Origin of the sequence: Curtobacterium sp. MCBA15_009 (assembly GCF_001864895.1) — a bacterium.
Taxonomy (GTDB): Bacteria; Actinomycetota; Actinomycetes; order Actinomycetales; family Microbacteriaceae; genus Curtobacterium.
The window spans coordinates 505712-560871 of the sequence record NZ_MJGO01000037.1 but is presented as its reverse complement, the minus strand read 5'-3'; the positions used below and the strand labels follow the sequence as shown (position 1 = coordinate 560871).

Below are 55160 nucleotides of genomic sequence, written 5' to 3'. Positions count from 1 at the left end.
GGTTCTGGCTCCGGAGCTTCCGATGGCGGCCCAGATGCGGTGTGATCCTCCGACGGTTCGATCCGGCCCACTAGTGTTTCGCCATGAGCAGCGCGACGGGCAAGGGCGGTGCCCCGGCGACAAGGAGCGCTCCGGGCACCTGGAGGCGCATCGTGATCGTGCTCCTCGTCCTCGTGACAGCGCTGGCGATCGCTCGCTACGCCTTACTGTTCCTCTCTGCGACTGAAGGCGACACTCCGCCGGCGTCCGTTGTCGCACTTCCCTCTGGTTCTGAGGTCGTGGGCGACGACGTTGAGTGCGGGTCCGGTGGTTGCTGGCGGCTCCTCACGGTGCGACCTCCAACCGAGATGACTGCGGAATTTCTGGCCAATGAGCTCGAGCACCGGATGAGTGGCACCGTGTGTGATCCCCGAACTGTCGATCTGTCTTCCGAGGTCGACGTGGGGTTCTTGGTCGTGCGTGCCGCCTACTGGTCCTGAGCCCGAAAGTCGATCGTCTACCGGACCGGTCGCTGTTCGGGAGTTGAATGTCACGGTGCGTAGAGGACGGGTACTGGCAGCTGCTGTACTGCCGCTGTTCTCCTTGATGCTGTCGAGTTGCACCGGACCGCTCGCCTGCTCGGGGGCTGCGTCCTACCCACCGAGTGTGTGGTTCGACGGCGCCAGTTGGGCGGCGGCGCATCCCGGGAGCCTCCTCATATGCACGGACAGTCTCTGCAAGACCTTCAGCACTGGGGACCTGACTGCTACACAGCAACTAGTCGTCTCGAACGACGACGAAGGGCACGGACGTGCGGCGGTCACGCTACGAATCTCCGGCAACGACGGCACGAAGGTCGACGTCTCGCAGCGCGTGACGCTGCACGATCTCGTGGAGCACAGCGCCTGCGGAGTTTAGAACCAATGGCAAGCCGACGTTTCGCTCGGCTCCAACGGCCACATCACCATGACCGACGCCGAAACCGGACCAGGCCCGTTCTCCCCAACGCACACGCCGTCTCACTGACCGATCCGTGACCGGGCACACCACCGGCATGGTCCGCGACAGGATCGGTGGTCCGGGGCGACGGTCCTGCTTGCGGCGCGTGTGCGGTGCTTGGCACAGTTGCCCGATGATGCTGCCTGCTGACGCGCACGTGCACAGTGAGTTCTCCTGGGACGCGGCGACGGATCCGGCTTCAGAAGACCTGATGCGCCGGATGTGTGCCCGTGCGGAGCGGATCGGCCTGCCGGCGCTCGTGTTCACGGAACATCTTGACTACGAGGACCAGTGGTTCGTAGACGAAGGCGACATGGGCGCATTCGCGGGCACCTTGGTCGAACCGAACGGTCGTGTGTCGCTGCCGCCCTTCGACCTTGACGGATACCTCGACGCCATCGACCGGTGCCGACGCGAGTTCCCCGGCGTCCGCATCCTGACTGGTGTCGAGTTCGGACAGCCACACCTCTGGGCAGACGCGGCTGCGAGCGTGTTGTCGAGGGGCGTCGTCGATCGGGTGAACGGTTCCCTGCACATGCTGCCGTTCGCCGACGCGCACCGCACCGAACCGGTCACGCTGTTCCGGCACCGGCCGGCTGCTGATGTCATGTGGGCGTACTTGGAGGAGATCCCACGAATGGTCGCCGGCTCGGACGCGTTCGAGGTCTTCACACACATCGACTACGCAGCACGAACGTGGCCCAGTGACGTTGCAGGACCGTTCGACCCACGTGTGTTCGAGGAGGGGTTCCGAGCTGCAATGCGGAGCATCGCGGATTCCGGGCGAGCGCTTGAGATGAACACGCGACGGTTGTGGTCCTGGGTACCGCAGTGGTGGGCGGAGGAAGGTGGCCGAGCTGTTTCGTTCGGAAGTGACGCCCACGCACCCGACGCGCTCGCTTCGGGCTTCCCGGAAGCAGTCGCGATGCTCGAGTACTTCGGATTCCGAGCAGGTCGGCGCGCTGAAGACCTCTGGATTCGATGACGCTCGCGCCTCACCAGCAACCGTGAATCTGCGCGACTCCACCACGTTCTAACCGTCCGATAGCCGATCGACTACCGGACACTCCTAGGCTCGGACGATGGGGATGAACAAGGATCGACGGCTGGCAGTGATCGTCGGGAGCACGGTAGGGATAGTCGTGGGTCTCGGGGTAGCCATCTCGGCAGGGTTCGGCCTCTTCGGTTCGTGATCTAACTACCTCACAGACCGATCCTCGATCGGGCGGGTGGGCGATAGCTTCGGAGTATGCCGGTTTCTGAGTACGTGCGATCGCTACGAGAGCAGGTCGGCAGCAGCTACCTTCTCCTTCCCGGGGTGACCGCGGTCGTCCAAGACGGCGATCGCTTCCTCATCGCCCGACAGCGCGACTCGAGACGGTGGGGCCTGATCGGCGGCGGAGTTGAACCCGGCGAAGAGCCACACGCCGCGCTGCAGCGCGAAGTGCGAGAAGAACTCGGCGTCGGCAGCGAAATCATCCGCATCATCGGCGCCTACGGCGGCTCCCTTCTCGAGAACGTCTACCCCAACGGTGACCATGTCGGGTACGTGACGGTGGCCTACCTCTGCTCGCTTGATGCTGCGGCGTTCGCCCTCGAAGAAGACGAAGTGCTCGAGATCCAGTGGGTCAATCTCTGCGAGCTCGGTGAGCTGGATCATCACGAGTGGATCGACCAAGTGCTGCACGACGCCGTCCGATGACCGATGGGAAACCGGATGGGGCGATAGACTGCCTAGCAACGAAACCTCTGCCGACCACGGCGGAGGTTTTCTTGTATGAGCACCCTCACGCCCCTGACCATCCACGCCGCTGACGAACGACACCGCCCACAGCTCGAACAGCTCTGGACCATGTTCCGGCACGAGATGTCCGCGTACACCGGCACACTCCCCGACGAGCACGGCCGCTTCCGACAAGAACGACTCGATGCCGGAATCTCCGAACCGGGCTGGTCCGCACACGTGTTCCAGCTCGGGCCGCACCCGGTCGGGTTCGCGGTCCTCCGCGGACTCGACACCGAGGAGCACGTAATCAGTAGCTTCTTCATCGTGCACGGAGCGCGACGCTCTCGCGTCGGACGATCAGCCGTGACAGAGCTGACCGCCGCGCACCCCGGTCGGTGGGCTGTTGCCTTCCAGGACCGCAACGAAGTCGCAGCGAAGTTCTGGCACACGGTCGCTGCTGAGCTCGACCGGTCGTGCACGTTCGAGCAACGCGACGTCCCCGGCCGACCCGAACTGCCCTCCGACTCCTGGGCACGATTCAGTGTCCGATAGCCGATCGGCTACCGAGACCGACGGCTATCGGGATGGTGGTCGGCCGTTGGTTCAATCGGCATGGTGAAGCGTTCTTTGCTCGCGCTCTGCGCTCCGGTGCGGCAGTAGAACAGGATCGCGCCCGCGTTCCACGCTGGTGTCTGCCATTGAAGTTCGGTGTCGCCGACTGAGCGCGCGTGCGCGCAGGCGGCGTTGAACAGCAGTCGCCCGACGCCATGTCCACGGTACCTTCCGTCGACGAATAGGCAGTCGAGGTGTGCGAAGGTCTGACCGGTCCAGGTGGAGACCTCGCGCGTCATGCTCGCGTACCCGAGCACCGTGTCGTCGATGCTCGCGATAAAAACAGTGACCCGGCCGATGGCTGTGAGGTCGGCCATGCGCCCTTCCCAGTCCTCGGGTACGACGGCGGCGCTCTGCTCGTACCGGGCGTAGGCCTCGACAAGCGTCCGGACCGGGGCAAGCTCTGCCCGAGCCCGAGCCCGAGCCCGAGCCCGAGCCCGAGCCCGAGCCCGAACCTGCCGTACCGTTACGCTCACGTGTCCGCCAGAGTGGGCGTGGGTGCCGGAGCGGTCAGCGGGTCCGGGGCCTGCCGCGACCGGCCGCTGTCGGAGACGACGGCGAGGCCCTCTCGTGCCCAATATTCGAACCCGCCGATGAGTTCCCGCACGTTGGTGTAGCCCATCCGGGAGAGCGCGAGCGCCGCCCGCGTGCTGCCGTTGCAGCCCGGTCCCCAGCAGTACACCACCACGGCAGTGTCCTGGTCGGGCACAACCGCCGCAGCACGGGCGGCGAGGTCGACGGTGGGGACGTGCACGGCACCCGGGATTCGTCCCTGACTCCAGGCTGCGTCGTTTCGGACGTCAAGCACGATCGGGGCTGTACCCGCAGCACGCTCCGCGGCGAGGTCGGACGGGTCGGTCTCGTAAGTCAACTTCGCGGCGAAGAAGTCGGCCGCGGTCAGTGTCGTTTGCACCCCTTCATCGAAGCGTGCAAAACGGTCTCCGCGGAACCCGAATCGAACGGCACTCGACCGCCTCGACCGCGGAACCGACGGTAGATTCCAACCCATGCCGTCGAATCCGCAGCAGCCTCTCGATACGACCGATCACGCGATCATCGCGGAGCTTCAGCGCGATGGCCGGACGAGTGTCGCGCAGCTCGCCCGAGCAGTGAACCTCTCCGCGAGCGCGACCGCTGAGCGGGTCCGCCGCCTGACCGACGCCGGCGTAATCACCGGCTACTCGGGCACCGTCGACCCGGAAGCGCTCGGGTACACCGTCACGGCGTTCGTGCGGCTCGCGTACCCGTCCGGGAACTACAAGCCCTTCCACGACCTCGTTGCCGACATGCCCGAAGTCATCGAGGCGCACCACGTCACAGGCGCAGACTGCTTCATCATCAAGGTGCTCGCCCGATCGATGCGGGACCTGGAGCGGATCACCGGACGGCTCGCGACGCTCGGGGGGATCACCACGAACGTCGTGTACTCGAGCCCCGTCCCTGCGCGACACGTGCAACCTGCATGAGCAGCAGCCGATTGCGCAGAGCGGAGCGCGCCGGAACCCTCCCGTGATTCTCACCCCCCGTCACTGCACGCCGCTGTGTCCGATAGCCGCTGGCCCCACGGACGTCGACAGCAGCTAGGTTGGCGCGATGGACGTCTTGAGCGCGAAGGTTCTGGGCTCGATCGCGCTTGCCTTCGGCCTGGTATTCGTCGCGACGTCGATCGTTCGCCTCACGCGGCCAGACCTCGACGTGATCCTGGTGATCTTGAACACCGCGCTCGGACTCTTTCGGCTCGGCGCTGGCATCTGGTTATGGCGCTTCGCACTCCGGAAGGCGAAGCACGGCCGGTAGAGGATCGGTCAACGGACGTGGCTCTGGCCGTTGTGACCAATCGCGCGGATGATGTGCGGCGTGCTCTCGATTCGACCGCGATCCAGTGATGACTGCCATCTGATCGTGTCGTGGGTGCCGGACGCCGAGGCGCTGTACCTCTTCGCCGGCCCCCGCCTGCGATGGCCTCTGACTTTCAACCAGCTCACAATCGGCGAACAGAGCCCTGAACGAACGGCATGGGTGGCCGTTGACGCTGGTCCCGAACCGATCGGCCAGTTCGAACTCACGATGCACGACAGCCATGCTCACCTCGGACGGGTTCTGCTCGATCCCACCGTGCGAGGCCGCGGCTTGGCCCACGACTTAGTGCGGCTTGCCGTCGCACAAGCACGTGCACTCGGTGCGACCTCGATCGGCCTCAACGTCGTGACGGGCAACCGTCCGGCGCTACGGACGTACGAACGCGCGGGCTTCGTCGAGACCAGTCGACAGGATGCCGTCGGGTCTCTCGCGATGACATTGAACCTGGCGACCCATGTCCGATAGCCGGTCGTTTACCGAGACGGAGCGTCGAGTGTCTCCGTCCACGTACTTCCAAGGCCTCGACTGTGGGCAGCTTCGCTCCGTGTCGTCGGAATCGCTTCCTTCGGTGTCGGGACGTCGAGGGTGCGCGAGACGGCCCGCGTGACTTGGGATTCGGGTGCATACTGGTGATGTCTTCGGACCCGGTAGTGGGGCTTGCCGGACCCAACCTCGACAGTTGTCGACAACAGTCCCTATCTCAGCTGGTCGCGTTTCTGCGCGCCTGAGGTAGGGAGTGTCATGACAGCACCAATCGGTACCGGACCGGTCGTCGTCGGCGTCCTGCCCGGCCTCGCGCCGGGGGTCATCGAGGTTGCGTCGTCCATCGCGCGCCGCATCGGTACGACGCTGGTGTGCGTCAGCGTGGATGCATCGCTGATCGATGCCGGTACGCGCTCGGACGGGTCGGTGATGGTGGAACCGATCGACCCTGACACTGCTGACACGACACCGCGGGGCTTGTCGGACAGTGACGAGGCGGCAGTACGTGCTGCCGCAACGACCTACGGCGTCGACGTCACGTTCGTTGCCGGTGTCGGGGATCCGAGCCGGGCACTGTCGCAGGTGGCTGAGGACCGCGATGCGGCGATGCTGGTTGTCGGGGCCAGGACGGGAGCGGGTCGAATCGCGGAGTTCTTCACGGGGTCGGTCGCGGCGCGGCTGACCCATCAGCAGCACCGTTCAGTGCTCGTGGTGCCCGTTGATCCGGTCGGGTTCGATGCCCCACTGCCGTGGGACACCCCGTGACCGGTCAGCTTGTTCTGCTCCGCCACGGGCGAAGCACGGCGAACGCTGCCGGCACCTTCACCGGCTTGCGAGACGTCGCGCTGACCGAACAGGGCAGCGCCGAAGCGAATCGGGCTGGGTTGCTACTTCTGCATGCCGGCATCCGACCTGACCTCGTGCTCACGTCGACGCTCGAGCGGGCGCTTCACACGGCGGAGCTCGTCACCGACGTCCTCGGACGTGATGCGCCGATCGAGTCGACGTGGCGGTTGAACGAGCGGAACTACGGCGCCCTCACCGGCATGTCCAAGCAGAATGCGCGAGCGGCGTTGGGGGCGGAGCAGTTCTTCGCTGTTCGCCGGACCCGCACGGGTCGGCCACCACGAATGTCGATCCGCGCGTGGTTGGCGCTCCGGCGGACGCCGGCGCTTCGTGGACTGCCGTGGGCGGCAGTTCGTCGAACCGAAACACTCTCCGACGTCATCCGCCGGGTCCAACCCGTCCTGTTGGACCGCATCAACCCGGCACTCCGCGACGGACGGACGGTGCTCGTCGTCGCGCACGGCAACTCACTGCGGGCACTGTGTGCCTGCATGGACGGCCTGAGTGACGGTGAGCTCGCGGACCTGAACCTCCCCACGGGCGAACCCCTGATCTACCGGTTCGACGGCGACGGTGGGTTCTGTCCGCGGGGTGGGGAGTACCTGCATCCGGCCGCACGAGCAGCAGCGGCAGTGGTCGCTGCGGAAGGTGGAACATGACCTCCCGAACGGACACGGACCTGCCCGATGGGCAGCTCCCGCCCGACCCTGACATCGACGCCAACGACCCGGAACGTGTCGCCCGGCCAGTGCATCTGTGGTGGCGGTACCTCGGTGTCGTCGCACTCGGCGGCGCCATCGGTACCGCCGCACGCGACGGACTCAGCACCGCGTTCCCCGCTCAGCAGGAGGTGTCCTGGGCGATCTTCTGGATCAACGTCGCCGGCGCGCTCCTGCTCGGTGTGCTGCTGGAACACCTCGCGCATCGCGGACCTGACGAGGGTCGCCGCCGGACACTGCGCCTGCTTCTGGGAACCGGTGTCCTCGGCGGGTTCACCACCTACAGCACCCTCGCGACCAGCACCGCGGTGTTGTTCCTCGCTGGCCGCGGGTTGGCCGGTACCGGGTACGCGCTCCTGACGGTCCTCGCCGGCGCGATCGCCACCGGTATCGGCCTCGCGATCGCGGGTTTGGTCCGACCGATCGGGGCCACATCATGAGCGCCCTGGCCTTCCTCAGCGTCGCGGTCGCTGGCGGTGTCGGCGCGGCCGCACGGTTCTTCGTGGATGGTGCGATCAACCGGGGTCGGCAGTTCCGGCTCCCGGTCGGGACGCTGACGATCAACATCACCGGCTCGTTCCTGCTGGGCTTGATCACCGGCGCCGCCGGTCACCTCGGCGCCACCCCCGTCGCGGTGCTCGGGACAGGGCTGATGGGTGGCTACACCACGTTCAGCACCGCCAGCTTCGAGACCGTCCGCCTCGCCCGCACCGGCCGCGCCACCGCGGCTGCCGTGAACGGGCTCGGGATGCTCGTCGTCTCCGTCGCCGCAGCCGCCGGGGGCGTCACCCTCGGCACCCTCACTTGACCATCCGACTGGGAGACGAACAGCTCATGCACTTCGACATCACGATCGAGATCCCCCGCGGCAGCGGCAACAAGTACGAGGTCGACCACGCCACCGGACGGATCCGCCTGGACCGGGCGGTGTTCACCAGCATGGTGTTCCCGCAGGACTACGGCTCGATCGACGACACTCTCGGCGATGACGGCGACCCCCTCGACGCGCTCGTGCTGCTGCCCCGGCCCACGTTCCCCGGCGTCGTCATCGACGTCCGCCCGGTCGGGATGCTCCGCATGGTCGACGAGAACGGCGGCGATGACAAGATCCTCGCCGTCCCCGCCGGAGACGTCCGCTTCGACCACGTCCAGGACATCTCCGACGTCGCCGAGCCGGTCCTGGCGGAGATCGAGCACTTCTTCGCCCACTACAAGGAGATCGAGCACGGCAAGCACGTCACCACCAACGGGTGGGCGAACCGTGTCGACGCCGAAGCCGTCATCCGCGCCGCACAGGAACGGTTCACCCCGCACCCCTGACCGGCACCCGCGCACCCGACACCATCCAGTGCGCGCCCTGAACCGCCGTGGGGAGGCAACTGGCGCCCAGTGATCGCCAGGAGGTCGTCCCTCCGCCTCCCCGCGGCCCACACCCGCACGACCAACCCGAAAGGCGACAACCGCCGTGAACGACTACATCAGCAACGTCCACCACACCACCCACCATCAGGGCGAGTACGTGACCCACACCAGCCGCCCCGTCACCATCAGCAGCCTGCAGGGATCCCGGATCCTCGACTCCCGCGGCTACCCGACGATCCAGGTGCGTCTCGAGCTCGAGGACGGCACCGTCGTCACCGGTGACGCCCCCGCAGGCGCATCCACTGGCGCGCATGAGGCTGTCGAGCTTCGCGACGGCGGCAGCAGCTACGGCGGCCGCGACGTGAGCCAGGCACTGCACCTCATCACGACGGACGTCGCACCGATGATCACCGGCCAGTCGTGGACCTCGATCGGGGAGGCCGACGCTGCCCTCGCTGCCCTCGACGGCACCCCGAACTACCGCCGGCTCGGCGCGAACAGTGTCGTCGCGACCTCGATCGCGATGGCACGCGCTCTCGCCGCCGCAGCGGAGCTGCCGCTCTGGCGTTGGATCGCAGACGTCACCGGCAGCACGCCCCGCCTGCCCGTCCCGCACTTCAACGTGCTCAACGGCGGAGCGCACGCAGCGAACGCGCTCGACTTCCAGGAGTTCATGATCGCCCCGGTGAACGCCGAGACCATGACCGACGCGGTTCGGATCGGGTCGGACGTCTACCACGCGCTGGCGGCACTGGTCCGGGAACGGTTCGGCAGTCTCGGTCTCGGGGACGAAGGCGGCTTCGCCCCGTCGATCGCCGCGCCCGAGGAGGCCCTCGACCTCCTCGTCGCCGCGATCAGTGCCGCCGGTTACGAGCCCGGCGTGGACACCGTCGCGATCGCACTCGACCCGGCGGCGAACGAGTTCGCGCTCGGTGACGGTAGCTACCGGGTCGTGGACCGCCGGCTCGACCGCGCAGGCATGGTCGACTACTACCGCGACCTCATCAGCCGGTATCCGATCCGGAGCATCGAAGACGGCTTCTCCGAAGATGACCACGGCGGCTGGAAGGCGATGTCGTTCGCGCTCGGCGACATGCTCCAGATCGTCGGCGATGATCTCTACGTCACCGATCCGCAGCGCATCCGCGATGGCGGGAAGGACGGGCTCTCGAACGCGGCGCTCATCAAGCCGAACCAGATCGGCACCGTCTCCCAGACCCTGGACGCGATCGGCGTCGCACGCTCGCTCGGGATGCGGAGCATGGTGTCGCACCGGTCCGGCGAGACCACCGACACGTTCATCGCGGACCTCGTCGTCGGCACCGGAACCGGACAGATCAAGTCCGGCGCACCCGCCCGCGGAGAACGCGTCGCCAAGTACAACCGGCTCACCGAGATCGCGGAGAACAATCCGGAGCTGCCCTACGGGCTGCGCTGACCCCGACCGGTCACCTCGTGGGCGACGCGCAGGAAAGCAGAACCAGCTGGCTGGGGCTCTCCCGACCAGATCGCCCGCAACGGCCGGGCAAGTGGCGGCCCAGCGAGCGGGACCCGCACCAGCGACCCGTCGTTGATGTCGGCGGCGACCGTGCGAAGGCTCATCACCGCCGGTGCAATTCCAGCCTGCGCGTTCGCCCGGATGATGCTCGTGGTCTCCAGCACCGCGGCCGGAACCGACATGCTCAAACCGGCCTCCCTGAGCCATGCGGCGAGGGTCGCGCGAGTTCCGGAACCTTCTTCCCGCAGGAGCAGAGCCGTCGCCGCCAGGACCTCCGCAGTGATCCCGGTCGACCGAGCCCAGGGATGTTCCGGCGCAACGACGACCGCGAGCTCATCGTCCGCGATCACCTGCGCGGACACACCTGCCGCCGTCACCGGGGTCTCCGTGAACCCGAGGTTCGCGCCACCCGACTGCACGAGGTCCGTCACCGCGGCGGAGTTGCCCGCGATCAGACGCACCCGCACGTCGGGTTCGCGGCGGCGAAATTCGAGCAGCCAGCCCGGCAGCAGCAGCTCCGCGATCGTCTGTGACGCTGCGACGACGAGCGAACCCGTGGGAGCCCGCAGCGCAGCCACTCCTGCCTCGAGGTGGCGAGACGCGTCGAGGACCGGTCCGGCCAGCCCGACGACGAGCCGGCCGGTCTCGGTCAGCACCGACCCCGTGGTCGAGCGGTGCACCAACAAGTGACCGACCATGCGCTCGGCGACCCGGATCCGAGCAGACACTGCCTGTTGCGTGACGCCGAGCGCTCCAGCGGCAGCGGAGAGGGAGCCGGTCTCGGCGACGCGTGCGAGCACGTCGAGTGTGTCGAGGTCGAGGGTTCGGTCCGTGAGTCGCCGTAGTGCCACAATCATTGATTGTGCCCTGCCAAGAGGTTCCGGGTACCGCCAGAGGCAGGATTCGCGCAGGCTTGGCCCATGACAACGCTCCGCACGGACCCTGCACCCGCGAACGGTAGCCAGCTGCCCCAACGGCCGCAGACGGCGTTGTTCCGTGACCTGGAGCGGCCAGGCCTGATCGTGTCGAATCTCACACCGAACTGGTTCGCGTCGATCATGGGCACGGGGATCGTCGCTGTCGCAGCTGCGTCACTGCCGCTGCAGTTCCCCGGGCTGCGCCTCGCGGCGACGGTCGTGTGGGCGATCGCCGCGGTGCTCCTCGTCGCCCTCACGACCGCGACGGTGCTGCACTGGATCCGCTACCGGAGCACTGCAGCCGGGCACCAGCTCAACCCGGTGATCTCGCACTTCTACGGCGCACCACCGATGGCGTTCCTCACCGTCGGCGCCGGGACACTCCTGCTCGGCAAGGACTGGGTCGGCCTGCCCGCCGCCGTCACCATCGACTGGGTCCTGTGGACCATCGGCACCATCGGAGGACTGCTCACGGCAGTGCTCGTGCCGTACCTGGCGTTCACCCGCCACGAGAACAAGCCCGACTCCGCGTTCGGCGGCTGGCTGATGCCGATCGTCCCGCCGATGGTGTCCGCCTCCACCGGTGCGCTCCTGCTGCCGTACGCCCCCGCCGGGCAGGCGCGGGAGACGCTGCTGTGGTCCTGCTACGGCTTCTTCGGCCTCAGCCTCATCACGTCGCTGGTCGTGATCACGCTGATCTGGAACCGTCTCGCGCAGCACAAGGTCGGGGCCGCCGGCATGGTCCCGACTCTGTGGATCGTCCTCGGGCCGGTCGGACAGTCGATCACCGCGGTGAACCTCCTCGCATCGAACGCCCCCACCGTTGTCGATGCGAGTACCGCGCATGCCCTGCTGGTCGTGGCGCTGGTGTACGGGTTCGCGATGCTCGGCTTCGCGCTGCTGTGGACCGTCATCGCCCTCGCGATCACCATCCGCACTGCCCGCGAACACTTGCCGTTCAGCCTGACTTGGTGGTCCTTCACGTTCCCCGTCGGGACCTGCGTCACCGGCCTGAACGGGCTCGCCCTGCACTCAGGCCTGACCGTCGTTGCCGTCCTCGCCGTCATCTACTACGCCGGCCTCGTCGCCGCATGGATCACCGTTGCCCTTCGCACCTTTCACGGATCCGTCATCCGTGGCACCCTGCTGGCACCGCCACAGCCGGCATGAGTACCCCCGAGGAACTCGCTGACGTTCGATCGCTGAACGGTCTCGCGGAGACGTGGCGGACCGCGCCCGACGGCAGCCGACGGTTCGTCCCGAGCTTCGACCCACGATCCGGCGGCAGATTCAGCCGTGTCCTGGTCCTGATGCAGTCGCCTGGCCCCCAGACCATCGCCGCAGCGCACGCAGCGATCTGCAGCGAGGACAACCCGGGCCCGACCGCGGTCGCGTTCCGAGCAGCCCGTATCGAGTCCGGACTCGCACGCGGCGAGTACGTCCGCTGGAACCTTGTCCCATGGGAACTGCCCGACCGCGTGCGACTCGAGGACATCGACGAGGGGCGGCATGCCCTCGCCACACTGCTCGCGGCCCTCCCCGCTCTCACTGCGATCGTCACGTACGGGGCCGTTGCCCTCGACGGCGTCATGCGACACTTCACCCTGGACGAGCACCCCCGACTCCTTCCGGTCATCGCAGCACCACATCCGTCTCCCGCCAACGGCCGCCACCGATCGGAACAACACCTCCGTTCCGTGCAAGCACTCCGGCTCGCCGCGCGAGCGCGGCAGACGTAACAAATACGAACGATTCCGCTACAACTGTCCGTACCGGCGCTCCGCCAGGTTGCGAGCCGGCGTGTCTAGTACCGGAACCCAGTCCCGGAATCTACGTGCCGCCACTACCCCTCTTGGTCGAGTTTCGCTACGTTCTCTTCATGGGTCACCTCCTCGGGTACGCGCGCGTGTCCACCACAGACCAGGACGCGTCGCTGCAGATCGACGCGCTCAACGCCGCTGGCTGCTACCGCGTGTTCATCGACACCATGTCCGGGTCGCTCCAACACCGGCCCGAGCTCGACAAGCTCCTCGATCAGCTCCGGCCCGGCGACACTCTCGTCGTCTGGCGACTCGATCGGCTCGGCCGGTCCATCCGGCACCTCATCGATCAGCTGCACGCTCTCGCCGAGCGCGGCATCGGGTTCCGGTCCCTGCAGGAGACCATCGACACCACCTCGCCCGGCGGTCGGCTCGTGTTCCACGTCTTCGCCGCGTTGGCGGAGTTCGAACGTGACCTCATCAAGGAACGCACCAACGCCGGCCTCGCCGCCGCCCGAGCCCGCGGCCGCACCGGCGGCCGACCATCTCGCCTCTCCGCGGACCAGGTGCGCACCGCACGCCGGCTCTACGAACAGCAGGACATGACCGTCGCGCAGATCGGCGACGTGCTCGGCGTCAGCCGCACCACCATCTACCGTGCACTCGCGAAGCACGCCGAGCCCGTCGCGGCGCGACGAACCAAGCCTTCCCCAACGATGTAGCTGGCCATGGACGCGAGCGAGCGGTGGGGCATCCTTCGACTGCACGTCGAGGACGCCATCCCGCTCACCACCCTGGCCCGCACCACGGGCGTCGCCGAGCGCACCCTGCAACGCTGGCTGGCCCGCTACCGAACCGGCGGATACCCGGCTCTCGCCGACGGCACCCGCACCGATCACGGCGCTCGACGGACGGCACCGGAACTGGTGCGCCTGATTGAGGGGCTCGCACTCACCAAGCCACGACCCTCGATCGCCACGATTCACCGCCAGGTCGACAATTACTGCACCAAACGAGGTCTCTCAGCGCCGTCGTACTCCGTTGTGCGGTCGATCGTGAACGGGCTTGATCCCGGGATGGTGACGCTTGCACTCGAGGGGCCCGCGTCATATCGGGACAAGCACGAACTGCTGCTCCGACGTCGCGCGGATCACCCCAACGCGATCTGGCAGGCGGACCACACAATGCTCGACCTGCTCATCGTCGGACCCGACGGCAAGCCGGAACGGCCGTGGTTGACGGTGATCCTCGACGACTACTCCCGCGCGGTCTGCGGGTACATGGTGTTCCTCGGCGCCCCATCCGCCGCGAACACCGCGCTCGCGCTCCGGCAAGCGATCTGGCACAAGCCGGAACCGGACTGGCCTGTCTGCGGGATCCCAGACGTGCTCTACACAGACCACGGGTCCGACTTCACCAGCCACCGAATCGGCGACACCGCCGCCGTGCTGCACCTCCGCATCATCCACTCGCAGGTCGCTCGCCCCCAGGGCCGCGGGAAGATCGAGCGGTTCTTCGGCACCATCAACACCGAGCTGCTCCAAACGCTCCCCGGCCACCTCGCACCCGGAGCCTCGGCGCCGACGCCGGCGCTGGATCTCGCCGGCGTCGACAGCGCCATCAACACGTTCATCCGCCGCTACAACGCCCGCATCCACCGTGAGCTCCGGAAGAGCCCACTGGAAGCGTGGATCGCAGACGGGTGGCTGCCACGAATGCCGGACTCCCTCGAGCATCTCGACGGGTTCCTGCTCACCGTCCCGACCACGCGCGTCGTGCAACGAGACGGCATCCACTTCGAAGGGCTCCGCTACACCGCCACCACCCTCGCACCCTTCGTGGGCAGCACCGTCAGCGTCCGGTACGACCCCCGCGACGTCACCGAGATCCGTGTCTTTCACCGCGACGCGTTCCTGTGCACCGCGATCAGTACCGCGCATCAGACCGAGACCATCAGTCTCAAGCAGATCCAGGCCGCCCGCAACGCGCAACGAAGAGCCCTGCGCGGGCAGATCCGCGAACGCATCGCGATCGTCCGCCCCACACCCGATGACCACAATCCACCAGCACCCGCGCCGGATCAACCGCGACTGAAGACCTACGAGGAGGACCGGTCATGACGAGCCAGTTCATCATCACGAAGGAACACCGTCGGTTCGCGGAGTTCGCCGACGCCGTCCGGAAGCAGAACACCATCGGCGTCTGCTTCGGCCCCGCTGGCGTCGGCAAAACCCTCTCCGCACGCCGCTACGCCCACTGGGACAGCATCGGCCCGTTCATCGCCAGATGGGCCGCACGCAGCGAAGACGACACGAAGATCTACGCCGCCGCCCACCGAGCCCGCACCGTCTTCTACACGCCCGAGGTCTCCGCCACGATGCGCGCCCTGCAGGACGACCTCCGGCACGACATGCTCCGCACCGAACGCTGCATCGAGGAACACCTCCTGCTCCAGGGTCGCCACTTCGACCACGCACACGGCCCCAACCCGTCCCTCCTCGAGCTGATCATCATCGACGAGTCCGAACGCCTCACCGGCAACGCCATTGAGTGGCTCCGCGACCAGTACGACCGCACCGGCATCGCGATGATTCTCATCGGCATGCCCGGCATCGAGAAACAGTTCAGCCACTACCCGCAGCTCTACAGCCGCCTCGGTTTCGCCCACCAGTACCGTCCGCTCGGGCACGACGAGCTGCTCTTCGTCCTCGAACGTCAATGGCGCAAGCTCGGCAAGACGCTAAACCCCGACGACTTCACCGACGCGCAAGCCATCGCCGCCGTCGAACGCATCACCCGCGGCAACTTCCGGCTCCTTGAGCGCCTCCTCCCTCAGATCCAACGCGTCCTGAAGATCAACGAGCTCGACGTCATCACCAACGACGTCGTAGAAGCCGCCCGCAGCACTCTCGTCATCGGCACCACCTGACCCGACACTGACCGCAGCGAAAACGACGACACCGAGCGAGGCTGCTCACATTCTCGGGCATCGTTCTCGAGCTCCCGTCGTCTCGGTAAACGATCGTCTATCGAGACGGGGAAGAGAACACCGGGCGGCGCCTGTGATCTGGGCGGCCCATTGGTCGAGCCCGCACCGGTCGCTCGGTTGAACGACGCGGGCGAGGGGCCTGTTCTCGATTCCCCTAGTGCCGATCGGCCGATGGGCGGACGGCGAGGTTGGAGGTGGTGTGCCCGCCGTCGACAGCCAGCGTCTGCCCGGTGATGAACGCGGCGGCCGAGCTCAGCAGGAACACCACCGCGTCGCCGACCTCGGCGCCGGTCCCAGTGCGGCCCAGGGGAACCGTTGCTCGGTACGTCTCGAACAAGACGCCGTCGCTGTGGGCGAGTTCGGTCGCCTCGGTGCGGGTCAGACCGGGCCGGACACCGTTCACACGGATGTTGCGGGGGCCGAGCTCCGCTGCCAAGGCGCGAGTGGCCGCATCGAGTGCTCCCTTCGCCGCCGCGTAGAGCGCCGTTGCCGGGCTACCGACAGCAGACAACGTGGACGAGACGTTGACGATGCTCCCGCCTTCACGCATCACCAGCGCGGCCGCGCCGGACAGCAGCCGCGGTGCTCGGACGTCGAGTGACATCGTCAGGTCGATGTCACTCGCGCTGATCCGCTCGATCGGTGCAAAGTGCGCGGTGCCCGCGTTGTTGACCAACCCGTCGACCCGTCCATGGCGTTCCAGGGTCTGTGCGAGGACCTCGGTCGGCGCCGCCGGGTCGTTCAGGTCCGCCTGGATCCAGCTGGCAGCCTGCCCCAGCGTCGCGGCGTGCTCACGCAGTGCCTGACCGTCGCGGCCGACGAGGACGACTCGGGCTCCTGCTGCCGCGCAGCGGGCGCTGATCGCCGCGCCGAGGCCCTTCGACCCTCCTGTGATGATGACGACCCGGTCGTTCAGTGGAGCGGCGGGAGACGAGGTGTGGTTGTGCAAGCGCATGGCTGCTTCCTGTGCTCGGAACGCACGCCAGCCACCACTCGCGACGTCGGTCGACGCGGGGTCAACGGGGCTGGATGCGAGGGTTTCCAGCCCCGGACCGCCCGAGCAGGGCGACCGCTTCACGAAGGTGAACGAGTCGATCGTAGCGCTGCCGAGGCGGTCCGCAGGTCGGGCGACCGGCCCGGGGTTGGGGTACCCTGATGGTCTGACCGATTCCGATCGGTGTGGTCGACCTGCTGGTCCAGCGCAGTCGATCCGAGGCTGAAAACCTCCGGCATTCCCAATCGAAGCCCGGAGGTTTTCCATGGCCATGTCGTCGCGGACCGCGCCCAGCACATCCGCATCTCCCAAGCGTTGGTGGGCGCTCGTCGTCCTCGCGCTCACCCAACTCGTCGTGGTGCTCGACGGCACCATCGTCACCATCGCGCTGCCGCAGGCGCAGCAGGAACTCGGCCTCAGCGACCTGGAACGCCAGTGGGTCGTGACTGCCTACGCCCTGGCGTTCGGTGCCCTCCTGCTCCTGGGCGGTCGGGTCGCGGACTACTGGGGCCGCAAGCGCACCTTCTTGGTCGGGATGCTCGGTTTCGGTGCGGCTTCCGCGTTCGGCGGCCTCGCCCAGAACGGCACCGAACTGATCGTCGCTCGCGGTCTCCAGGGCGTCTTCGCAGCCCTGCTCGCCCCGGCTGCTCTGGCTCTGCTGACCGTGACCTTCCCGAGCGGGCGGGAGCGGAACACCGCCTTCGCGGTCTTCGGAGCGGTCGCGGGCGCTGGTGCGGCCGTGGGACTCGTGCTCGGCGGTGTGCTCACCGAGTTCGCCGACTGGCGTTGGTGCCTGCTCGTGAACGTGTTCTTCGTGGTCGTGGGACTCATCGGCGGGATGCTGCTGGTGACGGAGTCCCAGACCGCGGGCAACAACCGTTACGACCTCATCGGGGCCGTCACGGTCACGCTCGGGCTGGGTTCGCTGGTGTACGGGTTCAGCCTCGCCGAGCAGGGCTGGGGCCAGATCCAGACGGTCGGGTTCCTCGCCCTGGGTGCCGGTCTGCTGGTGCTCTTCGTGGTCATCGAGAGCCGTGTGGCGCAGCCGTTGCTGCCGCTCCGGGTCGTCGCCGACTCGGTTCGCGGTGGCGCGTTCCTGGTCCAGATGATCGTCGGCAGCGTGATGATCGGGGCCATGCTCTACGTCTCGTTCCACCTGCAGATCGTGCTCGGGATGGACCCGCTGCTCGCCGGCCTGGCGACGCTGCCGATCACGCTCAGCATCATGGTCATGGTGCCGATCGCGACGAAGCTGCTGTCCACCATCGGCCCGCGCCCCATGATGATCGGCGGACCCCTGGTCTCCGCCATCGGCCTCGCCTACCTCAGCCGTGTCACGGCCGACGGCTCGTACCTGGTGCAGGTGCTGCCGGCGTTGATCGTGCTCGGCCTCGGCATGGCGTTCGTCTTCGTCCCACTGCAGAACCTCGCGCTGACGGGTGTCGAGCCGCACGACGCCGGGGCAGCCTCGGCCACGCTGAACTCGGCGTTGCAGATCGGTGGGTCGATCGGTCTGTCGGTGTTCACCGCCCTCTACGCCGCACGCGTGGCCGACTTCGGCACCGGCGGGTCACAACTTGACGCGTTCACCAGCGGGTACTCCGTCGCGTTCCTCGCTGCGGCGATCGGACTGGTGCTCGCATCGATCATCGCGGCCGTGTTCATCCGTGGTTCGAAGTCCGAGCTGCTGCCCCAGGTGTCCGACACCGAGGCAGCGGTGTACGTGCACTGAGCGCCGTGTCGCGACTCGAGACCGTCCACGACGTCGTCGGGCCCTGGTCGCTCGCCACCAGCAGGCGGTTCTGGGAGGGCTTCACCCCCGGCAGGCTCGCGTCCCAGACGCAGGCACCGGGCATCCACACCACCTTCCTGTGCGACACCGACTGGCAGCGGGTGGACGCCGTCATCACCCAAGACGGGCCGTCCGTCCGCATCGTGGTCGATGGCACCGGGGATCTGGATGCCGCGACCGACCAGGTCCGCCGGCTGCTGTCGATCGACATCGACGGACGCAGCTGGCCCGACGTCGCGATGCGCGACGGGGTCATCGCGGAGGCGCAGGCGCAGCTCCGTGGCTTCCGTCCGTGCGGCTTCTTCTCGCCCTACGAGGCCGCCGTCTGGTCGGTGCTGTCGCAACGCCTGCAAATCCGGCAGGCGGCCGCGATCAAGACACGGCTCACACAGCAGCTCGGCGACGACGGAGCCTTCCCGTCTCCAGCCGCGCTGTTCGCGGAATCACTGGTCCTGCCCGGACGCAAAGCGGAGTACCTGCACGCGATCGCCGAGGCCGCGCTCGACGGCAGGCTCTCCGGCTCGTTCCTCCGATCGATGCCGTCGGCTGAGGCGTTCGTGCAGGTGCAGGGCATCCTGGGAATGGGACCGTTCTCGGCCGAGCTCGTGGTGATCCGCGGCGCGAACTTCCCCGACGTGCTGCCACACCACGAAGGCAAGCTGAGCGACGAAATCACGAGACGATACGGAACCGATCGCTCCTTCGATGAGATCACCGAGGCGTGGAAGCCGTATCGCTCCTGGGCCACGGTGCACCTGCGCGCGCTGCGAGCCGCAGAGGGCAGATGATCCTTCCGCCTAACCGCATCGGAACGTCGATTGGGACGCGACCACGACACGGAGCGAAGCTGCTCGTAAACGTCTCGTCGTCAGCCGTTACGCGGGGTCGACATCGAGCGCGACCCGTCTCGGTAGCCGATCTTGGGTTCAGCTGCGAGCTCCGTTCAGGGTGCCTGTTCTGCCGATACGCCGAGCCGCACCGCCAGCTCCATCGAGCGCAGACGAGCCGGTGAGAAGTCATAGGGCATGGCCTGGATCGCCTCCGCCGCGCTGGTGACCCGTGTGTCCTTCGCCGTGTCGGAGTCGGGCGCCGTGTCGGTGTCTTTGGGCAGGTGCAGTTCGTCCCAGGCATCGAAGAGAGCGTCGTCCTCCTCCAGCTGACCGGACTCCTCGATAACGCTCATCAGAGTGGTCTCGAAGGCGTACCGCTCGGCCGCCACCTGCGCCACGCGAGGGTCATCGACGGCGACCGTATCGTCGAGTGCCGCTTCAGCGGCGTCGACGCGGTCGGACTCGGTGCGCAGTTCGGGGTGAAGGGCGAGGGTGAGGAAGCGGCTGGCCTGAGCGATGGCGCCGAGGGGACCGAAGATGCGCTCGGTGACCAGGAGGGTGTCGAGGTCGTCCTGGCGCAGCGAGCCCACGGGTGCGGCCTCGAGGCGGCTGGAAACGAAGTCGTCGAGCAGCCCCAGCCGGCTGCCGAGGGTACGCATGCGCTGCACGGAGCTGAGCTTCTTCTGCAGCTCGGCCATCTGCGCGACGAGGGTGTCCTCGAGCCGCGCGAGGACACCGGCGACCTCGTCGTCGCTGTCAGCGTCGGCGGGTGCGCCACCGGTGAACGCATCGCGGACGTCGTCGAGGGCGATGCCGGCGTCGGCCATGCGTCGGATCCAGAGCAGTCGGATGATCTCTGCATAGCCGTACCGGCGTCGACCGTCGCTGCCTCGCTTGCGCTCCGGGAGCAGGCCGACCTGGTGGTAGTGGCGGATTGCGCGCGGAGTGGTGCCGACGAAGGCCGCGGCGTCGCCGATCAGGACCTCACGGGGAGGCGTCGGGAATGGGTGCATGGCGGGCCTCCGGGCTGGGGACGAAACTTAACGTGCTTCGAGCAGACCACATGACGCTGCGGCAGGTGCAAGCCGATCTCACGTAGGACGCTGACGCCGGTCAGCTGGCGTGTACATCGCTCGCCTGCAACACCTGTTGTTGAGGGCTGCTAGATCAGTGGTGAGGATCGGCGACTTATTGCTTTACGGGCCGAAGATGTGACCGGTGAGTAATCCCTGTCCGGACACCTTCGCAACGCGCTCAGCCGACGGCCTAGAGCCGGTCGACGGGGACCGCTATGCAACTAGACGGCACGAGCGATGCGCCCGGTCTCGCCTACCGGAGCCGCACACTGGGTGTTGTCAGCCGGTAGTGCGGGAGTTGCGACGGTCGAGCCCGCGCGTCACGGCCCCGAGGACCCAGTCGATGAACCAGCCGACGAACCCGATGACCGGGATGAGCACGATGATGACCACCCATACGACCTTGTTCGTCCCGCTCCGGCGCCGATCACGAGCAACCTGAACGAGCGCGACGATGATGAAGGCGAGATAGACGGCGATGACGAGCAGGTGCCATGCGGCGAGGTTGTTCACGGGCGCCGGGTCCTTTCGTATGTGGAGGGTCGAGAATCACGGCCTGGCTTCGTGCCGAGTGGCCTCAGCAGCCGGCTTCCTGGCAGAAGGCATCGAACGCCAGAAGCTGCGCTACGGTGCTGAGCGCTTCGACGTCCAGACCCACGCGCGCCTCGCAAGCGACCCATACCCGGCCGGAAGCGCTTTCGAGTTCCAGACCGCCCGATGAAGGATCGGCTACCGGGACCCGTCCTGTTGCATCTGAACGACCAACGGGCGAACCAGGATGAGAGTGGGTCCGGGCCAGTCAAGTCCGTCGCGCTCTTCCAACGGCACAAAGCCGACGCTGCGGTAGAACGCCCGTGTTTGCGCGTACGGCTCGTTCTCAAAGGACGGCCCGACCGTGTGCACCGACAGCAGGGTGCAACCATCAACCGCTAACCGTGACGCGATGCGCTCGACGAGCAACCGCCCGACACCGGTCCCGCGAGCCTCTGGATCCACCGCGATGAGGTGCAGCTCGGCGGCCTCGCGGAAGTGACGTCGTGTCAGTGCAACGCCAATAACCCCGTCAGGGGCAACAGCGAGCAGGCTCCCGTAGTCGTCGTTCTCCGCCGCCGCTACGTAGTTGTCGATGGCGTCGACGTCACCAAACCATTCGGGTAGCGCCTCGAGAATCCGGCGCACGTCCTTCGCGCTGCGGTGCTCCACGAGTTCGATTCCCATATGTTCAAGGTTGGCATACGAGTCGGCGCGGTACATCCGGACGTGCATCGGCTACCGGGACGCGATCACGACACAGAGCGCAGGGCGACACAGAGCGCAGCGAGAAGGGCGACACAGAGCGAAGCTGCTCACAGGCCTCGACTGTCTCATCTAGCTGGTCCGAAACTGGTTCCGGCAAGGTGACCAATGCGAGACGGTGTCGTGCGATGGGGCTCGGGCATCAAGACGGATGAGGTCGCGGCCGCGGCCGCGGCCACCACGACCACGACCACGACCACGACCACGACTACAGCTGCTCCGCTCGTTGCCGGCTCAACGCGGAGGTGACGTTGTCCAGGTCGTCGGGGAACAGCGCCGCGTAGGTGTCAAGAGTCACCTTCGCCGACTTGTGGCCCAGCATCCGCTGCACCACTTTGACGTTGGCACCAGCGCTGATCGCGAGTGATGCAGCGGTGTGCCTGAGGTCATGTGGTGTGACTCGGCGGAAGCTTGCGTCGGCCGCCATTGTTCGCTGGACCGCCCTCGCGAACCACCCCTGGCTGGAGTGCCCTGGCCGGAGGAAACCTCCGGCTGGTGACGACCAGAGACGATCGTCGGGGTGCTTGTCCCGACAGGCCGCTGCAACAGCCGAGTCGAGGAAGTCAGGAAATGCGACGGAGCGCCGTTCATGCGACTTCACACTGCCCAGGACGTGCTGACCGTTTACCTCCGTCACTCCCTCTCGAATGTTCAGGCGACGTCGACCGGGGTCAACGCTACGAACTCGCAGGGCGGTCGCCTCGCCCCATCGGAGCCCGGTGTACGCAAGTAGCCGGACAAGCTCGCCGTACGTGGCCTCCGAAGCCAGCGCCTCGACCTGCCGATGCGTCAGGAACACCTCGTCGGGGATGGGCTTCTTCTTGACGGTGAGGCCGCGCGCAGGATTCTTCACCACACGGTTCTCCTCGACGGCCTCGTCTAGGATGCCTGCGAGCAGGTCTCGGGCCCTAGCCACCGAGGTGTGCGAGAGCGAATGCCCGAGTTCGTTCAGCCACATTTGAACGTCTCGCTTGGTGACTCGGCCTACGGCGTACCCGCCCCACTTTGGTTCGACGTGCACGCGCCAGCAGCTTTCAACGGAGTGGAAGCTGCTTTGGGTGAGCTTGAACCGGTGCATCTCAAGCCAGGCTGTCCCGAGCTCGCCGATGGTCACGCGCGCATCCGTTGGATCGACGTATGAGCCTCGCAACTTCGACACCTCGACAGTGTTGAGGTAGTTGAGGGCATCGGTCTTGCGGCGGAAGCCGCGGTCGTGGCCACGTGTCCCGTCGGGCTTTGTGTACCAAACTTCGTAGAGCTTGCCGCGGGTTTTCGTCTCGTAGGACTTGACTGATCCCACTCTCAGCGCAGTTCGTCGGCGGTGCTGGCGTACTCCTGCTCGAGAAGCCACGCCTCGACGGCTTCCTGCCGGTAGAGCGGAAATCGCCCGACGCGAATGAACCGTGGGCCCGCTCCCGTGACGCGCCACTGCCGCAAGTTACGGGTCGTCACATGGAGCCGAGCGGCCAGCGCGTCAGGGGTGAGCAGATCGCTGGGCTGCGCGAGCGGAGCGAGAGTGGTCTGAGACATAGGTGTTCCTCGAAAGTCGATGCTTCCGAGGAGGCCTTTGGAGCCGAACCTGTTAACGGTTGCTTGGCGTACCCACTCGTCGAGCCTGCAGTGGCCCTAGTCCTTTTATCTCATTCAGACGTGCGTTCACCATACCTGATGCGACTGTCTCGGACAACGCCGGACACATGAGCGCCCCCTTCATAGCTACCTGACTCTGCCGGTCCTGTGCAAACCGCCGCGGGGCTGCTCGCGCGAGCAGCGTCTCTCCCAAGCGACTCACCTGGGAGACTTCGAGGCGAATCATTTGAGAAATGATTCCGCAGCTTCACGCCCTGCTCCACCGCCCCGAGGGCGCTTCATCACAGGCCTCTCTCGCGGCGCCGCCGCATAGTGCCGCCGACCCGGAAGGGCGGCTCGCAGCCGGTGTCCGAGACGGAGCGAAGCGGAGGCGCGGCAGCGGCGCAAGGCACCCGAGAACGCCCCCGACGGGGCGTTGGAGGGCAAGGAGCGTAGCGACGCAGTATGGGCCCCAAGGAGCGCCAGCGACGACGGGTGAGGGGCACCCGGAGACCGAGCGCAGCGAAGGTCTCAGGGGGTTCCGAAGGACTGTCGGCTACGCCGACCGACGAACCAGTTTCCGACGAGCGCAGCGAGGAAGGAAACGCAGGTCGGCGTCAGTCCCCCTTATGCCCTTCTTCTCTGCCGCGAAGATCCGGAGCTTCAGCGACGGATCGAGGTCACGATTGCTGCTGTGATCGGGAGAAACGGATGGATCAGCCTCATCTTGATCAACACCAGCTCCGAAGGATCAAGTCTGGTGGTGGTGATCAAGTGGCATCCGTTTCGCGCGGGAAGTCGGGGTTTGGGTTGATCCACGGTTCTGGGCGTCGTGACGCCGGGGATCAACCCATGGAGCGCAGCGACGCCAGGGGCTGAGGAGCCTGCGGATCAACACCTGATCAACCCCGACGCAGACGCGGGCACGCGGCTGCCTTGGCCCTCGCAAGCAGCGCAGGTCGAAGCATCGCGGAAACCTCTCGCGTAGCGCCATGGCCACATCGTCACGGGGGAGGAACGACGCCGTGACGGGTCCCGCTGCCGCCCGCTTCAGCGGCGCCCTTGGGTTCTCCTTTCTCCCCTCGAGCGCGACTGTGGAGTGCACGTGAACGAGGCTCGTAACAACAGGTGTGACTCAGGTCCAGCCACGAGACCGAGCGCCCTCACGCTGGGAGCCACATGCGGTGCGTTCAGCACCGGGCTTCGGTGCCCCGTTCCTGGTCACGGCTGCGCCACTCGTGGGCAAATTCTGACCAGGGGCGGCCTTCTCTGGGCCGCGAAGCGACCGCCGAAGCTCCTTCGATGGCGCATCGGAGGAGAAAGGGGGCCACCCGGACGCGTTCAGCGTCGGATGGCCATGCCGTGACCATACGGCGGTCACTTGTCGGTCAGCAAGTGGGCGGATCACTCTGCAGCGACCATCAAGCGACAGCGAGAGGGAGCGCAGCGGTCCCGCTCCGGCCACGCAAGACCCACAGTGGGCCCGCCAGTGACCGACCAGTGCCGGCGGCCCCCAGTCGGTACGCTGCGGCCGTGAGCACAGCGCACGCATCCGACTCCCTCGCTCGGCGCGACGTCGAGCCGTTGATCATCGCCGCGATCGCGGCGCACGTCGGAGTGCCGCTGGCGCCGGCGCGCGTCGAGTTCGAGGACGGCGTCCGTGTCGAGCTCGACGGAGCGTCCGAGGACCGGAAGGTCCTCGTCGAGGCGTACGCGCACGTCGGCGCGCTTCGAGGCGGGCAGCCGAAGAAGCTCGCGACAGACGCCTTCAAGCTCCTCTGGGCCGGCCGGAAGCTCGAGGCGACTCGGCTCGTCATCGCGGTCATCGACGTCGGGGTCGAGCAGTACCTGATGCGGCCAAAGGCTTGGCTGACCGCGGCACTCCGCGACAGCGGTGTCGAGGTCGTCCGAGTCGCGATCGACGACGAAGCGCACGCGCGCGTCGAGGCCGCGCAGCGGCTGCAGCTGATGGCAGCGCCCGGAGCGTCAGCGCACGAGGAGTGACCGGCGTGACTGACAGACCGGGGGTGGCAAGTCCAATCCGATGCGCTCACCCGCCAACAGCGGGCAGAGCAGCGCGCCACGTCACAATCGGGTGACGCGCCCAGCCTGTGCGAACACGCCGTGCCGGCGTCGACCACATGAATGATCCCCCCGAGGGGCAGCTGCTCCCCGGGGTTTTTTCGTCGTACCGGTTTGTACCGGATTTCTCGGTACAGGCACGCGTTCAACGACGCCGCGAAAACCCCAGTTCAGAGGGCTGATTTTCGCCGCCTCACCGATTGTAGGCACACGCGATGTTCCACTTCGTGTACCGGGAGCAGACCCGCATGAAGGCGGTCCTGATCGGGGGAAAGCGTGCCGTGTACCGGTTGTACCGCTTCTTTCGAGGAACCCCTATGCGTGCGTGTGCGCGCATGCGCGCGTGCGTAGAGGTTCGCAGAAACCGGTACAACCGGTACAACCTGCCCCTCTACCCTCCTACTTCCTTGGAAAATTGGGGAAGTAGGGCTCGTGGGGCGTACCGGTTCTCGAAAATCACGGCTCAAAAGTGGTACACGACTCACACCTGCACGAGCCCTCAAATGCCGGTTTGACCTGGGAAAACCTGCCACGCGAGCCTGTACCGGTTTCCGAACGCGAAAGTGGTACATGTGGTCCGATCGCGCCCTCGAGTAGGCCGAAGTGGCTGGCGAGCCTGAGCACCCGTGCCCGACGACGGGTGCGGCTCTCCGCCGCAGCTGTTCAGTCACGCCGCGTCGGTCGACGCCCGAGAACCTGTGCTGCGTGGACTCTATGCTTCGCCGAAACCATTCGATCGGCCGCCTCGCAACAGTCATGTCGACTATTAATCTCCCCGGGATCGCGTTGATCAGAGCCGCTTGTTGCCAAGTCAGGACGCTCGAGGCACGTTCGCGCGCACGTCATCGGCCTGTGTCTCGTCGAGGTCCCAGAGTCCGGTGTGCTCCGGGTACTTCTCACGGATGTACTCCCGCACCACCTTTCCCGGCCGCGACTCATTCGTGTAGCCGAGCTCGGCCGCCAGCTCTCCTGGCGTGTACGTCGTCACGAGCGCGGCCGCTTCGAGTGGTTCCGCACGGGGTTCCGAGGCTTGGTGAGTGACTTCGAGTTCGTCCGGCAAAGCTCGCCGATTCCGGAGCCGCACGACGGGCACGGGTGGGACAAGTCCTCGGTGGCGCGAAGATCGCGCTCCATACCTGCGTAGAACGCGTCCACCGGAACACTCGACGAGTCGAGGATCGCCTGTTCGACCAGATCGCGGTGCTTCACGAGCGCGTCGTAGAACCGCTTTGGGTCGTCGGCCACACGCATCACGGCCGGGGCGACCTCCCACAGCGCCCGCTGCAGGTTCGGAAACGGTCGCGGACCACCGCAGTCGCCGTTGCCGACGCGGACACCGTCTCGTCGGGCTTCGGCGATGTGCAGCATCTCGAGGTAGTGCAGTTCGAGAGGCGACTCCGCCGTCGCGACGATCGTCTTGGTGAGGCCACTGGTGCCATACTCCGCGAGCACCTCGGTCATGAAGGCCCCGCTGCCGAGGTAGCCATCGACATGCTTCGGGTCGAGGCGCGTGCTCTGACCGATGTAGGCCCACGCCTTGTCGGCCGGTTCGGTCCTGAACACGTACCCGACTGCTGACGCCGGCACCTTTGCCTGGTCGCTCATGGTCACCACTCCCTCGAGGTCATCGTCATCGTCCCGTGAGCCGACCGAACCGCCCGCGGCGTCGCGGTGGTGCGACGCGCGCCTCCGAGGCTCCAGCCGGCACGGGAACGCCGATCGTCATGGTCCGCTCTCGCTCCGCCGGGTCCGGCATCGGCGTCATCGGCCAGTCCGCCGGCACGTAGTTGTCGGGCACCACGTACCCGCCGCAGTTGACGACCTTGACGGCGGCGATGATCGTGACGCTCTGCACGTGCAACGTCTCGTCGTTGAAGTTGAACGGCCTCCGGCCGTAAGGGACGTACGCAGTCGTCTCCCGGAGGTTCTTCGACCAGGTGAGCCGTCCGACCGTCCCGGCGGGTGAGGCCGCCCACCAGTGGCTTCCATCCCACCGCACACAGAGCTCGTCACCCAAGCGCACCCCACGCATGTGCTCGGCCACGCTCGAGCGGTAGAGGTTCGACGCCTGCGGCGTTCCGCGGATGGCATAGACACTCGCTAAGAGCCCCGTCGTCCCGAACCGGCGGTCACCGTTCTTGTGCACCGAACCGAGCTGCGGATGACCGTCCGCGGCAGCGGGCACGTCCTCTGCGTCGTTCACCTGCTTCCTCCCCGGCCCCTCGTCCCCATCGTGCTGCGTTCTCGCGCCAATAACCAGCGTCCGGGGCTCCCGCTCAGTTGTCGAGGAAGTATCCGAGATGCACCCAGCTTCCCCTGTCGCAGCTGCCGCCGACGTCACGTCGTCGGACGCCCAGCTCCGGACTCATCAGACGGCCGCCAATGAGGTGATCGCCGTCCTCTGCCCCCGCCGACAAGCTCAGCCCAGTGTTACTTCAGGGGGTCGGATCGAGGCCGACGAGAATCACAGTTATCGCAGCTATCTGGTCAACCGAGAGCCTGCCGCTGCAGGGACCGCACCGTCTGCCCAGCAGTCCTCGCGAGCCGGTGAGTGCGCCTCGCGGCTGATGACCGGACCGTCTTTCCATGGTTTCGGAGCGTTTCTCCCTCGTATACGTGGAAAACTGAAAAGCCCAGATCAGAAGCAATCTCGGCGCACTGGACAGCACCCGGCGTGAGCGTGCAAGCTGCAGCCCATGCAAGGTCACTCAGAGCCGCCCGCCGCCCCCTCGCACGTACCGACCAGCGAGGTGATCGATCGTTTCGCGCAGGCCCTCGCTCGGCTCGAGGTCGACGGCGACTGGCTGGTCGAAGCGCTGACGCAGCACATGCGGTCGATGCAGTCAACCGATCCATCTCTGTCCGCCGACGACCGGAAGCTCCTCCTCGCGGATGTGGCGTCCAGCTTGGGGATGCCGATCGATCGAGAAGCAAGTGCAATCGGCCGGGGTGACCTCCACCTGAAGATCGTGAGGACGTGGCTCAACTCGGTCTGCGCCACGCTCTCCGTTGAAGAGACGAAAGCCTTCCTCCAGATCGATGACGAGGAGCTTGTCCGCCGAGTCGCAAGTCGACACCTGGTTCCTGTCAAGCTGAACGGTCAGCTGCGCTTCCCCGATTGGCAGTTCGACCCTCGCAATTCGCCGATGAAGACGATTCGCAACCTTCCAGATATCTTTGAGTCCCTCGAGGCTGACGGAGCTGGTTGGCAGAGTGACGCGGCGTTCATGGCGACCCCTCAAGACTCGTTGCGGGCAGTGGTCGCTACGACCCCTCATCAGTGGTTACAGGCGGGCGGAGCGGTCTCCGCAGTCCTGGACCTCATCGACGGCAGGGATACCTTGTGAGCGCATCGCTCAGTTCAGGAGAGAACGACTTTCATCGAGTTCACGCCCAAGAAACCGCTCGAGTAGTCACGGGGCATCTAAGTCAATCCGGCAGAGCCACTTTCGGTTCCTGGGAGCAACTGACCGACGAGGAGAGGAGCAACATCACCGATTGGGTTGAGCTCATCTTCTTGTCTCAGATCGAGGCGTACGGGCCCGCTCTTCGACGTCTGGGCATCGACGACGCCGGGGACTGAGCGGGAGATCGCGAAGCGCTTCCTAGTAGCCGGCGACCCCTCTGCGCTCGGCTTCCATAATGACGACAGCAATTTCTGGGAAGGAACACCGATGGACTTCGAAGACGGAACCGATGCTGAATTCGATGACGACGACTACGAACTAGGGTTAGATAGCGCGCTCGACGAAGTGCTGGTGCCTCGAGGATGGCTTTCGCTGCGACGCGGCCACCTCGGTGCGGCGCGGGTGTACGACACGTGGTACTTCGAGCTTCCGTCTGGTGTCGCAATGTTCCTTGCTCCCGCGGAGAAGCGCGGCTATGAGGTGGTTCACCGCGTGGGCTCGGCAGTTCAGGAGCCAAGGCTCTACTCGATCCCACGAGAACGCCTGATCGAGCAGTTGAACCGCCTCGAGGCCGAGGGCACGCTCGCTTGGCCCAGAGTGCTGTCCTAGGAGCTCGCCGGTGGGTCTGACCAATCGCCGGCGTAACCGGCCTACGCCGTTGAATACGACGAACGAACCTGATCGATCGCGGCGGCTACGCCCTCAGCCGTGGCTCTCTCCGCGCGAGATGTCAGCCCGAAACAGGATCAGTCCGGCCCGTCGGTTCGACGTCTGCCAGCCGGAACAGGAGACTGAGAAGCGAGCCCCGATCGGAACAGGACATGATGGCGAAGATGGAAGCCGCGGACGGCACGTCCGAGCGTAAGCGGATCTCGATTCCGAAGGTCGACACCTCAGTGCTCGACTGGTGGGAGCGTCAGCACGATGCGGGCATGTCCATCAGACTTCTCATCCGACGAGAGATCGAGCGGTCTGGCTACACAGACATCGTCCACGGCCGAGTAGAACAACGGCTTCGGAGCGACGAGGTGTGATGTGGTCATCGTCGCGCGAGCGTGACCCAACACCACCAGACGAGCCCGACCGACGCCCGTGCTGCTCCTCGTGGGAGGACGTCGCAACTGGTATCGCCCCCGCGTGGAGGACGACCGCGCTGGTCAACCCCGGCGAGGCCGCAAAGATCCGCGAGTGGGCAAACCCAAACGGTCACGAGGTCTGCTCACACTGTCGCAGAAGCCAGGCCTTCCGCGACGCGTACGAAACCGCGCCCTAACGCCATTCCCCTAGACGAAACATGCGACCACCCCGAAACGCGGCCGGCTGTTCTCGTTCGCGCCGGCACGGCGCTCGCATGTCAGTTTCGCCCTTTCGAAGTCGAGAAGACTGCCATTACTCGACTGCTTTGACGACGATGGCGGCAGCAGCAATATGTACTGCTGGTCTCGGCATTGCGAGTAATCACTCCGCATTAGGCGGCGGCGTAGCAACGACGGTGAGGTCACCCGCGCGAAGCGTGCCGCTCGCACTCACGAGCCACTGCCGGCTCTGTTCCGCAATAAAAAAGTTCAAATGGTTCGGCAGCATTCGCTCGTACTGCAGGGGTGTGCCGATCACCAAGAGCTGGTGGGGAGAGATCGGAAAGGTAACTGTGCTCACGGCGGCAGTGCTGCTTTCACGGAAGAGGAGTACGGCACCGTCGCCCGTGGCAAGCGAACCTTCCCACGATTCCACGCGCCACTCCCAGGACTCGAGGCCGAGCGAAGAAAGCCGGAGTGTCTCCGTGCGGTGCCGGCCGAGGAAGATGATGTCACCAACGGAGAGCTCGATGTCGTGCAAACTGCCGTCTGTGCCTATCGCGACTGCGGGAACCTTCGCGTCCATCTGGTCCGCGTATTGACCGCGTTCCCGGTGCATCTCCAAAAACTCGATGATCGCGGCCACGGACGCGGAACTGAGGTCAGTTTGTCCGCTGCGGAGACCCCTGATAGCGCGCAGGCCGTCGCTTTCGATTTTCGAGTAGTCATCTTCGAGGTCCCGAGTGACTACGTTGGTTACGTAGGCGTAATTCCTGATCGTGGCTTTCGTCACCGAGGCCGGGTAACCGCGTTGACGTGTTTTGTCGATCACCGAGACGACTCCTCGATCATCCGCCCATGCCGCGATATACCCCTTGCTCAGCATGTGTGCGCCCTTGACCGGTGACCCCTCCATGATGAGATCGTAGACGCGGATCACCGGAAGTTGGCGGCGCCGCGAGCGTGGCCGCTCACCGTCGGTCTTTCTTCTCGCCCCGCGACGCTGCCGGTCCACGCAGAGAGCGACAAGCTCAGCTAGGTGAGCTTGCTAAGCATCGGTGCTGTCGGCCTCTGAGTCTTCATCGCCGTACTCTGCCATCACACTGCCGACCAGCCCCTGGACGTCGATCGCAGTCGCAGCAGGACGGGATCGACCTTCTGCGTAGGCCAATCGGGCGGCGGCGAGGTCTGCGAGCCGGACCGCTTGGATGACGATCACGCGCCGTAGACCAGATGAGACCTCGCCACGTTCGTGGGCGACCGCGGCGACTCGCGCAAGCGTCTCTGCCCGACGGGCGATGCGAACGTCCGGGTGCTCGCGATCCTCGCGCATGTCGTTTGGGACCAGGGGGAACCGGTACGAGCGAGGCAGTGTAATCCTCGGCGACACCGGCGGGATCTTTTCGTTCAGGATCGCGCGGTATTTCGATCTTTCAATCGCCGTGAGATAGACCGAGTACTCCAGAGCATCGATCGCGGCAGTCTTCTCCGCCTTTGGCAACGCTCGAGCGTCTTCGGCCGGGTAGAGCTCCATCTCCGCGACTTCGAACGGGTCGAGGATTCGGTAGGCGAGGGTGTCGGTGCGTTGGCCGCGAAGGTGCCGACCGACGCGCGTGCCAAAGTCTTCCCATGTCTGTCCGACGTAGATCGGTTCGCCGTCGTAGTCGTAAAACGCGTACACGCCGATGCACTTGTTGAGCTTCTTGCCACTGGCCTCGTCGACGTTGGCCAGAGCGTCGGAGAGCAGCTGCCGAAACCGCTGCACGAACCTGGTCGGCATGGACCGCTTCGACGGCGGTTTGCCGTCTGCGTCGTTGTACGACGCGATCCCGCGACTACCCACGGTGCTCCTTCGCCGGGACAATGCCCTGCGCAGCAAGCTCGCCGCGTACTAGCGGCATCAGGTAGTGCTCTGCGAGCCAGGAAACTGCGGGCACAGCGACGGCGTCACCGAACGCGAACAAGGCCTGGTTGGTGCGGGCCCCGGAGAGGTTGTAGTCGCCGGCACCCATGAGGCGTGCGTACTCGAGCGGTGTCATCCATCGGACCTGAAGCCGCTTGTTACCGAGCTTCACCACAGCCTGCTTCGAGGACCCACCCCGAGCGGTGCGGAGGCAACCGGAAATGTCATCAGGGCGGACCTCCCACACCGCGACACCGTTGCGCGTGCGGCGGTAGGCCGTCCGATACTTCATGCCTTGTCCGCGGCGCATTTCCGCGATCCGCTCACGCTGCAACGGAGATAGTGACGCCACAAACGCCTCCGTTCGTGCGGCGTCCCACCAGCGCTCGTCGTTGGAGGGCATCGTCTCGACGTATTCTCCGAACCCGGACAGCAGCGGTGCCGGCGGAGTGGGCAACGGTGCCCGATGCGTGCGCAGGGTCGGGTCGCCGTAGACGGCCTGCAACCAGTCCGGGCGGAGCTCGCTGTTGGGTTCCGCTGTGTCCTCGGGCGGGTTCATGGCCCCTACGAGGAACAACCGCGGCCGTGACTGTGGGATGAAGCGTCGGGCATCGAGCGCGAGCACGTCGACCGAGTAACCCAGATCGTTGAATGCGCGGACAGCGGCGGCGAGGTCGTCACCACCGTGAGAGGTCGCCAATCCGACCACGTTCTCCAACACTGCGACTTCAGGACGGTCGTCACCGAGCTCGTCGAGGAGACGTATGTACTGCCAGAACGCGTTGGACTCCCCGGCGCGGAGACCTCCACGTGCGCCGGCGAGTGACAGATCAGTGCACGGTGACGAGCCCCAGGCGAGCTTCGCGTCCCTTGGTAGCTGGTCCGCATCGACGGCACCAACGTCGCCAAGGGAGAAGCTGTGCGCGCCGTCCTCGGGGTCGTTGAAGTGGCTGCGATAGAGGTCCCACTTGTCCGGCTCGTAGTCGTTCGCCCACGCAACGCGGAAGCCCGCGCTCTCCAACCCCATCCGCGCCAACCCGATGCCGGCGAAGAACTCGAGAACCTTTGGGCGGGCAGACGCGATGTCGACGACGGTAGGCACCCTCAGAGCCTAACGGTGCCCTCCGTCATACGAGCCTCCTACCTCCCGCGACGCACACGGCTCGATCAGGTAGCGACCACTCATCCTTCAACGACTTCATTCAGCAGGCTCGGGGGCACCCGCGAGAGCTTCATCGATCACGAGCTCCGTGAGGAGCCTATTCTTCGCCACTCTATCTAGCGTCCAGTCCTGCTGTACGGCAAGTGTACTCGCGAGAGATTCAATCTCAGACAAGACATTCATAACTTCGAGTAGCGAAGGAACTTCGCCTGCCCTAGACAACTCAACAAGCTGCTTGGGACTGTAGATTCGCGCACCGAAACGAGCAGTCGCCCAGTACAAGCTGACATAGTATCGGAAGTTTGCACGAAGCGCCGCGTCGGGCTCACTGAGTAGCAGCTGATCTACCATCTTTTGAACGCGCGCCACCCACAGGTAAACACTGAGTGGAAGTGACGAATCAAAAATGCTGTTGTAGTCGTTCTCGGCGTTCAGAATTGTGGTAGGCCGAGCCCTTGCGTCATTTGGCCTACTCAGCCCAATAGCCATGATCGATTGCCCGAGAGCAGGGATGCCGATGATTTTATCCGAGGGCTTGCCGTGGTTCTTGTAGAAGTTCTTCCTACGGTCGTAGAACCAACCGTTGGCGAGGAAGTGCGCCTCGATCTGCCTATGGATCTCTTCTGTAGCGTGCAACGATGCGTCGGGAACCTTCGTTTGGCTGTTCGTCGCGCGGATGATGCGATCTCTAGCCGCTTCATCCTGAGTCTCGATGACGCGGACCTGAACGGCACGATCACCTTCAAAGCCATCGCCCTCCACCGAGGAGCTAACCGCTGTGTGGATGCGGTGGGAGGTCTGCATCCCGTTCACGATCTGCACACCTTCGAGGGTGAAGGTTTTCCCGCCCCCGATCACTGCTTTTGAGCACAATATGGTGACTCCGTTGTTCAGCCACCAGAAATCGTCGCCATTCACGGTTTCCAGCGAGCGCTGGATTTCGCGATTGACCGTCACGTCCCCTTGGAAGTCTCGAACGTTCCAATCGAAGATGTGGGGTCGCAGGTTTCCGGCTTCGTCGGAAAGAAACTTATGATAGTTATTCAGAGTCACCAGACCGGCATACGATTGGCCGCGAGTTACATAGTCATCGAACTGAATCTGCAAGTCATACTCGGGTGTCGTACTGGCGCGCTCCCAAAGCTGGCTGGCACCGACGAGGTCCACACGTGCAGATGCGTTGGGGACACACTCCTCAAGAAGCTTGCGCAGATCATTCGCCTTCATTACAACCGGAGGGCCAGCCGTTTCAGTCTCTCCGCGTGTTACATAGGCAAATTGCAAGCTGATCTTCGGGGATCGCGTGAGGAGCTTTTTCCAAGCCTCCGTGAAGAGTCGCACGCGTCCGATGAGTTCCGCTGAATACAGAACGAGCAGTTCAGCGTCCGTGCTCTCGAGACTCAGCAGTCTCCTCAGAGAGGATTCCGCTTTGTCGAAAGCGGTCTCAGTGAAGGATTCCTCCCGTTTTGCCTGTATGAAGACGCATTCGAGCTCAACACCCTTGCGGATCTTGCTCGCCGGTGCGTCCTGGTCGAACATCGTCCAGTCCTCGTCGAGGAGGGCATCGTCAACGAAGGTATACACGGCATCAATCCCGCCATCTTTCCCGCCCCCAATGCGGCCTGACTCAATCTCCTCTTCGCTTAGGTTGCGATCTCGGAGCATCGTCTCCGCGGCGAACAACTCGAACGCAATGTCGTCTGGGTAAGGGACGGCTCGGCTCGCTTGAGCCTCCTGGGTGAGGTGATCGATTAGGTTGCGCTCGTTGCTGGGCATGACGTCCCTGACTGTTTTGCCGATGGTGAGCAAATCTTACAGAGGCGCTCCTACGGTGCCCGACATGAGTCAGCCCCCAAGGCTCACCTTGGGGGCCGTCCCACGCCTTCGGCAACTCGCCGGGCCAAGCCGCGGGCGATGCTGTCGCTCGACCGCAATCGAGAAGCACCCCACAAGTCCCGCGTAGCAGTTGTCGGAGCCGCGACGCGGCCGAGGCGGCAGCCGATGGCGTCACGTTGTGATGAGGTGCACCCGACTGCCACTCGCGCCGATGGGGGGAGCCTGCGGTTCTGGGGTCCTCTCCACGCCGTCGCCACACATCTGCCCGCTGATCTAGATCTTGCGCAGCGCGAAGCAGAGGTCAGCTCGATTCGGCCCAGCACGGGCTTACAGGTGCGGACCCCTGGACAGGGCTGCCCGCTTGATCAGCGCACGGATCTGACTCCGACATCGAGTCGAACAATCTTCGGCTGTGCCTGCGCCCGACCATGGGGCACCGCAGCACGGGATACCCCGAACGAGACCTGCACCAAAGACGCACCACGACCACTCCCAGGAACAAGAAAACCCCCGCGTGAACGGGGGTTCTCTGTGGCGGTACCGGTGGGATTTGAACCCACGGTGGAGTTGCCCCCACACATGTTTTCGAGACATGATCCTTCGGCCGCTCGGACACGGTACCGGGAAAGATCATACACGATCAGGAGGCCCCTCCCGTCACCCAGGGTCGGCTCGCCCTCCACAGGCGGTCGCCACCAGGGCCCTCTCCACATCCGCGCAGCACCTTCGTCGAGGACGAAGCGTTGCGGCGTACCGTCCTCGGCATGAAGTCCCGCACGCTCATCGCCCTGGTGTCCTCGATCGGCGGGGGCCTGCTCGTCGCCGGCAGCGCCGCCCTCGGTACCCGCGCCGGAGTGAAGGGCCAGCGCGCCGCTGCCCAGCGCGTGGTGGACATGCTGCCGGTCCATGCCGACTGGTGGCGCGAACGCCAGCAGCACGAGGGGCAGCTCCTCTACCTGGCGATCGGCGACTCCGCCGCTCAGGGCGTGGGCGCGACCGCTCCGTCCCGCGGGTACGTGGGCCTGCTCGCTCGGCGCATCCGACACCGCTCCCGCATGTCGGTGCGCGTGGTGAACCTCAGCGTCTCGGGCTCGACGACCTGGGGTGCGAAGCGGGACCAGCTCCCGAAGCTGCAGCACTACTCGCCCGACGTCTGCACGGTGTCGATCGGTGCGAACGACATCGCCGACTTCGACCCGGGCAAGTTCGAGCGGAACATCCGGGCGATCTACGGTGCCGTGCCGTCGCACACGGTGGTCGCCGAGCTGCCGTGCATGTTCGTGCCGGACCGGGAGCGCAAGGTGGCGGTGGCGAACGAGATCGTGCACCGGGTGGCCGCCGAGTTCGGGTTGACGGTGGCGCCGCTGCACACCATCACGAAGCGGGTCGGGCTGCGGCGCACGTTCTTCAACAGCTACGGCGACCTGTTCCACCCGAACGACCGCGGGTACGAGATCTGGGCGAGTGCGTTCGAGCCGGCGGTGGATGCTCGCGTGGACACCGTCGCCGCGATCCGGCACTACCTCTCTGCTCGCGAGGCCGAGAACCTGGGGCGTGAGGCAGGTGCCGTCGCCAACGCCCGCGCCGAGCAGGACACGGAGGGCGCCGAGGCCCTCGACCACGCGGGGCGGCAGAGCCCCGGCCCGGTCGAGCGACTCCGCCAGCGAATGACGGCATCGGCGACACACGACGAGCACGAGCACGCCACCGACGCGAACCCAGCCCGACACCCAGACGAGCAAGCCGCCCCCGCTCAGCACGACGAGCAGACCGCCCCCGCCCACCACGGCGAGCAAGCCGCGCCCACCCAACACGACGACCGAGCGCAACCCGCTCGACAGCAGCCCGCCGGCCCGTCGGGTGATGTCGGCGGCACCGCCTAACCTCGACGTCATGGCGCGCCCGCAGTCCCTCTACCGATGCACCGAGTGCGGCTGGACCAGCGTGAAGTGGGTCGGCCGCTGCGGCGAGTGCCAGACCTGGGGAACGGTCGAGGACTCCTCCGCCACCTCGGCGAGCTCACGAGGCACCACGGCGGTCGCCGTCACCGGCACGCGCGTCGCCCGACCGATCACCGAGGCCCGTGGCACGTCGGTGCAGCGGTGGCAGACCGGCATCGGCGAGTTCGACCGGGTGCTCGGCGGCGGCGTCGTGCCCGGGGCGGCGGTGCTGCTGTCGGGTGAGCCCGGCGTCGGCAAGTCGACGCTCCTGCTCGAGGTCGCCTCGCGCGCGGCGGCCGCCGGCAAGCGCGTCCTCTACGTCAGCGCCGAGGAGTCCGTCGACCAGGTCCGCCTGCGAGCCGAGCGCACCGGCGCCATGCACGACCAGCTCTTCCTGGCGAGCGAGGTCGACCTCGGCGTCATCATCGGGCAGATCGACCAGGTGCAGCCCGACCTGCTCATCGCCGACTCGGTGCAGACGATCTCATCGGGCGCGATCGACGGCATCGCCGGTGGGACGTCACAGGTGCGCGAGGTCGCCTCGACCCTGATCCGGATCGCGAAGGACCGCGCGCTGCCGGTCCTCATCGTCGGACACGTGACGAAGGACGGCACGATCGCCGGTCCGCGGCTGCTCGAGCACCTGGTCGACGTCGTCTGCCACTTCGAAGGCGATCGGCAGACCGCGCTCCGGTTCGTCCGGGCGCTGAAGAACCGCTTCGGCCCCACCGACGAGGTCGGCTGCTTCGACATGGCCGGCGACGGCATCCACGAGGTCCCCGACCCGAGCGGCCTGTTCATGTCGAAGAACGCCACCCCGGTGTCGGGCACGTGCGTCACCGTCGCGCTCGAGGGGCGTCGGGCGCTCCCGGTCGAGGTGCAGGCACTCATCGTGCCGAGTTCGGCCCCGCAGCCGCGCCGGGTGGTGAACGGTGTCGACTCGTCGCGCGTGGCGATGCTGCTCGCCGTCCTCGAACGGCGCGCGGGGCTGAAGCTCTCCGATGCCGACGTCTACGTCTCGACGGTCGGCGGCATGAAGCTCACCGAACCGGGCGCCGACCTCGCCATCGCACTGGCGCTCGCGAGCGCCGCCCGTGACCGCCCGTACCCGCACACGTTGGCGGCGGTGGGTGAGATCAGCCTCGCCGGCGAGATCCGTCCGGCCACGGGGACGAAGCAGCGGGTGGCCGAGGCGAAGCGCCTCGGCTTCACGACGGTGCTCGGCGCAGACTCCGGTCACCTGCGCGAGGCACTCCGGGTCGCGTTCTCGATGACCCAGTCCGCCCGCGAGCGCGAACTCGACCGCGCGTTCTGACCGGCACGTCCGAGCACCGGCACGTACGAACACCGGCACTCACGAGTACCGGCACACACGAGCACAGGCCCAGCCGGGCACACCGACGCAGGCACCTGCACGAGCCGCCAGACGCCCCTCAGGCGCGCAATGCGGCCAGCAGGTCCTCGGGCGTCGCCTGCATGGTGTGCGGTCCGGCGATGTCGAAGAACACGCCCTCGAGCAGGTCGAGGTGCGCCGCGAGGAACTCCTCGAGCCGCGGTCCGTCGTAGACCATGACCTGCCGGATCTTCTCGTCGGGCACCATCGCCGTGTAGGCGTCGGCCGACGAGAACAGCAGCAGGATGCGCTTGTCCGAGCCCTCACGGCCGAACACCCGCACCTGCATGTCCTTCTTGCCGGTGACGAGTCGGGGGACGATCACGATGTCGTTGCGCAGCGCGAACGCCACCGCAGCGACGTCCTGCTTCGCGAGGGCTTCCTCGAGTTGTTCACTCCGGAAGCGCTGTTCCTTGTCTGCCATCGGAACGATTCCACCAGATTTCGCTGTGCCGTGGAGAACGCGTCGCGAGAACGGGTAGCCAGCGGAGCCTGAGCACGCTAGCCTGGTGAAACCGCTTCGGCGGCGCTCAACGTCTTGGTCAGGTGGTTTGCCCCTGACTCGGACTACCAGGATCACCGGTCGTCAGACCTGATCCCGAACCCGTCCCGCCGGCACCTGCCCGCGTGGCGCATCACCCCCGTCGACGTACGTCGGGGCTCCGCAGGTGCGATCGCACCATGGCGGAACGCAAGAAAGCTAAGGAAACGCCATCATGGCATCTACCGGTACCGTCAAGTGGTTCAACAACGAAAAGGGCTTCGGCTTCATCGCCCCGGACGACGGCAGCGCTGACGTCTTCGCGCACTTCTCCGCGATCGCCGGCAACGGCTACAAGTCGCTGGAGGAGAACCAGAAGGTGGAGTTCGACATCACCGAGGGCCGCAAGGGCCCGCAGGCGGAGAACATCACCGTCCTCGGCTGATCACATCAGCTTCGAACGGCCCCGTCGTCTTCGGACGACGGGGCCGTTTGCTGTCCCGGGCAGGGAAGACCGCACAACCACAGCGCGTCGGGACCGGCACACGACCCGGCGCGGACGCACTTCGGTTGTGCACAGCGTCCCCGAACCACCCGACCGAGCACCGGGACCCCCGCCCGTCGCCACCCTGCCCTGGTCGCGACCACCGCCGGACGGGAGGCGCGGCACCAGCTGGCACCGCGCCTCCCGTCCGTCCGTGCGCACGTCGAGCGCCGCAGCACCGCAGCGACGGACCCGCGAAAGCGACAGTGTGCCGCGAACCATCCGCGGCGATCAGTCGCTTTCGCGACACACCCACAAGCCCCGAACGCCAAGCCCCGCCCGGCGCCCCGCCGAGCTGCCCAGCCCCGCACGGCGCCCGCGCCCGGCGCCAAGCCCCGCCCGGCGCCCAGCCCGCCTCAGTTCAGCACGAACTGCGCCGACCGCTTCGACTCGACCTTCCCCACCGCGACCTGCAGGTGGTAGCTCGCTCCCCCGCCGGTGACGGCCGGCCGCGACGAGTCGCAGGTCGTCGTCGACGACCGGGTGCGGTCCCACTCGATCGCCGGCGTGGTGAGGGTCTGACCGACCTTGATGGTGACGTCCTGGTGGGTGCCGCCGGTCTGGCAGTCCTTCGATGACCAGTACTGCTCCTCGCCGGAGCTGATCGTCAGGACCTGCTGCGCCGAGCCGAGGTCCCAGTGGCAGCTGTTCGAGCCGGAGTTGGTGATCGACATGGCGATCTTTGGGTCCTCGGTGGGGCCGTAGGCCTCCTTGTCGAGGACGGGCTTGAGCTCGATCTGGTCGGCCGTGCACTCGGCGCCGTCGGCGGCGGTCGGCGCTGCGGAGCGGGAGGGCGCGGGCGTGCGCGACGTCGCCGTCGACGACGAGCCGGAGCTCGCACCCGATCCCGATCCCGGTTCTGCGGAACCGGAGGCCCCGGGAGCAGCCGACTCGGCTGCCCCGCCGCGGCCCACCACGATGAGCACGACCACGATCACGACGACGAGGACCGCGCCGAGCGCGATGGCGCGCCGGCGCCAGTAGACGCTGGGGCGCTCGGGGCCGACGGGGTGGCGGAACGACGACATGCGCACAGGGTAGGGCGGCAGGTCGGACGAGCGCGGATGCCGCGCGACGCGTCAGAGGATCTTCAGCATGCGGGTGTTGCCGAGGGTGTTCGGTTTGACCCGGGCGAGGTCGAGGAACTCCGCGACCCCCTCGTCCGACGAACGGACGAGTTCGGCGTAGACGTCCGGCGAGACGACGCTCTCGCCGATCTCCAGGTAGCCGTGCTTCGCGAAGAAGTCGACCTCGAACGTCAGGCAGAAGATGCGCGCGACGGCGAGCTCGCGGGCGTCGTGCTCGAGCGCCTCGAGCATGCGGTGGCCGACGCGCTTGTGGATCCAGTCGGCGTCGAGAGCGAGCGTGCGGACCTCGGCGATGTCGTCCCAGAACACGGCGAGGGCACCGCAGCCGATCGGCACGCCGTCGGGGCCCTCGGCGATCCGGAACTGCTGGATCGAGCCGTAGAGCTGGACGTTCTCCTTGCCGAGCAGGATGCGGCGGTCGACGTACGGGGCGATGAGCCGCTGGATGTGCGGGACGTCCGACGCCAGCGCCGGACGCACGAGGATCCCGTGCTCGTCGCGCTCGTCGAACGCGTGCCTGCCGTGCTCTGTCATCCGGCCCACACTAGTGCGAGCCGACCGTCGACGTGCACCACGCCCAGGGGGACACCCGTCTGGGTCCCGCTCAGGACGACCGGCCTACCGTGCAACCCATGCCCCAGATCATCGAAACCGTCGACGTGAACGTGCCCGTCTCCGCTGCCTACAACCAGTGGACCCGCTTCGAGGAGTTCCCCACCTTCCTCGACGAGGTCGAGAAGATCGTCCAGGTGGACGACAAGACCACCGACTGGACCGTGAAGGTCGCCGGCCAGGAGCGCGAGTTCCGGGCGATCATCACCGAGCAGCACCCCGACGAGCGCGTCGCCTGGACCGTCAAGGACGGCGAGACCGACCACGCCGGTGTCGTCACCTTCCACAAGCTCTCCGACAACGAGACGCGTGTGACCGCCCAGATCGACTGGCAGCCCTCCGGCTTCCTCGAGAAGCTCGGCTCGGCCGTCGGCATCGGTGGCCACGCCATCAAGAAGGACCTGCAGAACTTCAAGGAGCGCGTCGAGTCCGCTCCGACCGACTCCGGCTGGCGCGGGGACGTCCAGGCCTGAGACCGGCTGCGGTCGTCCGTGGTGACGGACGGCCAGACTGGAGGCGCGGTGCCGGACGGCACCGCGCCTCCCGTCCGTCCGGGGGTCGGGTCCACCCCCGCACCCGCGCCGACGCACGCCGGGAGGCTCCGCGAGGGGAGACCACATGACCGGCACACGCACCACCGTCCTCGGCACGACGATCGGCACCGCGGTGGGGACGGCCGGCAGCATCGCCCTCGCCGCGCTCGTCGCCCGCCGACTGCTCGCCCCCGCCCCGTACCGGGCGACGGCCACCGTCCGGAGCTCCACGCGGACCGAGGCGCTCCTCGACGCCACCCGTGACACCCGGCTGCCGGGCACGTACGGCCTGCAGCGCTCGGGCCGACGCGAGCGGATCGGCACCGTGCTCGGGGTCGACGGCGACGCCGTCCGCCGCGCGGTCTCCGAACCCGTCGACCCCGGCGTCTGGGAGTGGGACGCGCTGATGGCCGACTCCCCGGACGACGTACCGGGCGAGGAGCCGGCCACGACCGCCCGCACCCACGTCGTGCACGTCCACGGGCAGTCGCTCGGGCCGCGCCAGGTGCTCCGCGGGCTCGCCGTCTGGCGGTCGCTCGGGGCGTCGAACACGATCGTCGACACCACCGACCTGCCGCTGCGCTCGCTCGACCCCGCAGCCGCGGACCGCATCGTCGCCGCCGTCCGGGCCGCCCGCGCGGACGGGGCCGAGCGCGTCGTCCTGCAGGGCTGGTCGGCCGGGGCCCTCGCGTGCGCGGTGGCGGCCGACCGCGAGCACGTCGACGGCATCGTCGGCGTCGCACCGCTGCTCTCCATGGCCTCCGCGCTGCGCGGGGCCGTCCGGGCGGCACACCTGCCGTCGGTCGTCGGCTCACTGGCCGCCCGCACCGCGTCGACGCCGCTCGTCTGCCGGCTCGCCGGCACGAACGACCCCGTGGCCGTGACCACCTGGCCGGACCGGACCACCCCGACCCTGCTCCTGCACTCGACGGCCGACGCCCTCGTCAGCGCCGACGACGTCGCCGCGCAGGCTGCCCGGGCGGGTGTCACGGCGGTCGCGTTCCGCACCGCACCGCACACGCTCGAGTGGAACGAGGACCCGGCCCGCTGGGAGGACACCGTCCGCCGGTTCGCCGCCGAGGTCGCGCCGACCCCCTGACGTGCAACGGCCCCGGTCTGCGAACAGACCGGGGCCGGCAGCGCCTCGATCCGTTGGGGGGAACCGATCGAGTGCTCCGCGCGAGGAGTTGGGGGGAACGTCTCGCGCGTACTGGCAACACTACCCCCGGACGAGGGCCGGTGGCCGCGACGCGCGCAGAACGGACGGGAGGCCCGTTGCCAGATGGCAACGGGCCTCCCGTCCCGACACGTGTCGGTTATCCGTGCGTCAGGACTCGATCTCGCCCTGCGGCGCCTCGGGCGCCTTGTCGAGCGACGGCGCACCGGCGAGGACCTCTTCGCGGCCCGGCTGACGCCCGGTCTCGAACTGGAACTTGCCCTCGGCGAAGTCGACCTTCACGTGGTCGCCCGCGTTGAGCTCACCCTGCAGGATGTGCTCGGACAGCTGGTCCTCGACCTCGTGCTGCATCGCGCGGCGCAGGGGGCGAGCACCGAGGGACGGGTCGAACCCGACCTTGATGAGCTGCTCCTTGGCGGCGAGCGTGAGCTCCACCGTCATGTCGCGGTCGAGCAGGCGGTCGGCCAGACGCTTCACGAACAGGTCCACGATCTGCAGCAGCTCGGGCTGCGACAGCTGCGGGAACACGATCGTGTCGTCGACACGGTTCAGGAACTCGGGCTTGAAGTGCTTCTTCAGCTCCTCGTTCACCTTGCCGCGCATGCGGTCGTAGCCGACGGCCGAGTCACCCTCGACCTGGAAGCCCACCGGGCCACCGGCGATGCCCTGCGAACCGAGGTTCGTGGTCATGATGATGACGGTGTTCTTGAAGTCGACCACGCGGCCCTGACCGTCGGTCAGACGGCCTTCCTCGAGCACCTGCAGCAGCGAGTTGAAGATGTCCGGGTGGGCCTTCTCGATCTCGTCGAACAGGACCACGGAGAACGGCTTGCGGCGCACCTTCTCGGTGAGCTGGCCGCCCTCCTCGAACCCGACGAACCCGGGAGGGGCACCGAACAGGCGGGACACGGTGTGCTTCTCACCGAACTCCGACATGTCGAGGGAGATCAGCGCACCCTCGTCGTCGAACAGGAACTCGGCGAGGGCCTTGGCGAGCTCGGTCTTCCCGACGCCCGTGGGGCCGGCGAAGATGAACGAGCCGGAGGGACGGTTCGGGTCCTTCAGGCCGGCACGGGTACGGCGGATGGTCTTGGACAGGGCCGAGATGGCCTCTTCCTGACCGATGACGCGCTCGTGCAGTGCCTTCTCCATGAAGACGAGACGCGAGGTCTCCTCTTCGGTGAGCTTGAACACCGGGATGCCCGTGGCCTGGGCCAGGACCTCGGCGATGATGCCCTCGTCGACGGTGCCGGACGCGGCGACGTCACCTGCACGCCACTGCTTCTCGAGGCGGAGACGCTCGCCGAGGAGCTTCTTCTCCTCGTCGCGCAGGCTCGCGGCCTTCTCGAAGTCCTGCTCCTCGATGGCGGCTTCCTTCGACCCGCGGACCGTCGAGATCTTCTCGTCGAACTCGCGGAGTTCCGGCGGCGCCGACAGGATCGACAGACGCAGGCGGGCGCCCGCCTCGTCGATCAGGTCGATGGCCTTGTCCGGCAGGAAGCGGTCCTGCACGTAGCGGTCCGCCAGGTTCGCCGCGGCGACGATCGCGCCGTCGGTGATGGACACCTTGTGGAACGCCTCGTACTTGTCGCGCAGCCCCTTGAGGATGTTGATCGCGTGGGGCAGCGACGGCTCGTTGACCTGCACCGGCTGGAAGCGACGCTCGAGTGCGGCGTCCTTCTCGAAGTGCTTGCGGTACTCGTCGAGCGTGGTGGCACCGATGGTCTGGAGCTCACCGCGGGCCAGGAGCGGCTTGAGGATCGAGGCCGCGTCGATCGCGCCCTCGGCAGCACCGGCACCGACGAGCGTGTGGATCTCGTCGATGAAGACGATGATGTCGCCGCGGGTGCGGATCTCCTTCGTGACCTTCTTCAGGCGCTCCTCGAAGTCACCGCGGTAGCGGGACCCGGCGATGAGCGACCCGAGGTCGAGCGAGTAGAGCTGCTTGTCCTTGAGCGTCTCGGGCACGTCGCCCTTGACGATCGCCTGGGCGAGGCCCTCGACGACGGCGGTCTTGCCGACGCCGGGCTCACCGATCAGGACGGGGTTGTTCTTGGAGCGGCGGGAGAGGATCTGCATGACCCGCTCCATCTCCTTCTCGCGCCCGATGACGGGGTCGAGCTTGCCGTCGCGCGCGGCCTGGGTGAGGTTCCGACCGAACTGGTCGAGGACCTGCGAACCCTGCTGCGCGTTCTGCTGCTGCTCGCCACCGACGGCGACGGCTTCCTTGCCCTGGTAACCGGACAGGAGCTGGATGACCTGCTGGCGGACCCGGTTGAGGTCGGCGCCGAGCTTCACGAGGACCTGGGCTGCGACGCCCTCGCCCTCGCGGATCAGGCCGAGCAGGATGTGCTCGGTGCCGATGTAGTTGTGACCGAGCTGCAGCGCCTCGCGCAGGGACAGCTCGAGCACCTTCTTGGCGCGCGGCGTGAACGGGATGTGCCCGGTCGGCTGCTGCTGGCCCTGCCCGATGATGTCCTGGACCTGCTCGCGGACGGCATCGAGCGAGATGCCGAGCGACTCCAGCGCCTTGGCGGCGACGCCCTCGCCCTCGTGGATGAGGCCGAGGAGGATGTGCTCGGTGCCGATGTAGTTGTGGTTGAGCATCTTCGCTTCTTCTTGAGCGAGGACGACAACCCGACGGGCTCGGTCGGTGAATCTCTCGAACATGTGCTCTCCCTTGCCGGAATCGTGGGAGTCCGGTGACGTACATCGAGACTAACCAGCGCTCCCCCGACGGGCTCCCCCTGTTCGCCGTGGGCGTGACCTGGAGTGCGCGATGTGCGCGATGAGCGAACGCCGGCCGGCTCCTCGGCGTCCGGGAGCCGGTTCAGCCGCGCCGGACCGCTCGCCGCAGTGCCCGTCGGAAGCGCCGCGGGTCGACGCCGAGCGTCTCGAGGACGTCGTGTGCCGAGCCCATGAACGGGTCGTCGACACCGTCGAGCACCGCGAGCACGACGTGCGCGGGCCGGACCCGGTCGAACGGGCCGGCGAGGACGGCCGCGCGGGCGAGCACCCGGGCGGCAGCTGGCGTGCAGGCGACCCGGTCGTGCTCGCCGGGGCACGGCGTCCTGGCACCGACGAAGGCCGTGATGCCACGGCGGACGGTCTCCGGCGTGACACCGTGTGCCGCCAGGACGGGACAGAACCGGGGCATGCCGCTGCACAGGGTCACGGCGGCGAGCAGGAGGTGTTCGGCGTCGACGAAGCCGAAGCCGGTCTCGTGCGCCTCGAGGTCGGCGAGCAGGACGATCTCGCGGCCGTGCCGTGCAGCGGGGAGGGCGACGGACAGGTGAGCGATCTGCATGTATGCAGAATATCGGATGCGCCTCTCAACGGCCAGCCCCCGATCGAGGTCCGGTCGGTAGCATCCGCAGCATGGATCAGCCCGTCGTCGGCCTCGTCGTCCACCCGACCAAGAACGTCCAGGAGTCCGTCGCGACCCTGCAGCGCTGGAACGCGTCCGGTCTCGGGGAGCTCGTGGCCCGTCGGGCGGACGCCCAGCGCGTCGGCCGCGGGGTCGCCGTCGTCGACGACGACGACTTCACCGACCGGGTGGACCTCGTCGTCGCGCTGGGCGGGGACGGCACGATGCTCGGGGCGATGCGCCTCGTCGCGAAGCGCCCGGTGCCGGTGCTCGGCGTCAACTACGGCAACGTCGGGTTCCTGGTCGAGATCGAGCCGCCGGAGCTCGAGGCCGCGCTCGAACGGCTGTCCGCCGGCGAGTACCAGCTCGAGCCGCACCACGCGCTCGAGGCCCGGCTGTCGTGGGGCGGCGCCCGCACCGACTACCTGGCGTTCAACGACCTGACGGTCGTGCGACGACCGGGAGCGGGCCAGGTCTCGGCCGACCTGAGCGTCGGCGGGCTCGGCTACGGCTACTACCGCGCGGACGCCGTCGTCGCGTCGACGCCCGCCGGGTCGACCGCCTACAACTACGCCGCCGGCGGCCCGGTGCTCTCCCCCGCCCTGTCCGGCTCCGTCGTGACCCCGGTCGCGCCGATGGCCGGCATCGACCGGTCCGTGGTGCTCGCCGCCCGGGAGCGCTACCGCCTCGACATCGCCGAGGGCACGAGGAGCGCTGCGCTCGAGGTCGACGGCCTCGTCGTCGGCGAGGTCGCGACCGGGGCGCAGATCGACATCCGCCTGCGGAAGGACGCCGGCAGCGTGGTCCGGCTCGACGCCGAGCGCCACGGGCGCACCGGCCGCGTGAAGCTGAGCCTGCTCGACCTGCCGCTCCGGCCGGACCAGCTCATCGAGCTCATCCCGAACGACCTGCGGCAGAAGCTCGACCGCGAGATCGACGAGTGACGGTCCGTTCCGGCCCGGGAACGAGAGTGGCCCGCCCGAGCAGTGCTCGAGCGGGCCGTTCCATCACCCCACCGGATCGCCTTCCCACAGGACGCTCCGGGTTCCCCGCGCCGACACGATCGGTGCCGGCCGAAGCCTGCTGACCTAGTCGGTCAGGTACAGCTGCATGTCCTGCGACACGGCCTTCGCGAAGAGGCGCAGCTTGGCGCGCGACTCGACACGGCTGACGGCCTGACGCGTGGTGTGCACGATCTTCGAGATCTCGTCGAGGGTCATCGGCTTGTCGTCGTCCAGGCCGTAGCGCATGCGGATGACGTTGGCCTCGTCGCTCGGCAGCTCGGCGACGATGGAGCGGATGTCGCGGTGCAGCAGCGTCGTCTCGGTGAGCTCGTTGGGGCTCGCGGCGTCCTCGTCCTCGATGAAGTCACCGAGCTCGCTGTCGTCGGAGTCACCGACGACGGTGTGGATCGAGACCGGCTCGTGCGAGCGGCCCTTGAGGTCGACGAGTTCCTCGACGCTCATGCTCAGCTCGGCGGCCACTTCCTCCGGCATCGGCGCACGGCCGAGGTCGACGGTCAGGTCGCGCTCGGTGCGCGAGATCTTGTTGATCAGCTCGACGGTGTGCACCGGGATGCGGATCGTGCGGGCCTTGTCGGCGAGACCACGCGAGATCGCCTGGCGGATCCACCAGGTGGCGTAGGTCGAGAACTTGTAGCCCTGCGTGAAGTCGAACTTCTCGACGGCACGGACCAGGCCGAGGTTGCCCTCCTGGATGACGTCCATGAACGGCAGGCCGCGCTGCGAGTAGCGCTTCGCGATGCTCACGACGAGGCGGAGGTTCGAGGTGATCATGCGCTCCTTGGCGCGCTCACCGTCGCGGACGAGCCAGCGCAGTTCGCGCTGCAGGGACTTGGCGAGCCCCTTCTCGGTGGTCAGCTTCTCCTCGGCGAACAGGCCGACCTCGATGCGGCGGGCGATCTGTGCTTCTTCCTCGGCGGTGAGGAGCGAGAGGCGGCCGATGTGACGGAGGTAGTCGCCGACCTGGTCGACGGAGGCGCCACGGACGCCGGCGAGCTGCTCGTCGGCCTCGACCTCGGTGTCGAGGGAGGTGGTCGCGGACTCGGCGGTCGCGGTCTTCGACGCTGCTGTCTTCTTGGTGGTGGAGCGGCGGGTGGTGCTGGGTGCAGCCGTTGCGATCGTCATGGTGTTTCTCCCTGCGTTCGACGTGGTGGCCATCTGGGGGGTGGTGCTCACCGGGGGGTGGTCATGAGTAAAGCGGTCGGGGGGTGTACCCCACAAACCCGCTGGATCGATTCCCAGGCTTCTCCGTGGTTCGCCCCCGGAACGGGTCGGAACGGGGTACGGGTGCCCCCCGATCTGTCCCCCTGCCCGGGTGCGCAGAGCGGCTGTGACGTGATGTTTCCGCCGTTGCCGCCGTGTTTCGGCCGCGTTTCCGCCCCCGACCCCCGGGGCACACCGCCCCCAGGACGAACGAAAGGGGTACGCCCGACCTGATCGGCTCGATCTGGTCGGCGTACCCCGATTGTGGTGCGATGGGGGTCACCAGGAGGGTTCGAGCCAGCCGTCCCGGCGCTTCGAGGCCTCGAGGTCGGCGTCGCGGTCGAACTCGTCGTACTCGCTCTCGATGTCACCGACGAGGCTGCGACCGGTGAAGGGGTGTGCGGTTGCCATGCCGACGATGGTCACCCCGGCGCGCGACGACCGGGTGAACGGGTCGTGACGGGACGCCGGCGCGCAGGCGTCCTGGCGGGGCCGCTGCGCGCAGACGAGCGCTGCGCGCGGAGGGGCGCTGCGTGCGAAGGGGCGCAGCGTGCGGAGGGGCGCAGCCCGGCAGCGGGCGCGCTGGTCCGCGGACGGGCGCCGTCGGAAGCGGGCGCGCTACTCGGCGGAGGTGGTGCTCGGCGCCGGGTAGCCGTGCTCACGCTCGAAGCGGGCACGCTCCTCGGCCTCGACCTTGGCGTACGCAGCGCGCTCGGTGCGGTCCGCCCGCATGATGGCGCGCATGACGAACCAGAAGATGAGGCCGACGATGATCGTCGGCGTCAGGGCGAAGATGATCCCGGTCACGACTCCATGCGGCACCCGAGCATGGTACCCCGCGAACCCCGGGGCTACTTGACCAGCGGGAACAGGATGGTCTCGCGGATGCCGAGGCCCGTGATGGCCATGAGCAGGCGGTCGATCCCCATGCCCATGCCGCCCGACGGCGGCATCGCGTGCTCGAGCGCCCGGAGGAACTCCTCGTCGACGCGCATCGCCTCGGGGTCCCCGCCCGCCGCGAGCTTCGCCTGCTCGACGAAGCGCTCGCGCTGCACCACCGGGTCGACGAGCTCCGAGTACGCCGTGGCGAGCTCGAACCCGCGGACGTACAGGTCCCACTTCTCGACGATGCCGGGGCGGGTGCGGTGCTGCCGGGTGAGCGGCGAGGTGTCGACCGGGAAGTTCATCACGAACGTCGGGGCGTACAGGCGGTCCTCGTTGAAGTGCTCCCAGAGCTCCTCGACGTACTTGCCGTGGGTGGCGTGGGCGACCTCGACGCCCTCGGCCGCGGCGAGCGCCTGGAGCTCGGCCAGCGGCGTCTCCGGCGTGATCTCGCGTCCGGCCGCCTCGGACAGCGACCCGTACATGTCCATCCGGGCCCACTCGCCGCCGAGGTCGTAGTCGGTGCCGTCGGGCAGGGTGACGACGAGCGAGCCGCCGGTCACCGCGCGGGCGGCGTTCTGCACGAGCTCCTGGGTCAGGTCGGCCATCTGCTCGTAGTTGCCGTACGCCTGGTACGCCTCGACCATCGCGAACTCGGGCGAGTGCGACGAGTCGGCGCCCTCGTTGCGGAAGTTGCGGTTGATCTCGAACACGCGGTCGATGCCGCCGACGACGGCGCGCTTGAGGAACAGCTCGGGCGCGATGCGCAGGAACAGCTCGGTGTCGAAGGCGTTCGAGTGCGTCACGAAGGGTCGCGCCGAGGCACCGCCGTGCTGGGTCTGCAGCATCGGCGTCTCGACCTCGAGGTACTCGTGGCCGGTGAAGGTCTGGCGCAGCGATGCCATCACGGCGGCACGGGCGCGGACGGTGGCGCGCGCCTCGTCGCGGACGATGAGGTCCAGGTAGCGCTGGCGGACCCGGGTCTCCTCGTTCAGCTCGTTGTGCAGGTTCGGCAGGGGCAGGATCGCCTTCGCCGCGATCGCCCAGTCGTCGACCATGATCGACAGCTCGCCGCGGCGCGACGAGATGACGCGGCCGTGCACGAACACGTGGTCGCCGAGGTCGACGAACTCCTTCCAGCGGGCGAGCGACTCGTCGCCCACCTCGGCCAGGGACACCATCGCCTGGATCCGGGACCCGTCACCGGACTGCAGCGACGCGAAGCAGAGCTTGCCGGTGTTGCGCGAGAACACGATGCGGCCGGCGACGCCGACGACGTCCTGCGTCTCCTCGCCGGTCTCGAGGTGCGCGTACTGCTCGCGGACCGCCGGGATCGTCGTGGTGATCGGGAGCTCGGCGGGGTACGCCTCGATGCCCGACTCCAGCAGCTTCGCCCGCTTGTCGAGCCGGACCTGTCGCTGCTCGCTCGTCTCCTGCTCGGCCTGTGCGGCGGCGTCGGCGGTCGCGGTGTCGGGGGTGACGGTCTCGTCGGTCATGCGGGTGCGGCTCCGGGGGTCGTGGGGGTCGGGGGAAATGCTACCCGCGACCGGCGCCGAGCCGGACCCCGCGCGACGTCGCCGCCCGCTACAGCGTCGACTGCCCGTCGGCCGCGGTGAGCGCGTTGTCGACGGCGGACCGCACGAGCGCCCCGAGCACCCGGCCGGGGTGTTCCACCCCGATGCCGGACAGCGTGCCCGCTGACTGGTCGACGATGGCGGTCGAGAACGCCACGGCAGCGCGCACGGCGTCGGCGTACGCGGGCCGGTCGCCCTCGGCCACCACGAACGGCTCCGCGCCCATCTCGACGACGAGCGCCTGCGCGATCGGCAGCACCGGCGACGGGGCGGTCACCGCGCAGTAGGCGTCGCGCAGCCGGGACAGGTCGACGCTCGTACCGGTGAACGCCATCGCCGGGTGGATCGCGAGCGGGATCGCCCCGGCCGCCATCGCCGGGGCGAGGATGCCGACGCCGTGGTCGGGACTCGTGTGCACGACGAGCTGCCCGGGCTGCCAGACGCCGGCGTCGGCCAGGCCCTGGACGAGCGAGGGCAGCTGGTCGTCCGGCACCGCGAGGAGCACGAGCTCGCTGCGCTCGACGAGTTCCGGCGTGGTGAGCACCGGGGCGCCGGGCAGCATCGCCTCGGCGCGGTCGCGTCCTTCGTCCGAGACCGCGGTGACGCCGACGACCGCGTGCTCCGCGTTCGCCAGGGCGGCTCCGAGCACCGGGCCGACGCGTCCGGCACCGACGATGCCGACGCCGAGCCGTCCCGCCCTCATCGTGCGGCCTCCGTCGACGGCACGTCCGTCCACCCCGCGGGCACCGGTCCGGGAGGCACGGCTCCGGTCCGGCGGTCCGCGTCCAGCCCGGCGGACGCACCGGCGAGGGCCCCCGGTCCGCCCGGCACGCCCGCGCCCGGCCCGGCAGACGCACCGGCCGCTGCTCCTGGTCCGCCCGCCACGCTCGTGCCGGGCCCGGCAGGGGCGCCCGAGGTGACCCACGACCCGTCCGCGGCGTGCGTGCCGGGCGCGGGCCGGGCCTCCCGTGCGCGCCACCGGTGGGTGGTGTCCACGGCGGCCGCCTCGACGGCGCGGTGGGCGGTCTCGGACCACAGCCGCTGCGCGTCGCGGGCGTCGAGTGCACCGACGCGGGGCGAGACCGGGCCGGCGACGGTGTGCACGTGCACGGAGGCGAGCCGCAGGGCGCGCTCGAGCGGGCCCTGCTCGACCTTGACGCTCTGCACCCGGGGCAGGGGCACGACGACGAGCGACCGCCACACCGCGCCGAGGCGGAGCAGCACGGCACCTTGCACGAAGCGGTAGCCGTTGCGGCGCGAGGACAGCGGGCGCAGCCAGGCGCCGCGGCGCGGGGAGTGCACGAAGCCGCCACGGTCGCCGGTGGTGGTCAGGCTGTCGTCGACGACGTCGACGGCCTCGGCCGAGCCCTCGCGCAGGGCCTCCTGCGAGGCGGCGGGACCGGCGACGACGGTGCCGACGAGGCCGGGCAGGATGATGTCGAGGACCTCGCGGACGTCGGCGGCCGTGCCGACCGGCAGCACGATCGACGAGACCTGCTGGTTGTTCGACGCCCCGTTGCCGGCGTTCGTCGCGCGGTTGATCCGGACGTCCCACCAGCCGAACGGCCGCCAGAACAGGGGCTGGGCGACGCTGACGGCGTGGATCCGCCCCGGCGGCAGGGTCTCGTTCGAGGTGGAGACGAGGCCGAAGCCGATGCGGATGCCGTCGCGGGTCTCGGCGATCGTGTACTGCAACGACCGCGAGAACTTGCGGACGTAGTACCCGCCGGCGCCGATGACGGCGGGGAACAGCCCGAACAGGAACCCGTACTCGCCGGTGAGCGCGACGCTGACGACCATCGCCGCGACGACCAGCAGGATGAAGAACGTCGTGCCGGACAGCAGCATCGAGGCGATGAGCCGGCCCGGGTGCACCTTCACGATGCGGGTGGCGTGCACGGCGGCGGGGTCGAGCTCCGGTGAGAAGACCTCGCCGAGGCGGTCCTGCAGCACGCCGTGCGACACCCGGGTCGGCCCGCCGGCGGGGTCGTCGTCCTTCGCCCCGGAGGCGAGCACGAGGATCCGCTGCCGCAGGTCGTCGGCGGCCTTCACCCCGAGGTAGGCGAGCTGGACGTTGGCGTCGTTGCCGGCCTGCGCGATCTCGAGCTTCGCGGTGCCGAACAGCCGGGGCACGAGCGGCCGCTGGATGTTGATGCCCTGGATGCGGTCGAGTCGCGCCTTCCGGTGGTTCCGGAAGAGCACGCCGGAGCGCACCTCGACGATCTCGCCGGTGACCCGGAACTCGTGCATCCGCCAGGACAGGTAGAAGAGCCCGATGAGGACGACGAGCAGGCCGGCGACGCCGAGCAGCACCCAGCCGACCGCACCGTGCTCGTAGACGTACTGCACGGGGTCGCCGTCCTCGCGCGGGCCGCCCGGGATGAACACGTCGACGAGCCGGTCACGCAGGCTGTTGAGCACGTAGCCGAGGACGACGATGAGCACGATGCCGCCCTTGAGCAGCGGCGTCAGCGGGTGCAGGCGGTGCCAGTCGCCGTCGGTCAGGGGCGCGGCGGCCGCGGCGTCACCTCGGCGGGGCGGGGCCGGCGGCGGACCGGGTCGGAAGGTCACGGGTCCTCCTAGAGCCCGGCGCGGCGGGACTCGGCGAGTTCGACCAGCCGGTCGCGCAGCGCGTCGGCGTCGGAGGCGGGGACCCCGGGGATCCGGACGTTCGTGGCGGCCGCGGCGGTGACGAACTTCAGCTCGCTCATGCCGAGCGCGCGGTCGAGCGGACCGCGGGCGACGTCGACGAGCTGCATGCGGCCGTACGGCACCGCCGTGAAGCGCTGCCACATGAGCCCGCGCCGGACCACCAGGTCGTCGTCCCGCAGGGCGTAGCCGATCGCGCGGACCCGGCGCGGGGTGAGGGACGCCGTGACGATGGTGACGACGGCGGCGGCGATCCCGATGAGGGTGAAGACCGTGCCGGCGGGCGAGCCGAAGCCGTCGTTGACGACGCCGATGAGCACGAAGCCGGCGGTGAACACCGCGCCGATCACCAGGGCGATGACGAGTTCGGTCCAGACGAGCTTGGCGGACACCCGCGTCCACGCGATGCCCTGCAGGCCGAGGCCGTCCTCGTCGAGTCGTTCACGCGGCATCGCGGGGCCTCCTGGGGTGGTGCTCGGTCAGTCGAGCGTCGTCGTGCCGGCGCCGGGACCGTGACGGTCGTCGTCGTCCTCCGGGGGTGCGACGCACATCCGCTCGGCCACCAGGGCGCAGACCGTCAGGACGACACCGCCGCCGACGGCGACCACGTTCGGCAGGGTCGAGCCTAGCGAAGGCACCACCGCGCGCGTCAGCAGGTAGACGACGAGCCCGGTGCCGAAGCCGGTGAAGAGCGCGCCGCACAGGCTCGCGGCCTTCGCGAGCACGACGACGCGGGTCGCGTACAGCGGGTCGACCGGGTGCCGGCGCCCGGCGCCGTCCCGTGCGTGCTGCCGGATCGGGCGCGCCATGGCCACGACGGCGACGCCGATGAACGCGAGCGTGACGCCGAGCGGCACGGCGAGCAGGAGCGTCGGCGCCTGGCGTGAGGCGAGCACGGCGTCGATCGCGTACCCGGCGACGGCGGTGACCACGGCGAGGGCGAGCAGGGTGGAGAGTCGGGTCGGCTTCATGCGCTGGTCACGTCCCGTTCCGGTGCGGAGGCCCGGGTCGGCTCGGCGAGCAGGCGCGGCTCGTCGACGCGCTCGGTGTCGTCGCCCAGTGCGGCGAGCAGGTCGGCCACCGGCCCGGCACCGGGCAGGACGGCCGCGGGGTCGGCGTCGAGCCACGGCGCGAGCACGAACGCCCGCTCGGCGGCCCGCGGGTGCGGCACCGTGAGGGTCGCCGTGTCGATCCGGAGGTCGTCGACGGCCACGACGTCGAGGTCGAGCGTGCGGTCGCCCCAGCGGACGTCGCGGGTGCGGCCGTGGGCGTCCTCGATGCCGTGCAGGGCGTCGAGGAACACCTGCGGCTCGAGGTCGGTGTCGACGATCACCACGGCGTTGCGGTAGCGGGGCTTCGCGTCGTCCGGGCCGTCCAGCGTGACGGCGACGGACTCGACCTCGTGGCTCGACGCCACCGGGCGCACGCCGGGCAGTGCGGCGACGGCCTCGGCAGCGGCGCGCAGGGTGCTGCCCCGGTCGCCGAGGTTGGCGCCGAGGGCGACCACGACGCGGCTCACGCCGCCCCCTCGACCGGGGCGTCGGCGCCGCGGGTGCGACGGATGGTGATCGACACGTCGGTGAACGGGACGGTGATCGGCGCCTGCGGCTTGTGCACCGTGACCTCGGTCGCCAGGGCCGCGCGGTGGCTGAGCACGACGGCGGCGATGCGCTCGGCCAGCGTCTCGATGAGGTCGACCGGGT

Annotated in this window: 60 protein-coding genes and 1 tRNA gene (1 of these 61 cut by a window edge); 29 read left to right on the top strand and 32 right to left on the bottom strand. The window is 67.8% G+C overall.

Annotation, left to right across the window (positions count from 1 at the left end):
- Positions 1 to 83 precede the first annotated feature (83 nt).
- From BIU97_RS11120 to BIU97_RS11100, 4 genes are all read left to right on the top strand, one after another.
- The gene (locus BIU97_RS11120) at positions 84 to 479 is read left to right on the top strand and encodes a hypothetical protein (RefSeq protein ID WP_071297657.1); all 396 of its coding nucleotides are present in this window, start codon (positions 84 to 86) and stop codon (positions 477 to 479) included.
- Positions 480 to 1111: 632 nt separating this feature from the next.
- Entirely contained in the window at positions 1112 to 1963 is an 852-nt protein-coding gene (locus BIU97_RS11110) for a PHP domain-containing protein (protein ID WP_071297655.1), read from the top strand.
- Between the two features lie 264 nt (positions 1964 to 2227).
- Entirely contained in the window at positions 2228 to 2680 is a 453-nt protein-coding gene (locus BIU97_RS17325; RefSeq protein ID WP_083420890.1) for an NUDIX domain-containing protein, read from the top strand.
- 75 nt (positions 2681 to 2755) lie between these two features.
- Entirely contained in the window at positions 2756 to 3256 is a 501-nt protein-coding gene (locus tag BIU97_RS11100; RefSeq protein WP_071297653.1) for a GNAT family N-acetyltransferase, read from the top strand.
- 8 nt (positions 3257 to 3264) lie between these two features.
- On the opposite strand, the gene BIU97_RS11095 is transcribed toward BIU97_RS11100, so the two are convergent.
- Both BIU97_RS11095 and BIU97_RS11090 read right to left on the bottom strand, forming a co-directional pair.
- Positions 3265 to 3792 carry a GNAT family N-acetyltransferase gene (locus BIU97_RS11095; RefSeq protein WP_071297652.1) on the bottom strand — a complete coding sequence of 176 codons (528 nt, stop codon included), beginning with the start codon at positions 3790 to 3792 and terminating at the stop codon, positions 3265 to 3267.
- Positions 3789 to 4325, bottom strand: coding sequence for a rhodanese-like domain-containing protein (locus tag BIU97_RS11090; RefSeq protein WP_083420889.1), 537 nt, complete (start codon positions 4323 to 4325; stop codon positions 3789 to 3791). The genes BIU97_RS11095 and BIU97_RS11090 overlap by 4 nt, the downstream gene beginning before the upstream one ends.
- Between BIU97_RS11090 and BIU97_RS11085 the strand changes: the two genes are divergently transcribed.
- From BIU97_RS11085 to eno, 9 genes are all read left to right on the top strand, one after another.
- The gene (locus tag BIU97_RS11085) at positions 4324 to 4782 is read left to right on the top strand and encodes an Lrp/AsnC family transcriptional regulator (protein ID WP_071297651.1); all 459 of its coding nucleotides are present in this window, start codon (positions 4324 to 4326) and stop codon (positions 4780 to 4782) included. The two genes, BIU97_RS11090 and BIU97_RS11085, sit on opposite strands and share 2 nt — an antisense overlap.
- A gap of 127 nt (positions 4783 to 4909) precedes the next feature.
- On the top strand, positions 4910 to 5113 hold the full coding sequence (locus BIU97_RS11080; RefSeq protein WP_071297650.1) for a hypothetical protein: 204 nt from the start codon (positions 4910 to 4912) through the stop codon (positions 5111 to 5113).
- A 60-nt stretch (positions 5114 to 5173) separates the two neighbouring features.
- A complete protein-coding gene (locus BIU97_RS11075; RefSeq protein WP_175470247.1) occupies positions 5174 to 5641 on the top strand; it encodes a GNAT family N-acetyltransferase in 468 nt (155 codons plus the stop codon).
- 276 nt (positions 5642 to 5917) lie between these two features.
- On the top strand, positions 5918 to 6424 hold the full coding sequence (locus BIU97_RS11070) for a universal stress protein (protein ID WP_071297648.1): 507 nt from the start codon (positions 5918 to 5920) through the stop codon (positions 6422 to 6424).
- Positions 6421 to 7164: a 2,3-bisphosphoglycerate-dependent phosphoglycerate mutase gene (locus tag BIU97_RS11065; RefSeq protein WP_071297647.1), complete on the top strand. Its 744-nt coding sequence runs from the start codon at positions 6421 to 6423 to the stop codon at positions 7162 to 7164. Before BIU97_RS11070 ends, BIU97_RS11065 begins: the two co-directional genes overlap by 4 nt.
- Positions 7161 to 7664 (top strand): CrcB family protein, encoded by a 504-nt coding sequence (locus BIU97_RS11060; RefSeq protein ID WP_368073090.1) that lies wholly within the window; start codon positions 7161 to 7163, stop codon positions 7662 to 7664. The genes BIU97_RS11065 and BIU97_RS11060 overlap by 4 nt, the downstream gene beginning before the upstream one ends.
- On the top strand, positions 7661 to 8032 hold the full coding sequence (locus BIU97_RS11055; RefSeq protein WP_071297646.1) for a fluoride efflux transporter FluC: 372 nt from the start codon (positions 7661 to 7663) through the stop codon (positions 8030 to 8032). Before BIU97_RS11060 ends, BIU97_RS11055 begins: the two co-directional genes overlap by 4 nt.
- Positions 8033 to 8058: 26 nt before the next feature.
- The gene (locus tag BIU97_RS11050) at positions 8059 to 8544 is read left to right on the top strand and encodes an inorganic diphosphatase (protein WP_071297645.1); all 486 of its coding nucleotides are present in this window, start codon (positions 8059 to 8061) and stop codon (positions 8542 to 8544) included.
- Positions 8545 to 8689: 145 nt separating this feature from the next.
- Entirely contained in the window at positions 8690 to 10024 is a 1335-nt protein-coding gene (gene eno, locus BIU97_RS11045; RefSeq protein WP_083420888.1) for a phosphopyruvate hydratase, read from the top strand.
- Here the strand turns inward: eno and BIU97_RS11040 are convergent.
- Positions 10009 to 10941 (bottom strand): LysR family transcriptional regulator, encoded by a 933-nt coding sequence (locus BIU97_RS11040; RefSeq protein ID WP_261646014.1) that lies wholly within the window; start codon positions 10939 to 10941, stop codon positions 10009 to 10011. The two genes, eno and BIU97_RS11040, sit on opposite strands and share 16 nt — an antisense overlap.
- A gap of 165 nt (positions 10942 to 11106) precedes the next feature.
- On the opposite strand from BIU97_RS11040, the gene BIU97_RS11035 reads away from it, so the two are divergent.
- From BIU97_RS11035 to BIU97_RS11015, 4 genes are all read left to right on the top strand, one after another.
- Positions 11107 to 12171: a TDT family transporter gene (locus BIU97_RS11035; RefSeq protein WP_240614499.1), complete on the top strand. Its 1065-nt coding sequence runs from the start codon at positions 11107 to 11109 to the stop codon at positions 12169 to 12171.
- A 709-nt stretch (positions 12172 to 12880) separates the two neighbouring features.
- The gene (locus tag BIU97_RS11025) at positions 12881 to 13483 is read left to right on the top strand and encodes a recombinase family protein (protein WP_071297643.1); all 603 of its coding nucleotides are present in this window, start codon (positions 12881 to 12883) and stop codon (positions 13481 to 13483) included.
- Between the two features lie 6 nt (positions 13484 to 13489).
- Positions 13490 to 14881: a Mu transposase C-terminal domain-containing protein gene (locus BIU97_RS11020; RefSeq protein WP_083420887.1), complete on the top strand. Its 1392-nt coding sequence runs from the start codon at positions 13490 to 13492 to the stop codon at positions 14879 to 14881.
- The gene (locus BIU97_RS11015) at positions 14878 to 15690 is read left to right on the top strand and encodes an AAA family ATPase (protein WP_071297642.1); all 813 of its coding nucleotides are present in this window, start codon (positions 14878 to 14880) and stop codon (positions 15688 to 15690) included. The genes BIU97_RS11020 and BIU97_RS11015 overlap by 4 nt, the downstream gene beginning before the upstream one ends.
- Before the next feature lie 214 nt (positions 15691 to 15904).
- On the opposite strand, the gene BIU97_RS11010 is transcribed toward BIU97_RS11015, so the two are convergent.
- Complete coding sequence (locus BIU97_RS11010) at positions 15905 to 16828, bottom strand: SDR family NAD(P)-dependent oxidoreductase (protein WP_175472434.1); 924 nt, start codon at positions 16826 to 16828, stop codon at positions 15905 to 15907.
- A gap of 181 nt (positions 16829 to 17009) precedes the next feature.
- Here BIU97_RS11010 and BIU97_RS11005 point away from each other — a divergent pair, with 181 nt between their 5' ends.
- Together BIU97_RS11005 and BIU97_RS11000 are read left to right on the top strand one after the other, a co-directional pair.
- The gene (locus tag BIU97_RS11005) at positions 17010 to 18476 is read left to right on the top strand and encodes an MFS transporter (RefSeq protein ID WP_082046946.1); all 1467 of its coding nucleotides are present in this window, start codon (positions 17010 to 17012) and stop codon (positions 18474 to 18476) included.
- Positions 18477 to 18481: 5 nt separating this feature from the next.
- Positions 18482 to 19324, top strand: coding sequence for a DNA-3-methyladenine glycosylase family protein (locus BIU97_RS11000; protein WP_052481828.1), 843 nt, complete (start codon positions 18482 to 18484; stop codon positions 19322 to 19324).
- 155 nt (positions 19325 to 19479) lie between these two features.
- Here the strand turns inward: BIU97_RS11000 and BIU97_RS10995 are convergent, their stop codons facing one another.
- From BIU97_RS10995 to BIU97_RS10975, 5 genes are all read right to left on the bottom strand, one after another.
- The gene (locus BIU97_RS10995; RefSeq protein ID WP_042539511.1) at positions 19480 to 20379 is read right to left on the bottom strand and encodes a helix-turn-helix domain-containing protein; all 900 of its coding nucleotides are present in this window, start codon (positions 20377 to 20379) and stop codon (positions 19480 to 19482) included.
- Positions 20380 to 20721: 342 nt separating this feature from the next.
- Positions 20722 to 20955: a PLDc N-terminal domain-containing protein gene (locus BIU97_RS10990; RefSeq protein WP_042539513.1), complete on the bottom strand. Its 234-nt coding sequence runs from the start codon at positions 20953 to 20955 to the stop codon at positions 20722 to 20724.
- Positions 20956 to 21171: 216 nt separating this feature from the next.
- Complete coding sequence (locus BIU97_RS10985) at positions 21172 to 21660, bottom strand: GNAT family N-acetyltransferase (RefSeq protein WP_071297729.1); 489 nt, start codon at positions 21658 to 21660, stop codon at positions 21172 to 21174.
- Positions 21661 to 21946: 286 nt separating this feature from the next.
- A complete protein-coding gene (locus BIU97_RS10980; RefSeq protein WP_071297640.1) occupies positions 21947 to 23038 on the bottom strand; it encodes a tyrosine-type recombinase/integrase in 1092 nt (363 codons plus the stop codon).
- A gap of 2 nt (positions 23039 to 23040) precedes the next feature.
- Positions 23041 to 23268 carry a helix-turn-helix transcriptional regulator gene (locus BIU97_RS10975; RefSeq protein WP_071297639.1) on the bottom strand — a complete coding sequence of 76 codons (228 nt, stop codon included), beginning with the start codon at positions 23266 to 23268 and terminating at the stop codon, positions 23041 to 23043.
- Between the two features lie 1572 nt (positions 23269 to 24840).
- Here BIU97_RS10975 and BIU97_RS10970 point away from each other — a divergent pair.
- The gene (locus tag BIU97_RS10970; protein WP_139195349.1) at positions 24841 to 25311 is read left to right on the top strand and encodes a hypothetical protein; all 471 of its coding nucleotides are present in this window, start codon (positions 24841 to 24843) and stop codon (positions 25309 to 25311) included.
- Positions 25312 to 26200: 889 nt separating this feature from the next.
- On the opposite strand, the gene BIU97_RS18085 is transcribed toward BIU97_RS10970, so the two are convergent.
- From BIU97_RS18085 to BIU97_RS10960, 3 genes are read right to left on the bottom strand one after another with little or no spacing between them, the layout of a single operon-like run.
- On the bottom strand, positions 26201 to 26377 hold the full coding sequence (locus tag BIU97_RS18085) for a hypothetical protein (RefSeq protein WP_175470246.1): 177 nt from the start codon (positions 26375 to 26377) through the stop codon (positions 26201 to 26203).
- Positions 26374 to 26994, bottom strand: a complete 621-nt coding sequence (locus BIU97_RS10965; protein WP_139195998.1) for a hypothetical protein — start codon at positions 26992 to 26994, stop codon at positions 26374 to 26376. The genes BIU97_RS18085 and BIU97_RS10965 overlap by 4 nt, the downstream gene beginning before the upstream one ends.
- A 25-nt stretch (positions 26995 to 27019) precedes the next feature.
- Positions 27020 to 27592 (bottom strand): hypothetical protein, encoded by a 573-nt coding sequence (locus BIU97_RS10960; RefSeq protein ID WP_071297636.1) that lies wholly within the window; start codon positions 27590 to 27592, stop codon positions 27020 to 27022.
- A gap of 547 nt (positions 27593 to 28139) precedes the next feature.
- On the opposite strand from BIU97_RS10960, the gene BIU97_RS10955 reads away from it, so the two are divergent.
- From BIU97_RS10955 to BIU97_RS10945, 3 genes are all read left to right on the top strand, one after another.
- Positions 28140 to 28736: a hypothetical protein gene (locus BIU97_RS10955; protein ID WP_071297635.1), complete on the top strand. Its 597-nt coding sequence runs from the start codon at positions 28140 to 28142 to the stop codon at positions 28734 to 28736.
- A gap of 327 nt (positions 28737 to 29063) precedes the next feature.
- A complete protein-coding gene (locus tag BIU97_RS10950) occupies positions 29064 to 29405 on the top strand; it encodes a hypothetical protein (protein WP_071297634.1) in 342 nt (113 codons plus the stop codon).
- A 212-nt stretch (positions 29406 to 29617) separates the two neighbouring features.
- Positions 29618 to 29830: a hypothetical protein gene (locus BIU97_RS10945; protein WP_071297633.1), complete on the top strand. Its 213-nt coding sequence runs from the start codon at positions 29618 to 29620 to the stop codon at positions 29828 to 29830.
- Between the two features lie 424 nt (positions 29831 to 30254).
- Here BIU97_RS10945 and BIU97_RS10940 read toward each other — a convergent pair whose 3' ends face one another.
- The 5 genes from BIU97_RS10940 to BIU97_RS10920 all read right to left on the bottom strand — a co-directional run bounded on the left by BIU97_RS10940 (position 30255) and on the right by BIU97_RS10920 (position 35614).
- Positions 30255 to 31007 (bottom strand): DUF4238 domain-containing protein, encoded by a 753-nt coding sequence (locus BIU97_RS10940; protein ID WP_139195997.1) that lies wholly within the window; start codon positions 31005 to 31007, stop codon positions 30255 to 30257.
- Between the two features lie 132 nt (positions 31008 to 31139).
- A complete protein-coding gene (locus BIU97_RS10935; protein ID WP_083420886.1) occupies positions 31140 to 31934 on the bottom strand; it encodes a GIY-YIG nuclease family protein in 795 nt (264 codons plus the stop codon).
- On the bottom strand, positions 31927 to 33096 hold the full coding sequence (locus tag BIU97_RS10930; protein WP_254782959.1) for a DNA cytosine methyltransferase: 1170 nt from the start codon (positions 33094 to 33096) through the stop codon (positions 31927 to 31929). The genes BIU97_RS10935 and BIU97_RS10930 overlap by 8 nt, the downstream gene beginning before the upstream one ends.
- Positions 33097 to 33192: 96 nt before the next feature.
- A complete protein-coding gene (locus BIU97_RS10925) occupies positions 33193 to 34932 on the bottom strand; it encodes an AIPR family protein (RefSeq protein WP_175472433.1) in 1740 nt (579 codons plus the stop codon).
- Positions 34933 to 35524: 592 nt separating this feature from the next.
- Positions 35525 to 35614 (bottom strand) — tRNA-Ser (locus BIU97_RS10920).
- A 142-nt stretch (positions 35615 to 35756) separates the two neighbouring features.
- On the opposite strand from BIU97_RS10920, the gene BIU97_RS10915 reads away from it, so the two are divergent.
- Together BIU97_RS10915 and radA are read left to right on the top strand one after the other, a co-directional pair.
- Complete coding sequence (locus BIU97_RS10915; RefSeq protein WP_071297628.1) at positions 35757 to 36875, top strand: SGNH/GDSL hydrolase family protein; 1119 nt, start codon at positions 35757 to 35759, stop codon at positions 36873 to 36875.
- 10 nt (positions 36876 to 36885) lie between these two features.
- Entirely contained in the window at positions 36886 to 38247 is a 1362-nt protein-coding gene (gene radA / locus BIU97_RS10910; protein WP_071297627.1) for a DNA repair protein RadA, read from the top strand.
- A 118-nt stretch (positions 38248 to 38365) separates the two neighbouring features.
- On the opposite strand, the gene BIU97_RS10905 is transcribed toward radA, so the two are convergent.
- Complete coding sequence (locus tag BIU97_RS10905; RefSeq protein WP_071258111.1) at positions 38366 to 38749, bottom strand: SseB family protein; 384 nt, start codon at positions 38747 to 38749, stop codon at positions 38366 to 38368.
- Between the two features lie 292 nt (positions 38750 to 39041).
- Between BIU97_RS10905 and cspE the strand changes: the two genes are divergently transcribed.
- Positions 39042 to 39251 carry a transcription antiterminator/RNA stability regulator CspE gene (cspE, locus tag BIU97_RS10900; protein ID WP_017887662.1) on the top strand — a complete coding sequence of 70 codons (210 nt, stop codon included), beginning with the start codon at positions 39042 to 39044 and terminating at the stop codon, positions 39249 to 39251.
- A gap of 455 nt (positions 39252 to 39706) precedes the next feature.
- Here the strand turns inward: cspE and BIU97_RS10895 are convergent, their stop codons facing one another.
- Both BIU97_RS10895 and BIU97_RS10890 read right to left on the bottom strand, forming a co-directional pair.
- A complete protein-coding gene (locus BIU97_RS10895) occupies positions 39707 to 40378 on the bottom strand; it encodes a hypothetical protein (RefSeq protein WP_071297626.1) in 672 nt (223 codons plus the stop codon).
- A gap of 51 nt (positions 40379 to 40429) precedes the next feature.
- On the bottom strand, positions 40430 to 40972 hold the full coding sequence (locus BIU97_RS10890; RefSeq protein WP_071258115.1) for an amino-acid N-acetyltransferase: 543 nt from the start codon (positions 40970 to 40972) through the stop codon (positions 40430 to 40432).
- 98 nt (positions 40973 to 41070) lie between these two features.
- On the opposite strand from BIU97_RS10890, the gene BIU97_RS10885 reads away from it, so the two are divergent.
- Positions 41071 to 41523: an SRPBCC family protein gene (locus tag BIU97_RS10885; RefSeq protein WP_071258129.1), complete on the top strand. Its 453-nt coding sequence runs from the start codon at positions 41071 to 41073 to the stop codon at positions 41521 to 41523.
- A 145-nt stretch (positions 41524 to 41668) separates the two neighbouring features.
- Positions 41669 to 42682 carry a hypothetical protein gene (locus BIU97_RS10880; RefSeq protein WP_071297625.1) on the top strand — a complete coding sequence of 338 codons (1014 nt, stop codon included), beginning with the start codon at positions 41669 to 41671 and terminating at the stop codon, positions 42680 to 42682.
- Positions 42683 to 42910: 228 nt separating this feature from the next.
- On the opposite strand, the gene BIU97_RS10875 is transcribed toward BIU97_RS10880, so the two are convergent.
- Both BIU97_RS10875 and BIU97_RS10870 read right to left on the bottom strand, forming a co-directional pair.
- Entirely contained in the window at positions 42911 to 45430 is a 2520-nt protein-coding gene (locus BIU97_RS10875) for an ATP-dependent Clp protease ATP-binding subunit (protein ID WP_071297624.1), read from the bottom strand.
- Between the two features lie 160 nt (positions 45431 to 45590).
- Positions 45591 to 46067, bottom strand: coding sequence for a Clp protease N-terminal domain-containing protein (locus BIU97_RS10870; protein ID WP_071297623.1), 477 nt, complete (start codon positions 46065 to 46067; stop codon positions 45591 to 45593).
- A gap of 71 nt (positions 46068 to 46138) precedes the next feature.
- Between BIU97_RS10870 and BIU97_RS10865 the strand changes: the two genes are divergently transcribed.
- A complete protein-coding gene (locus BIU97_RS10865; RefSeq protein ID WP_071258144.1) occupies positions 46139 to 47071 on the top strand; it encodes an NAD(+)/NADH kinase in 933 nt (310 codons plus the stop codon).
- A 144-nt stretch (positions 47072 to 47215) separates the two neighbouring features.
- Here BIU97_RS10865 and BIU97_RS10860 read toward each other — a convergent pair whose 3' ends face one another.
- From BIU97_RS10860 to folB, 10 genes are all read right to left on the bottom strand, one after another.
- On the bottom strand, positions 47216 to 48274 hold the full coding sequence (locus BIU97_RS10860) for a sigma-70 family RNA polymerase sigma factor (protein WP_071258146.1): 1059 nt from the start codon (positions 48272 to 48274) through the stop codon (positions 47216 to 47218).
- A gap of 357 nt (positions 48275 to 48631) precedes the next feature.
- Positions 48632 to 48763: a hypothetical protein gene (locus BIU97_RS18475; RefSeq protein WP_258369388.1), complete on the bottom strand. Its 132-nt coding sequence runs from the start codon at positions 48761 to 48763 to the stop codon at positions 48632 to 48634.
- 207 nt (positions 48764 to 48970) lie between these two features.
- Positions 48971 to 49174, bottom strand: coding sequence for a hypothetical protein (locus tag BIU97_RS10855; protein WP_071258149.1), 204 nt, complete (start codon positions 49172 to 49174; stop codon positions 48971 to 48973).
- A 29-nt stretch (positions 49175 to 49203) separates the two neighbouring features.
- Positions 49204 to 50730: a lysine--tRNA ligase gene (gene lysS, locus BIU97_RS10850; protein ID WP_071258157.1), complete on the bottom strand. Its 1527-nt coding sequence runs from the start codon at positions 50728 to 50730 to the stop codon at positions 49204 to 49206.
- Between the two features lie 88 nt (positions 50731 to 50818).
- Positions 50819 to 51511 carry a Rossmann-like and DUF2520 domain-containing protein gene (locus BIU97_RS10845; protein WP_071260245.1) on the bottom strand — a complete coding sequence of 231 codons (693 nt, stop codon included), beginning with the start codon at positions 51509 to 51511 and terminating at the stop codon, positions 50819 to 50821.
- Entirely contained in the window at positions 51508 to 53379 is a 1872-nt protein-coding gene (locus BIU97_RS10840) for a PH domain-containing protein (protein WP_071258159.1), read from the bottom strand. The genes BIU97_RS10845 and BIU97_RS10840 overlap by 4 nt, the downstream gene beginning before the upstream one ends.
- An 8-nt stretch (positions 53380 to 53387) precedes the next feature.
- Entirely contained in the window at positions 53388 to 53909 is a 522-nt protein-coding gene (locus tag BIU97_RS10835) for a PH domain-containing protein (protein ID WP_071258168.1), read from the bottom strand.
- Positions 53910 to 53936: 27 nt separating this feature from the next.
- Positions 53937 to 54428, bottom strand: a complete 492-nt coding sequence (locus tag BIU97_RS10830) for a DUF3180 domain-containing protein (protein WP_071258171.1) — start codon at positions 54426 to 54428, stop codon at positions 53937 to 53939.
- On the bottom strand, positions 54425 to 54976 hold the full coding sequence (folK, locus tag BIU97_RS10825; RefSeq protein ID WP_071258174.1) for a 2-amino-4-hydroxy-6-hydroxymethyldihydropteridine diphosphokinase: 552 nt from the start codon (positions 54974 to 54976) through the stop codon (positions 54425 to 54427). Before folK ends, BIU97_RS10830 begins: the two co-directional genes overlap by 4 nt.
- On the bottom strand, positions 54973 to 55160 hold the 3' portion of the coding sequence (folB, locus tag BIU97_RS10820) for a dihydroneopterin aldolase (RefSeq protein ID WP_071258176.1). 202 nt of this gene lie beyond the right edge of the window; only the last 188 of its 390 coding nucleotides appear in the window; the start codon falls outside the window, past its right edge; its stop codon occupies positions 54973 to 54975. Before folB ends, folK begins: the two co-directional genes overlap by 4 nt.

What these genes read in the sequence shown, in the direction of transcription:
- BIU97_RS11020 (WP_083420887.1), top strand. Translation starts at nt 13,490, where the DNA reads ATGGACGCGAGCGAGCGGTGGGGCATCCTTCGACTGCACGTCGAGGAC.
- BIU97_RS10890 (WP_071258115.1), bottom strand. Translation starts at nt 40,972, where the DNA reads ATGACAGAGCACGGCAGGCACGCGTTCGACGAGCGCGACGAGCACGGG.
- BIU97_RS11085 (WP_071297651.1), top strand. Translation starts at nt 4,324, where the DNA reads ATGCCGTCGAATCCGCAGCAGCCTCTCGATACGACCGATCACGCGATC.
- BIU97_RS11025 (WP_071297643.1), top strand. Translation starts at nt 12,881, where the DNA reads ATGGGTCACCTCCTCGGGTACGCGCGCGTGTCCACCACAGACCAGGAC.
- BIU97_RS10880 (WP_071297625.1), top strand. Translation starts at nt 41,669, where the DNA reads ATGACCGGCACACGCACCACCGTCCTCGGCACGACGATCGGCACCGCG.
- BIU97_RS11070 (WP_071297648.1), top strand. Translation starts at nt 5,918, where the DNA reads ATGACAGCACCAATCGGTACCGGACCGGTCGTCGTCGGCGTCCTGCCC.
- cspE (WP_017887662.1), top strand. Translation starts at nt 39,042, where the DNA reads ATGGCATCTACCGGTACCGTCAAGTGGTTCAACAACGAAAAGGGCTTC.
- BIU97_RS11090 (WP_083420889.1), bottom strand. Translation starts at nt 4,325, where the DNA reads ATGGGTTGGAATCTACCGTCGGTTCCGCGGTCGAGGCGGTCGAGTGCC.
- BIU97_RS10905 (WP_071258111.1), bottom strand. Translation starts at nt 38,749, where the DNA reads ATGGCAGACAAGGAACAGCGCTTCCGGAGTGAACAACTCGAGGAAGCC.
- BIU97_RS11110 (WP_071297655.1), top strand. Translation starts at nt 1,112, where the DNA reads ATGATGCTGCCTGCTGACGCGCACGTGCACAGTGAGTTCTCCTGGGAC.
- BIU97_RS10845 (WP_071260245.1), bottom strand. Translation starts at nt 51,511, where the DNA reads ATGAGGGCGGGACGGCTCGGCGTCGGCATCGTCGGTGCCGGACGCGTC.
- BIU97_RS11050 (WP_071297645.1), top strand. Translation starts at nt 8,059, where the DNA reads ATGCACTTCGACATCACGATCGAGATCCCCCGCGGCAGCGGCAACAAG.
- BIU97_RS10860 (WP_071258146.1), bottom strand. Translation starts at nt 48,274, where the DNA reads ATGACGATCGCAACGGCTGCACCCAGCACCACCCGCCGCTCCACCACC.
- BIU97_RS10865 (WP_071258144.1), top strand. Translation starts at nt 46,139, where the DNA reads ATGGATCAGCCCGTCGTCGGCCTCGTCGTCCACCCGACCAAGAACGTC.
- radA (WP_071297627.1), top strand. Translation starts at nt 36,886, where the DNA reads ATGGCGCGCCCGCAGTCCCTCTACCGATGCACCGAGTGCGGCTGGACC.
- BIU97_RS11055 (WP_071297646.1), top strand. Translation starts at nt 7,661, where the DNA reads ATGAGCGCCCTGGCCTTCCTCAGCGTCGCGGTCGCTGGCGGTGTCGGC.
- BIU97_RS10925 (WP_175472433.1), bottom strand. Translation starts at nt 34,932, where the DNA reads ATGCCCAGCAACGAGCGCAACCTAATCGATCACCTCACCCAGGAGGCT.
- BIU97_RS18475 (WP_258369388.1), bottom strand. Translation starts at nt 48,763, where the DNA reads ATGGCAACCGCACACCCCTTCACCGGTCGCAGCCTCGTCGGTGACATC.
- BIU97_RS10915 (WP_071297628.1), top strand. Translation starts at nt 35,757, where the DNA reads ATGAAGTCCCGCACGCTCATCGCCCTGGTGTCCTCGATCGGCGGGGGC.
- BIU97_RS10870 (WP_071297623.1), bottom strand. Translation starts at nt 46,067, where the DNA reads ATGCAGATCGCTCACCTGTCCGTCGCCCTCCCCGCTGCACGGCACGGC.
- BIU97_RS10995 (WP_042539511.1), bottom strand. Translation starts at nt 20,379, where the DNA reads ATGCACCCATTCCCGACGCCTCCCCGTGAGGTCCTGATCGGCGACGCC.
- BIU97_RS10940 (WP_139195997.1), bottom strand. Translation starts at nt 31,007, where the DNA reads ATGGAGGGGTCACCGGTCAAGGGCGCACACATGCTGAGCAAGGGGTAT.
- BIU97_RS11040 (WP_261646014.1), bottom strand. Translation starts at nt 10,941, where the DNA reads ATGATTGTGGCACTACGGCGACTCACGGACCGAACCCTCGACCTCGAC.
- BIU97_RS11120 (WP_071297657.1), top strand. Translation starts at nt 84, where the DNA reads ATGAGCAGCGCGACGGGCAAGGGCGGTGCCCCGGCGACAAGGAGCGCT.
- BIU97_RS11060 (WP_368073090.1), top strand. Translation starts at nt 7,161, where the DNA reads ATGACCTCCCGAACGGACACGGACCTGCCCGATGGGCAGCTCCCGCCC.
- BIU97_RS10885 (WP_071258129.1), top strand. Translation starts at nt 41,071, where the DNA reads ATGCCCCAGATCATCGAAACCGTCGACGTGAACGTGCCCGTCTCCGCT.
- BIU97_RS11100 (WP_071297653.1), top strand. Translation starts at nt 2,756, where the DNA reads ATGAGCACCCTCACGCCCCTGACCATCCACGCCGCTGACGAACGACAC.
- BIU97_RS11005 (WP_082046946.1), top strand. Translation starts at nt 17,010, where the DNA reads ATGGCCATGTCGTCGCGGACCGCGCCCAGCACATCCGCATCTCCCAAG.
- BIU97_RS10835 (WP_071258168.1), bottom strand. Translation starts at nt 53,909, where the DNA reads ATGCCGCGTGAACGACTCGACGAGGACGGCCTCGGCCTGCAGGGCATC.
- BIU97_RS10975 (WP_071297639.1), bottom strand. Translation starts at nt 23,268, where the DNA reads ATGTCTCAGACCACTCTCGCTCCGCTCGCGCAGCCCAGCGATCTGCTC.
- BIU97_RS10950 (WP_071297634.1), top strand. Translation starts at nt 29,064, where the DNA reads ATGGACTTCGAAGACGGAACCGATGCTGAATTCGATGACGACGACTAC.
- BIU97_RS10945 (WP_071297633.1), top strand. Translation starts at nt 29,618, where the DNA reads ATGATGGCGAAGATGGAAGCCGCGGACGGCACGTCCGAGCGTAAGCGG.
- BIU97_RS10985 (WP_071297729.1), bottom strand. Translation starts at nt 21,660, where the DNA reads ATGGGAATCGAACTCGTGGAGCACCGCAGCGCGAAGGACGTGCGCCGG.
- BIU97_RS11015 (WP_071297642.1), top strand. Translation starts at nt 14,878, where the DNA reads ATGACGAGCCAGTTCATCATCACGAAGGAACACCGTCGGTTCGCGGAG.
- lysS (WP_071258157.1), bottom strand. Translation starts at nt 50,730, where the DNA reads ATGACCGACGAGACCGTCACCCCCGACACCGCGACCGCCGACGCCGCC.
- BIU97_RS11080 (WP_071297650.1), top strand. Translation starts at nt 4,910, where the DNA reads ATGGACGTCTTGAGCGCGAAGGTTCTGGGCTCGATCGCGCTTGCCTTC.
- BIU97_RS17325 (WP_083420890.1), top strand. Translation starts at nt 2,228, where the DNA reads ATGCCGGTTTCTGAGTACGTGCGATCGCTACGAGAGCAGGTCGGCAGC.
- BIU97_RS10830 (WP_071258171.1), bottom strand. Translation starts at nt 54,428, where the DNA reads ATGAAGCCGACCCGACTCTCCACCCTGCTCGCCCTCGCCGTGGTCACC.
- BIU97_RS10875 (WP_071297624.1), bottom strand. Translation starts at nt 45,430, where the DNA reads ATGTTCGAGAGATTCACCGACCGAGCCCGTCGGGTTGTCGTCCTCGCT.
- BIU97_RS10895 (WP_071297626.1), bottom strand. Translation starts at nt 40,378, where the DNA reads ATGTCGTCGTTCCGCCACCCCGTCGGCCCCGAGCGCCCCAGCGTCTAC.
- BIU97_RS10965 (WP_139195998.1), bottom strand. Translation starts at nt 26,994, where the DNA reads ATGAGCGACCAGGCAAAGGTGCCGGCGTCAGCAGTCGGGTACGTGTTC.